General features: G+C 43.0%; 54 protein-coding genes, 1 tRNA gene and 1 pseudogene (1 of these 56 only partly in view). 30 read left to right on the top strand and 26 right to left on the bottom strand.

Features of this window, described 5'->3' with window-relative positions; translation table 11 throughout:
- Positions 1 to 42: 42 nt before the first annotated feature.
- On the bottom strand, positions 43 to 390 hold the full coding sequence (locus tag MA_RS21965) for a P-II family nitrogen regulator (protein WP_048065926.1): 348 nt from the start codon (positions 388 to 390) through the stop codon (positions 43 to 45).
- A gap of 1 nt (position 391) precedes the next feature.
- Positions 392 to 1,801, bottom strand: a complete 1,410-nt coding sequence (locus MA_RS21960; RefSeq protein ID WP_011024092.1) for an ammonium transporter — start codon at positions 1,799 to 1,801, stop codon at positions 392 to 394.
- Between the two features lie 911 nt (positions 1,802 to 2,712).
- On the opposite strand from MA_RS21960, the gene MA_RS21955 reads away from it, so the two are divergent.
- Positions 2,713 to 3,714, top strand: a complete 1,002-nt coding sequence (locus tag MA_RS21955; protein WP_011024091.1) for an ATP-binding cassette domain-containing protein — start codon at positions 2,713 to 2,715, stop codon at positions 3,712 to 3,714.
- Positions 3,711 to 4,544 carry an ABC transporter permease gene (locus MA_RS21950; protein WP_011024090.1) on the top strand — a complete coding sequence of 278 codons (834 nt, stop codon included), beginning with the start codon at positions 3,711 to 3,713 and terminating at the stop codon, positions 4,542 to 4,544. Before MA_RS21955 ends, MA_RS21950 begins: the two co-directional genes overlap by 4 nt.
- Positions 4,545 to 4,742: 198 nt before the next feature.
- On the opposite strand, the gene MA_RS21945 is transcribed toward MA_RS21950, so the two are convergent.
- The gene (locus MA_RS21945) at positions 4,743 to 5,444 is read right to left on the bottom strand and encodes a class I SAM-dependent methyltransferase (RefSeq protein WP_011024089.1); all 702 of its coding nucleotides are present in this window, start codon (positions 5,442 to 5,444) and stop codon (positions 4,743 to 4,745) included.
- Positions 5,445 to 5,795: 351 nt separating this feature from the next.
- On the opposite strand from MA_RS21945, the gene MA_RS21940 reads away from it, so the two are divergent.
- Both MA_RS21940 and MA_RS21935 read left to right on the top strand, forming a co-directional pair.
- Positions 5,796 to 7,724, top strand: coding sequence for a hydantoinase/oxoprolinase family protein (locus tag MA_RS21940; protein ID WP_011024088.1), 1,929 nt, complete (start codon positions 5,796 to 5,798; stop codon positions 7,722 to 7,724).
- Between the two features lie 168 nt (positions 7,725 to 7,892).
- Entirely contained in the window at positions 7,893 to 8,594 is a 702-nt protein-coding gene (locus tag MA_RS21935; RefSeq protein ID WP_011024087.1) for a metallophosphoesterase family protein, read from the top strand.
- 11 nt (positions 8,595 to 8,605) lie between these two features.
- Here the strand turns inward: MA_RS21935 and MA_RS21930 are convergent, their stop codons facing one another.
- Positions 8,606 to 9,028: a putative zinc-binding protein gene (locus tag MA_RS21930; RefSeq protein ID WP_011024086.1), complete on the bottom strand. Its 423-nt coding sequence runs from the start codon at positions 9,026 to 9,028 to the stop codon at positions 8,606 to 8,608.
- A 217-nt stretch (positions 9,029 to 9,245) separates the two neighbouring features.
- Positions 9,246 to 9,746 carry a metallophosphoesterase gene (locus MA_RS21925; RefSeq protein WP_011024085.1) on the bottom strand — a complete coding sequence of 167 codons (501 nt, stop codon included), beginning with the start codon at positions 9,744 to 9,746 and terminating at the stop codon, positions 9,246 to 9,248.
- Between the two features lie 212 nt (positions 9,747 to 9,958).
- On the opposite strand from MA_RS21925, the gene queC reads away from it, so the two are divergent.
- From queC to nifB, 5 genes are all read left to right on the top strand, one after another.
- Positions 9,959 to 10,654 carry a 7-cyano-7-deazaguanine synthase QueC gene (gene queC / locus MA_RS21920; protein ID WP_011024084.1) on the top strand — a complete coding sequence of 232 codons (696 nt, stop codon included), beginning with the start codon at positions 9,959 to 9,961 and terminating at the stop codon, positions 10,652 to 10,654.
- A 124-nt stretch (positions 10,655 to 10,778) separates the two neighbouring features.
- On the top strand, positions 10,779 to 11,339 hold the full coding sequence (locus MA_RS21915; protein WP_011024083.1) for a DUF366 family protein: 561 nt from the start codon (positions 10,779 to 10,781) through the stop codon (positions 11,337 to 11,339).
- A complete protein-coding gene (locus MA_RS21910) occupies positions 11,340 to 12,107 on the top strand; it encodes a 7-carboxy-7-deazaguanine synthase QueE (RefSeq protein ID WP_011024082.1) in 768 nt (255 codons plus the stop codon).
- A 126-nt stretch (positions 12,108 to 12,233) separates the two neighbouring features.
- Complete coding sequence (gene queD / locus MA_RS21905; RefSeq protein ID WP_048065925.1) at positions 12,234 to 12,587, top strand: 6-carboxytetrahydropterin synthase QueD; 354 nt, start codon at positions 12,234 to 12,236, stop codon at positions 12,585 to 12,587.
- A 212-nt stretch (positions 12,588 to 12,799) separates the two neighbouring features.
- Positions 12,800 to 13,771 carry a nitrogenase cofactor biosynthesis protein NifB gene (gene nifB / locus MA_RS21900; protein ID WP_011024080.1) on the top strand — a complete coding sequence of 324 codons (972 nt, stop codon included), beginning with the start codon at positions 12,800 to 12,802 and terminating at the stop codon, positions 13,769 to 13,771.
- Positions 13,772 to 13,869: 98 nt separating this feature from the next.
- Here the strand turns inward: nifB and MA_RS21895 are convergent, their stop codons facing one another.
- Positions 13,870 to 14,046 (bottom strand): 4Fe-4S binding protein, encoded by a 177-nt coding sequence (locus tag MA_RS21895; RefSeq protein WP_011024079.1) that lies wholly within the window; start codon positions 14,044 to 14,046, stop codon positions 13,870 to 13,872.
- A 297-nt stretch (positions 14,047 to 14,343) separates the two neighbouring features.
- Here MA_RS21895 and MA_RS21890 point away from each other — a divergent pair, with 297 nt between their 5' ends.
- Complete coding sequence (locus MA_RS21890; RefSeq protein ID WP_011024078.1) at positions 14,344 to 15,342, top strand: methanogenesis marker 2 protein; 999 nt, start codon at positions 14,344 to 14,346, stop codon at positions 15,340 to 15,342.
- A 128-nt stretch (positions 15,343 to 15,470) separates the two neighbouring features.
- On the opposite strand, the gene MA_RS21885 is transcribed toward MA_RS21890, so the two are convergent.
- Positions 15,471 to 15,773 carry a hypothetical protein gene (locus MA_RS21885; protein ID WP_048065924.1) on the bottom strand — a complete coding sequence of 101 codons (303 nt, stop codon included), beginning with the start codon at positions 15,771 to 15,773 and terminating at the stop codon, positions 15,471 to 15,473.
- A 637-nt stretch (positions 15,774 to 16,410) separates the two neighbouring features.
- Positions 16,411 to 16,785: a pyridoxamine 5'-phosphate oxidase family protein gene (locus MA_RS21880; protein WP_011024076.1), complete on the bottom strand. Its 375-nt coding sequence runs from the start codon at positions 16,783 to 16,785 to the stop codon at positions 16,411 to 16,413.
- 792 nt (positions 16,786 to 17,577) lie between these two features.
- On the opposite strand from MA_RS21880, the gene MA_RS21870 reads away from it, so the two are divergent.
- The 15 genes and pseudogenes from MA_RS21870 to MA_RS21810 all read left to right on the top strand — a co-directional run bounded on the left by MA_RS21870 (position 17,578) and on the right by MA_RS21810 (position 29,434).
- Entirely contained in the window at positions 17,578 to 17,892 is a 315-nt protein-coding gene (locus tag MA_RS21870; protein WP_048065922.1) for a DUF5611 family protein, read from the top strand.
- A 27-nt stretch (positions 17,893 to 17,919) separates the two neighbouring features.
- The gene (locus MA_RS21865) at positions 17,920 to 18,474 is read left to right on the top strand and encodes a chorismate--pyruvate lyase family protein (protein ID WP_342636671.1); all 555 of its coding nucleotides are present in this window, start codon (positions 17,920 to 17,922) and stop codon (positions 18,472 to 18,474) included.
- A 188-nt stretch (positions 18,475 to 18,662) separates the two neighbouring features.
- Positions 18,663 to 18,734 (top strand) — tRNA-Thr (locus MA_RS21860).
- Positions 18,735 to 19,152: 418 nt separating this feature from the next.
- Positions 19,153 to 19,878, top strand: coding sequence for a class I SAM-dependent methyltransferase (locus MA_RS21850; protein ID WP_157860382.1), 726 nt, complete (start codon positions 19,153 to 19,155; stop codon positions 19,876 to 19,878).
- A gap of 1,148 nt (positions 19,879 to 21,026) precedes the next feature.
- Positions 21,027 to 21,389 carry a reverse transcriptase N-terminal domain-containing protein gene (locus MA_RS29050; protein WP_052279213.1) on the top strand — a complete coding sequence of 121 codons (363 nt, stop codon included), beginning with the start codon at positions 21,027 to 21,029 and terminating at the stop codon, positions 21,387 to 21,389.
- A gap of 54 nt (positions 21,390 to 21,443) precedes the next feature.
- Positions 21,444 to 21,914: a reverse transcriptase domain-containing protein gene (locus MA_RS29045; RefSeq protein ID WP_394295981.1), complete on the top strand. Its 471-nt coding sequence runs from the start codon at positions 21,444 to 21,446 to the stop codon at positions 21,912 to 21,914.
- Positions 21,853 to 22,416 (top strand): annotated as a pseudogene (istA, locus tag MA_RS21840) (IS21-like element ISMac9 family transposase); the annotation flags it as partial. The gene MA_RS29045 and the pseudogene istA, both read left to right, overlap by 62 nt.
- Positions 22,417 to 22,968: 552 nt before the next feature.
- Positions 22,969 to 23,820: a reverse transcriptase N-terminal domain-containing protein gene (locus MA_RS21835; protein WP_011024071.1), complete on the top strand. Its 852-nt coding sequence runs from the start codon at positions 22,969 to 22,971 to the stop codon at positions 23,818 to 23,820.
- Between the two features lie 430 nt (positions 23,821 to 24,250).
- The gene (locus tag MA_RS21830; RefSeq protein WP_083755968.1) at positions 24,251 to 25,165 is read left to right on the top strand and encodes a reverse transcriptase N-terminal domain-containing protein; all 915 of its coding nucleotides are present in this window, start codon (positions 24,251 to 24,253) and stop codon (positions 25,163 to 25,165) included.
- Positions 25,166 to 25,447: 282 nt separating this feature from the next.
- The gene (locus MA_RS27670; protein WP_157197147.1) at positions 25,448 to 25,633 is read left to right on the top strand and encodes a hypothetical protein; all 186 of its coding nucleotides are present in this window, start codon (positions 25,448 to 25,450) and stop codon (positions 25,631 to 25,633) included.
- A 35-nt stretch (positions 25,634 to 25,668) separates the two neighbouring features.
- Entirely contained in the window at positions 25,669 to 26,916 is a 1,248-nt protein-coding gene (gene ltrA / locus MA_RS21825) for a group II intron reverse transcriptase/maturase (protein WP_011022749.1), read from the top strand.
- Between the two features lie 52 nt (positions 26,917 to 26,968).
- Positions 26,969 to 27,223, top strand: a complete 255-nt coding sequence (locus MA_RS26290) for a hypothetical protein (RefSeq protein ID WP_085984860.1) — start codon at positions 26,969 to 26,971, stop codon at positions 27,221 to 27,223.
- Positions 27,187 to 27,657 carry a group II intron maturase-specific domain-containing protein gene (locus MA_RS29865; RefSeq protein WP_085984859.1) on the top strand — a complete coding sequence of 157 codons (471 nt, stop codon included), beginning with the start codon at positions 27,187 to 27,189 and terminating at the stop codon, positions 27,655 to 27,657. The genes MA_RS26290 and MA_RS29865 overlap by 37 nt, the downstream gene beginning before the upstream one ends.
- A 327-nt stretch (positions 27,658 to 27,984) precedes the next feature.
- Positions 27,985 to 28,809, top strand: a complete 825-nt coding sequence (locus MA_RS21815; protein ID WP_011024069.1) for a polysaccharide deacetylase family protein — start codon at positions 27,985 to 27,987, stop codon at positions 28,807 to 28,809.
- Positions 28,772 to 29,434 (top strand): class I SAM-dependent methyltransferase, encoded by a 663-nt coding sequence (locus MA_RS21810; RefSeq protein ID WP_011024068.1) that lies wholly within the window; start codon positions 28,772 to 28,774, stop codon positions 29,432 to 29,434. The genes MA_RS21815 and MA_RS21810 overlap by 38 nt, the downstream gene beginning before the upstream one ends.
- A 143-nt stretch (positions 29,435 to 29,577) precedes the next feature.
- Here the strand turns inward: MA_RS21810 and MA_RS27665 are convergent, their stop codons facing one another.
- From MA_RS27665 to MA_RS21780, 7 genes are all read right to left on the bottom strand, one after another.
- Positions 29,578 to 29,754 (bottom strand): hypothetical protein, encoded by a 177-nt coding sequence (locus MA_RS27665; RefSeq protein ID WP_157860381.1) that lies wholly within the window; start codon positions 29,752 to 29,754, stop codon positions 29,578 to 29,580.
- Between the two features lie 254 nt (positions 29,755 to 30,008).
- Positions 30,009 to 31,310: a formylmethanofuran dehydrogenase subunit B gene (locus MA_RS21805; RefSeq protein ID WP_011024066.1), complete on the bottom strand. Its 1,302-nt coding sequence runs from the start codon at positions 31,308 to 31,310 to the stop codon at positions 30,009 to 30,011.
- A gap of 2 nt (positions 31,311 to 31,312) precedes the next feature.
- Entirely contained in the window at positions 31,313 to 31,702 is a 390-nt protein-coding gene (locus tag MA_RS21800; protein ID WP_011024065.1) for a molybdopterin dinucleotide binding domain-containing protein, read from the bottom strand.
- Positions 31,703 to 31,712: 10 nt separating this feature from the next.
- A complete protein-coding gene (locus tag MA_RS21795) occupies positions 31,713 to 32,579 on the bottom strand; it encodes a formylmethanofuran dehydrogenase subunit C (protein WP_048066575.1) in 867 nt (288 codons plus the stop codon).
- Between the two features lie 4 nt (positions 32,580 to 32,583).
- On the bottom strand, positions 32,584 to 34,338 hold the full coding sequence (locus MA_RS21790) for a formylmethanofuran dehydrogenase subunit A (RefSeq protein ID WP_011024063.1): 1,755 nt from the start codon (positions 34,336 to 34,338) through the stop codon (positions 32,584 to 32,586).
- Positions 34,339 to 35,379, bottom strand: a complete 1,041-nt coding sequence (locus MA_RS21785; RefSeq protein ID WP_011024062.1) for a 4Fe-4S binding protein — start codon at positions 35,377 to 35,379, stop codon at positions 34,339 to 34,341.
- 876 nt (positions 35,380 to 36,255) lie between these two features.
- The gene (locus tag MA_RS21780; RefSeq protein WP_048065919.1) at positions 36,256 to 36,621 is read right to left on the bottom strand and encodes a hypothetical protein; all 366 of its coding nucleotides are present in this window, start codon (positions 36,619 to 36,621) and stop codon (positions 36,256 to 36,258) included.
- 440 nt (positions 36,622 to 37,061) lie between these two features.
- Here MA_RS21780 and MA_RS21775 point away from each other — a divergent pair, with 440 nt between their 5' ends.
- From MA_RS21775 to MA_RS21765, 3 genes are all read left to right on the top strand, one after another.
- Positions 37,062 to 37,955 carry a DHH family phosphoesterase gene (locus tag MA_RS21775; RefSeq protein WP_011024060.1) on the top strand — a complete coding sequence of 298 codons (894 nt, stop codon included), beginning with the start codon at positions 37,062 to 37,064 and terminating at the stop codon, positions 37,953 to 37,955.
- A 411-nt stretch (positions 37,956 to 38,366) separates the two neighbouring features.
- Positions 38,367 to 38,789, top strand: coding sequence for a DUF1699 family protein (locus MA_RS21770; protein ID WP_048066574.1), 423 nt, complete (start codon positions 38,367 to 38,369; stop codon positions 38,787 to 38,789).
- 251 nt (positions 38,790 to 39,040) lie between these two features.
- On the top strand, positions 39,041 to 39,919 hold the full coding sequence (locus tag MA_RS21765; RefSeq protein ID WP_048066573.1) for an EFR1 family ferrodoxin: 879 nt from the start codon (positions 39,041 to 39,043) through the stop codon (positions 39,917 to 39,919).
- Between the two features lie 977 nt (positions 39,920 to 40,896).
- On the opposite strand, the gene MA_RS21760 is transcribed toward MA_RS21765, so the two are convergent.
- The 3 genes from MA_RS21760 to MA_RS21750 form a co-directional block, all read right to left on the bottom strand.
- Entirely contained in the window at positions 40,897 to 41,304 is a 408-nt protein-coding gene (locus tag MA_RS21760) for a DUF1699 family protein (RefSeq protein ID WP_011024057.1), read from the bottom strand.
- Between the two features lie 1,043 nt (positions 41,305 to 42,347).
- Positions 42,348 to 42,539 carry a hypothetical protein gene (locus MA_RS21755; protein ID WP_011024056.1) on the bottom strand — a complete coding sequence of 64 codons (192 nt, stop codon included), beginning with the start codon at positions 42,537 to 42,539 and terminating at the stop codon, positions 42,348 to 42,350.
- Positions 42,540 to 43,222: 683 nt separating this feature from the next.
- Positions 43,223 to 44,077: a helix-turn-helix transcriptional regulator gene (locus MA_RS21750; RefSeq protein WP_048065918.1), complete on the bottom strand. Its 855-nt coding sequence runs from the start codon at positions 44,075 to 44,077 to the stop codon at positions 43,223 to 43,225.
- A gap of 298 nt (positions 44,078 to 44,375) precedes the next feature.
- Here MA_RS21750 and MA_RS29580 point away from each other — a divergent pair, with 298 nt between their 5' ends.
- Positions 44,376 to 44,498 carry a hypothetical protein gene (locus tag MA_RS29580; RefSeq protein WP_282679185.1) on the top strand — a complete coding sequence of 41 codons (123 nt, stop codon included), beginning with the start codon at positions 44,376 to 44,378 and terminating at the stop codon, positions 44,496 to 44,498.
- A 553-nt stretch (positions 44,499 to 45,051) separates the two neighbouring features.
- On the opposite strand, the gene MA_RS21745 is transcribed toward MA_RS29580, so the two are convergent.
- The 3 genes from MA_RS21745 to MA_RS21735 all read right to left on the bottom strand — a co-directional run bounded on the left by MA_RS21745 (position 45,052) and on the right by MA_RS21735 (position 48,575).
- On the bottom strand, positions 45,052 to 46,419 hold the full coding sequence (locus MA_RS21745) for an MFS transporter (RefSeq protein WP_157860380.1): 1,368 nt from the start codon (positions 46,417 to 46,419) through the stop codon (positions 45,052 to 45,054).
- Positions 46,420 to 46,676: 257 nt separating this feature from the next.
- On the bottom strand, positions 46,677 to 47,711 hold the full coding sequence (locus MA_RS21740) for a uroporphyrinogen decarboxylase family protein (RefSeq protein ID WP_011024053.1): 1,035 nt from the start codon (positions 47,709 to 47,711) through the stop codon (positions 46,677 to 46,679).
- Positions 47,712 to 47,780: 69 nt separating this feature from the next.
- Positions 47,781 to 48,575 carry a corrinoid protein gene (locus MA_RS21735; protein WP_011024052.1) on the bottom strand — a complete coding sequence of 265 codons (795 nt, stop codon included), beginning with the start codon at positions 48,573 to 48,575 and terminating at the stop codon, positions 47,781 to 47,783.
- Positions 48,576 to 49,528: 953 nt separating this feature from the next.
- On the opposite strand from MA_RS21735, the gene MA_RS21720 reads away from it, so the two are divergent.
- Positions 49,529 to 51,220, top strand: coding sequence for a hypothetical protein (locus tag MA_RS21720; protein ID WP_011024051.1), 1,692 nt, complete (start codon positions 49,529 to 49,531; stop codon positions 51,218 to 51,220).
- 24 nt (positions 51,221 to 51,244) lie between these two features.
- On the opposite strand, the gene MA_RS21715 is transcribed toward MA_RS21720, so the two are convergent.
- The 5 genes from MA_RS21715 to MA_RS21695 form a co-directional block, all read right to left on the bottom strand.
- A complete protein-coding gene (locus MA_RS21715) occupies positions 51,245 to 51,709 on the bottom strand; it encodes a DUF1699 family protein (RefSeq protein ID WP_011024050.1) in 465 nt (154 codons plus the stop codon).
- A 142-nt stretch (positions 51,710 to 51,851) separates the two neighbouring features.
- Complete coding sequence (gene hypF, locus MA_RS21710) at positions 51,852 to 54,176, bottom strand: carbamoyltransferase HypF (protein ID WP_011024049.1); 2,325 nt, start codon at positions 54,174 to 54,176, stop codon at positions 51,852 to 51,854.
- A 485-nt stretch (positions 54,177 to 54,661) separates the two neighbouring features.
- Positions 54,662 to 55,291 (bottom strand): V-type ATP synthase subunit D, encoded by a 630-nt coding sequence (locus tag MA_RS21705; RefSeq protein WP_011024048.1) that lies wholly within the window; start codon positions 55,289 to 55,291, stop codon positions 54,662 to 54,664.
- A 5-nt stretch (positions 55,292 to 55,296) separates the two neighbouring features.
- Positions 55,297 to 56,679 carry an ATP synthase subunit B gene (locus MA_RS21700; protein ID WP_011024047.1) on the bottom strand — a complete coding sequence of 461 codons (1,383 nt, stop codon included), beginning with the start codon at positions 56,677 to 56,679 and terminating at the stop codon, positions 55,297 to 55,299.
- A gap of 2 nt (positions 56,680 to 56,681) precedes the next feature.
- Positions 56,682 to 57,671: the 3' portion of an ATP synthase subunit A gene (locus tag MA_RS21695; RefSeq protein WP_011024046.1), read on the bottom strand. The gene runs 747 nt beyond the window's last position; the window shows 990 of its 1,737 coding nt (coding positions 748–1,737); the start codon falls outside the window, past its right edge; its stop codon occupies positions 56,682 to 56,684.

Here is a 57,671-nt window from a genome sequence, read left to right as displayed (position 1 = left end):
GGTGAATAATTTAAGTGAAAAAGAAAGAAAAGAGGGGCCTGGTTAAAGGGCATCTCCATTCCTTTCTCCGGTTCTGATCCTTACTACGGTTTCAATTGGGATAACGAAGATCTTTCCGTCTCCTATTTCCCCAGTATAGGCCGTGCTCTGGATCACCTGTATAATTTTTTCGACCTCCTCTTCCGGTACAACCACTTCTACTTTGGTTTTTGGAAGGAGATCCACACAGTATTTCTTACCTCTCCATTGCTGCACAATCCCTTTTTGCTGACCACGACCTTTAACGTCGGTAACTGTCAGGCTTGGAAAGCCGGATTCTTCCAGGGCATCCTTTACCTGATGCAGTTTCAGGGGTTTTATTATTGCTTCTACTTTGCACATTTTAGTCATGTTATTCCTCCCTCATCAGGTATTCAGGGTACGCTCTGATTCCGTGTTCGCAGATATCCAGACCCATGATTTCTTCTTCTTCAGAGACCCTGAGCCCTACTACAGCATCAAGGATTTTGAAGATTATAAATGAGATCCCAAATGCCCAGACAATGGAACATAGTACTGATATCAACTGGATCAGCAACAGGCTAATTCCTCCTCCGTAGAAGAGCCCTGGCACTTCAGCAGCATATGCGGCATCTGCAAGGATCCCGTTCCCAATTCCGATCGAGAAAAGCCCTACAGAGATCAGGCCCCAGCTTCCGCAGTACCCGTGTACGGCAATTGCGCCTACAGGGTCGTCTACTTTCAGCGTGTTTTCATTGAACATGACTCCTGCATAGATTATTATTCCTGCAATGGCTCCGATGATAATGGCTGCCCAGTTGTTAACCGAACCACACGGAGCAGTGATTGCAACAAGCCCCCCAAGAAGCCCGTTTGCGGTAAGGGAAGGGTCAGGCTTTCCGGTTTTCATCCAGGTAATTAACATCGTCACAACAGCTCCGGCAGCTGCTGCCAGGAAGGTGTTGACTACGACCAAGTTCATGTAAGGGTCATTCCCGTCAAGGGTACTCCCACCGTTGAACCCTATCCATCCGAGGGCAAGGATCAGGGTTCCCAGGAAGGCGATGGTCAGGTTGTGACCCGGTATTGGCACGGCTTTTCCGTCTTTAAATTTCCCTATCCTTGCGCCCACAAGGAGCACGCCTGCAAGAGCGGAATATCCTCCGATTGAGTGCACGACTCCAGAACCTGCAAAGTCATGACTCGGGACTCCTATTGCCTGCACAATCGGGCTGTCGGCTCCGGTAAGGAGAGCAAGGTCAGCTCCGCTCCAGACCCAGTGTCCGTACACGGGGTAGATTACCGCTACCATCATGATACAATATATAAGGTATGCTTTGAAGTTAGTCCTCTCGGCCATTGCTCCAGAAACGATTGTTGCTCCAGTGGCAGCGAAGACCATCTGGAAGAACCAGCCATTCCAGAGTGCATTGTCGGCACCTGAAAGGAAGAATTGGTCAGTTCCTATAAGTCCAGCTGCATCGGCTCCATACATTACACCCCAGCCCACAGCCCAGTAGATCAGGATGCCGAGGACAATCGTCATGAAGTTTTTCATCAGGATATTGGCAGTGTTTTTGCTCCTTGTAAGCCCCGTTTCCACAAGGGAGAAGCCTGCATGCATGAAGAATACCAGTCCACTTGCCAGAAGCAGCCATACGAAAGTCAGTGCAGTCTGCACCCCTTCGATAGCTACTGCGTTTTCCTCTGCCGTTGCGGCAAACGCCGGCGAGGACAGCGCTATAAATATCATACAGATAATTATCAAGAATTTTCCTAGTTTTTGTACATTTTTTAACATACTATTCTTTTGCCTCCTTTTTCTATCGGCAACCGGTAAGTGCTTGTCTACTTCATTCTATTTATAAATATCGGTGAAGTTTTTAAATTTAATTGTCCTGTCCTTCAAATAAGTGCTTCTTTGCCTTCATTCTTAAAAATGTAATAATCTTCAGTTTCAGGTCTGCAATATTGCTAATCAAGCCTAACATCATTATCCTGCTATAGACTCCGATCCCCATTTGCTGTAAATGCCTGAAGTGGCTGCAAAAAATATGTATTTAACAAAAGATCAATATACAGGATACAATGTTCAGTCTTGACATATCTACAAAAGAGTCAGAGGAATTTCTATCTCGACTTTTTCTGGACTTTCGTCAATTTCCTGTCACTAAAATGGAGAGCTTGTAAATATGGATGGAAACTTACAACCTGATTTTCAATTTTAATGGATGAAAATTTACAAGTTCGTCTTAATTTTTTTGTAATTCCCTCTGCCTTCCTTTCCAAAAGTTTTTTGTTTTGCACAGTTAAAATTACTTCGAGTAAAGCTCCTTTATATTAAGATATCTCCTCCTTATTTATGATCCTTATTGAATAAAAATTGTTCTGGAAATAAAATATTTTCAAAAAACAAACTCGGAAATGTTGTTGGATCTTCAATCCCCCTAAAAATGGAAGATTAAGTAGAATTTTAAATATCTATCGGCAAGTAAAAAACAGAAAACAAAGAGCTTATAGGAACTTAGTTCAGAATCTTTATTTCCTAATTATATAAGCCATCTGAGTTACAACTACTTGTGTAAAACTATCTCGATATTTATCCAAACTTAATTGTTTCAATAATATCCTGAAACTCTTATCACTTCTAATTGGGGTTTAGTCAGAGTGATAGAGTAAGTTTAACACGGAGTGGGAAGGGGTTGATTATAGGTGACCGCAAATGTCATAGAGGTCAATGGTCTTGAGCACTCGTATGGCTCTGTTAAAGCTGTTGACAACATCAGTTTTGCTGTAAAAGAGGGAGAAATATTCTCTTTTCTTGGTCCAAATGGAGCGGGTAAGAGTACTGTAATTAATATTCTTACTACGCTTCGGAAGATCCAGAAAGGGGAAGCTAAAGTAAACGGATATGACGTGGAAAGGGAATCGAAACATGTAAGACAGTCAATAGGTATTGTTTTTCAGATGCTTTGCATCGACCATGAAATGACTGTATGTGAGAATCTTGAATACCACGGTAAGATCTATTCGATGTCAAAAAAAGAAAGAAAAGAGCGTATCGATGAGCTTTTAAAACTAATAGAACTGGAACACAAAAGGGATACCCTGGTAAAAGATCTGAGCGGGGGTATGAAGAGAAGACTGGAGCTTGCAAGGGGCTTGATGACAAAACCCGCAGTCCTTTTCCTGGACGAGCCAACAATAGGGTTTGATATCCAGACAAGGATGCGGATGTGGGAATATTTGAGAGAGATTAAGAGAGAAGGCACTACGATATTCCTGACAACCCACTATATGGAAGAAGCCGATCAGCTCAGTGACAGGATTAGCATAATCGATCACGGGAAAATTATTGTAACCGGGACTTCAGAAGAATTAAAGAATAAACTCGGTAAAGACCTGATTTATCTGGAAACTGACGATAATAACACCGTTGCAGAGATTTTAAGGACAATCGGATCGGTAAAAACCGTTACGGAAGATACCAAGTCTCTGAGAGTTATGATCGGGGAAGATGTAACTCACGTACTCCCTCAAATTATAGATAAGATACGGAAGGCAGGAATAGACATCACAACCATAAACATCAAGAAGCCTTCAATGGATGATGTTTTCGTCCATTACACCGGCCACGGCTTGAGGGAAGGAGAACCGCAGGAGAAAGTTGAAGGTTTAGAACCGATGGGAGAACCGATGGGGGTCTCGGCATGAGTTTCCAGTTTCGTGCCATATACTGGCGAGATATGCTGAAGTTCTTTAGATTTAAATCAATGCTTATCAGTTCATTGGTCCAGCCTGTGATGTGGCTGGCATTCTTCGGGCTTGCAATGTCAGAGAGTTTTGACCAGCTGACCTCTCTTGTTCCCCCCATGGAGGGAGTTCAGAACGTTGACTACCTTACCTTTATGGGCGCCGGGATAATTGCCATGGATGTGCTGTTCAGCAGCCTTTTCGGAGGCACTTCCCTCATGTTTGATAAAAAATTTAGCTTGCTGAGAGAAACTCTCGCAAGTCCGGTTCCCAGATTTCATATAATCCTGGGGGTCGGACTTTCCGGCGTGACAAAAGCATTTATTCAAACCAGCATGATAATAGGATTCGGGAAACTGATAGGAATGGATTTCTTTAAAGGATATACGCTTACTGAAACGTTAATCTCAATCATAGGCATCTTTTTACTTGTAGGGATTTTCACTTTGGGTTTTCTTTTCCTCTCAGGTTCTATTGCCATCACCATTGAGAACCCTGAAGGAATGCAGTCTATTCTTACCCTACTCAGTATGCCCTTGTTCTTTGTGAGCAACGCGTTATATCCCATTGAATCCTTCCCGGCTATTCTCAAATTCCTCTCAATGTTTAACCCGTTAACACTTCTGGCAGACGGAATTCGATACTTTGCTCTGGGAGATAACTTCACTGTAATCGGCATCCACTATGTGTATACACTATTCGATATCAGCATGTCTTTCCTGGGTCTGATGATCTTTGCCCTCGCAATGTTGGCCACATCCCTCTGGAGGTTCAATAAGGTGGACGTGTAAACAAACTACCTTGAATTTCTTTTTTCTTTCTTTTTTTTCTGTTTTTGTTCCGGATTTCTTTCTGTTTTATTCGATTTTTTATTCTAAATCGCGACATTATATACATTTCAAGCCGCTCTATAATAATAGCTCCTGTAGTGTTGGTCTATTTGTATTTGGTATGCAAATGGCTGTAAGTCCGGGTAACAAATGAATGTCTTATTTAATGCAGTAAAACCCGGCCTGCATGTAAGAGTACCAGAACAACTCAACGGTCCTAAACCCTGTTTTTCTCAACAAGTCCAGGTGTTCTTCGACAGTTATGGGGAAATATTCAGTATCGAAACGTTTGAGATGAGCCTCTATTTCTTCCTCCCTCCTGCCGTGAGTTAACTGAAAGCTCCCCCAGTATTTTTTTCCTATGTTAATGCCCTCTTCTGTTAGCGGCCTGATGTTCTCGAAGGTTATGTAAATTCCACCTTCCTTCAGCAGGTCATAACACACTTTTGTGGCTTTTGTCCTGGCTTTGCGGTTGAGGGAGTGGTGGCACTGTATAGCAGTTATCACATCTGGTTTTTCCTCTAATTTTTGGGAGAATTCCTGGGTAGGGGAAGCTCTCAGAAATTCCAGTCTTCCGGCAGGGCAGGAAGATAGTTTTTCTCTTGCCTGGTTCAGCATGCCTTCCGAAGGGTCAAGTAATAGAAATTTTGTATCGGGAAATTCCTCAATTGCCTTATTAATCAGGGTTCCGGTCCCACATCCGGTATCCATCCATACTCTCGGGCTGGAAGGAAAGGATTTGACGAAATTAATAATCTCCTGGTGAAAAGAAGAGTAGTATGGGAGCAAATCGGATATTCGGGCATCGTAATCCTTCGGGAGATGAGGAGTGGCGTTCTTGGCAGGTTTTGCAGGAGTCATATCGGTAAGTCCCTCTTGGTCTTAGTATATTATTGAAATTTATTGAAATGTCTTTTTCTTTTCAGAAATGGGGTGATTAATTTTTTTTCCTTAAAGTAAATCCAATTTTTCCGCTAAATTAATTTTGTCTGGAATCCAATTTCAAACCCGAATTTCCTGAATTTTGCGGGATAAAAATAAAAAATCGCTTTCGATTTCTGGATTTAATGTTCACAGCGATAAGCAATTCCTTTTATCTGATGTTCAGTATACCTAAACCATATTAGTTTTAACACAACCAGGTTATTGTACTGAAGTCTCAGATTGCAAGCCTAAAAACAAAAATAAACAGAAAAAGGAGTCATTTTTTTTATGCATTACAGCCTTGGGATTGATGCCGGGGGCACTTACACCGATGCAGTGCTCGTAAAGGATTCGGACGGAGAGATTGTAGACTTAAATAAAGCCCTGACAACCTATCCCGACCCCCTTTCCGGCATCAAGAACGTAATTGACGGTCTTAATCCAGAGTATCTCGAAAACGTAAAACTGGTGTCGGTCTCGACGACTCTCTCCACAAATACTATCCTTGAAGGAACAGGTTTTCCCGTAGCTCTGATCCTTATAGGGGACCATCCCCTTGAAAAGGAATTGCCCACAGGACACGTGCTCTTTGCCAGTGGAGGGCATAACCACAACGGAGAAGAAGTATCTCCTCTCGACCTGGAAGTAATTGAAGAATTTGCCCTGCGCGTAATGGACAAAGTATCAGCTTTTGCCGTCTCTTCCTATTTCAGCACCCGAAATCCTGAACACGAGCTTAAAGCGAGGGACTCCATACTTAAGCTTACAGGGCTGCCTGCAGTTTGCGGGCACGAACTCTCACAGGAACTGGGAGCCTACGAAAGGGCAGTTACAGCTTTCCTGAATGCCCAGCTGATCCCCATAACCCGGCAGTTTGTCCAGTCCATTATTGCAGATATCAGAAAAAGAGGAATCAATGCTCAGCTCCTCATGCTCAAATGTGACGGATCGGTTGTCGGGATAAAAGATGCTCTGCAAAAACCGATAGAAACTATCTTTTCAGGCCCTGCGGCAAGCCTCGTGGGCGCATCTTACCTTTCAGGGCTGAAGACTTGTGCGGTTGTGGATGTAGGTGGGACAAGTACCGATATCTCCTCGATCTGTATGGGAGTCCCTGACCTGAGCGACGAAGGGGCAGTTGTGGGCGGCTGGAAGACGCGGGTCCGTGCAATCAGGATGGAGACAACAGCTACAGGGGGAGATAGCCACGTCTGGACCGTGGACAGGGAGCTTTTTCTCGGACCAAGGAGAGTTGTCCCCCTGGCAGTAGCTGCAGCCCAGTACCCTGATTTCCTGAATTCCCTCAAAAGGGTGCCCATGCCTTCAAGAGAAGACCTCTGCGAAAATATCCAGCCCACAAAGTTTTTTGTCAGGTCAGGCTACCCGGCAGGCGAGCTGAGCAAAGCCGAAGCCGAAGTGCTGGGAGCTATCGGAGAAGAACCTGTCTCCATACCTGAAATCAAAGTCCTGATCCGAAAAGACCTTCACCCTCAGACCCTGGATTCCCTTATTAAAAAGCGCCTTGTCCAGGCAATCGGCTTTACACCTACCGATGCTTTGCATGTACTCGGAGATTATACTGCCTGGAATGAAGAAGCCTCCAGAATAGGGGCTGAAAGGCTTGCAAGGCTCATGCGCATGTCACCAGGGGAATTCTGTACTGCCGTAAAAAAGAGGGTTGCAAGGAACATGTCTCTTCACCTCCTTTCATATATCCTGCAGGGAGTACCATGCACAGCCGTTGAAAAAATACTGGATGGAAATTATCCTGCAAAGTTCAAGCTCGGAATCCCTGTTGTCTTTCTCGGAGGGCCTGTTCGGGCTTACCGGGAAGAACTCAAGGAATTCATATATGCTGAAATTCTGGTCCCCGAACATGCCGAGGTAGGAAACGCAGTAGGAGCCCTTGCAGGGAAAGGTATCAAAAGGGTGGAAATTCTGATAAGGCCTGCAAGCCTGATGTCTCCTGATAAGGATTTCCTGGTCTTTGCCCCAGGCAGCAGGCTGAGATTTGATGTTTATGTAGAAGCCCTGAACGCAGCAACGGAACTCGGGAAAAAGCTCGTTGAGGACTATATGAAAGACTGTGGTCTCAGCGGAAATCAGGTCAAAATTTCTATTGAGAAAAAAACCATTTCCCCTGACGGCTGGAAATATCCCCCGATGGAAACAAACCTGCTAGTAATGGGAGTAGGAATGCGGGAGCTTTCCCCCTGAACCGGATTCTTCAGGTTTCAGGTTTTTTTCTTTCTTATTTTGAAGGTAGACAGATCCGTGGCAGCCCAGAGTCAATAGGAATGAATTAATAGACACAGATTAATAAACAGGGATCAGTAGCCCCGAACTTTTTCTAATATCAGTGCGTTTACTGAAAAGGAGAAAAACATGAAAATCCTGCTGATAGCCGATATCCACGCAAACCTTGAAGCCCTCCAGACAGTTCTTGAAGTCCCGCATGACAGGGTAATCTGTCTGGGAGATATAGTGGACTACGGACCTGACCCGGACAAATGCATAGAGCTCCTGCGAAAAAAGAACATCCCGACTCTTAGGGGCAACCACGACAACGCTGTTGCTTTCAAAGTAGACTGCCAGTGCGGATACAGATACAAACATCTCTCGATTGCAACACGAGAATACACTTGGGGAGTTCTCGATCAGTCCCAGATGGAATACCTGCAGAAACTTCCTCTCGTCGTCAGGGAAGAGATCGACGGAAAGAAGCTATTTTTAACCCATGCGAGCCCCCGCTCCATATTCGAGTACATAAAGCCCGAGACCCCGGACGAAGCTATCATGGCAATGCTTACAGACCCGATGGAACCTGTTGATGCCGAATTCCTCGTAGTCGGGCACTCTCACATCCCCATGATCAGGGAACTCGGGGCCCTGAAAATCATAAACCCGGGTTCGGTGGGACAGCCAAGAGACGGGGACACAAGGGCAGGTTGTGCGGTCTTTGACACGGAAACCGGAGAAACCGAACTCCTTCGCCTCGAATATGATCTCGAAGCAGTTTGTGCAAAAATAGAAGAAAGAATGCCTCATGCAGATGAACTGGCAGGGATTCTCAAGCGGGGATACTGAAAGTTAAAAATTCAGGCATTCTTTATCGTACGTATGATTTTTTCCACATATTCGGGTTTCACGTCCGAAGGTCTGGTTTTTTCAATCCCGAGCTCCGTAACCATAAGGTAAACATCGGCCTGCATCCCGGCTTCATCGAGTTTTTTCGTAGCACAGCGGTCCGTGCAGCCATCAAGGGCAAGAATTCGGAAGCCTTCGGAAGCTGCATCCTCTGCCGCTCCAACCCCTTTGTGAGCAGCAGCAGCCCGGTACTTATCCGGTCTCCTGAAAGCAAGAGCTGACGCTGCCTGCATTGTAAGTTTTCCTGTATTTGATAAACCCGAGCAGGCAAAAATGAGGGTACTTTTCCTTTTTCCCGAAGAATTTTCCGTTTCAGTAAGCCTGCTTTGCAGAAGTTCTTTTTGCTCCTTTTCTTTCGATTCTATTGTTTCCATTGTTATTACAACCTTTAACGGGGAAATTGTTTCAAAAACTATTGAAATAAAAAATAAGTCATCTCCTTTATATGGTTAGTGTTTTCTATTGAAACAAAAAAGGTAGAGAAACAAAAAAGGTAGAGAAACAAAAAAGGTAGAGAAACAAAAAAGGTAGAGAAACAAAAAAGGTAGAGAAACAAAAAAGGTAAAAATTATAAAAGGAGCAAAAATGTGATCAGTCAATTTCAAGTTCGGTAATCTCGACGTTCAGGTTTGCAATTTCAAGGATTGCAACCGTAGCTTTTCCTGACAGTACTCCCGAACATTCTCCCGGATTTATCACCGGGGTTCCGTCGATCATTCTGACTCCCGGGTCGTGAGTGTGGCCCCTGACTACCACATCAAAATCCCCTGACTCTGCAAGGGCTTTGACAAGGGCTTCGTTTGTCCCGTGCAGGAGGGCGATATGCATCCCTTGAATTGCCAGGTCTCCGAAGTCTCCGCAGGAAACGGCTCCTATTTCCTCAAACCACTTTGTCAGGGTTACCTTGTCTCCGTCGTTGTTCCCGAATACAAAATAGAGTTTTGGGTTCAGTTCTTTAAAGGCCCTTACCGTGAACGGAGAAATAATATCCCCTGCGTGCAGCACCGCCTTTACCTGTTTTTTGTTGAAGAATTCCACAGCTTTCCGGATAGCTGTCAGGTTGTCATGCGAGTCTGAAATAATTCCTATCAAGTAATCCCACCTCTTTTAGTATTAGACGTCCTGAATATTTAATACATGCCCCGGTTTTTCCCCGAAAAGGAAATTTTCCATCCTGAGAGTAGCTATTTTTAAATATAAGTTATTGGTATTATCGGAATATTCTCTGAAGAATACTGAAAGAATCCTGTAAGAGCAGCAAGTACAGGGAAATTATCCGTAAAATTAGAGTTAGTGAGGAAGGAATGAAAGCTATAACCCTCCTGAGCAGTGGGCTTGATTCAGTTGCAGCACTTGCGATTGCAGCCGAAAGCCTGGAAATTGAGATGGCAATTACCTTTGATTACGGGCAGCGAGCCGGGCAGCGGGAGATCGAGTATTCCCGAAAAGTCTGCGAACATTACGGAATCGAACACATAGTAATCAAACTGGACTGGCTTGCAGGAATAACAAACACGTCCCTCGTAAACAGGGGTGAAGACGTGCCTGCTCTGTCCTTTGAAGACATTGATGAGGCAGCTCCAGCTGCGATTACCGAAGCTTCTGCAAAGGCTGTCTGGGTTCCGAACAGGAATGGTGTCATGTTGAATATTGCAGGAAGCTTTGCCGAAAGCAGAGATTGTGATTATCTTGTGGTGGGTTTCAATGGAGAAGAAGCCGGGACCTTCCCTGACAATTCTATGGCTTATGTAGAGGCAATGGACAATGCTTTTTCTTATTCTACCCAGAATGGGGTACGGGTACTGGCTCCTCTGATCGAACTCGGAAAAACGGAGATCGTTAAAAAGGCTCTCGAAGTAAAGGCTCCCCTGGAATACAGCTGGAGCTGCTACCACGGGGAAGAGACTCCCTGCGGGGGGTGCGAAAGCTGTGTGCGAAGAGCCAGAGCATTCAAAAATACAGGTACAAAAGACCCGCTTCTGGAAAGGCTTGGGGTCTGAACCTGAAAAAGCATTCAGAGCAGAAGGCTGCAGAAGCCGCAGCTGAATCGAATGCTCTAGAGAAAGGAATGCTCTAGAGAATGAGTTACAGAAAGCGTTAAGAGAGAGTTGCAGAGAGAGTTCCATGAAGTGTATCATTTTACCCGATAAATTTGACTACGACGGGAGCCAGATTTCTTCCCTCTGGGCATACAACAGCTTCGGAGTGCAGGAAGACTCGATAATTGTTTTCAGAGGGGCATGTGACGTAAAAATCGAGCACATGATTGACCTCGAAGACCGAAGAGCAAACGAGTCCATCTGGTCCGAAGACATGGTGAGTTTCATTATAGAGCATTTCGATTCTACCGACCTGAAACTGGTCTATGCACGCCAGCGCCTTTTTACCGCAATTGTAGGGGAATACCTTTCCGGCCTGGGAGTTTATACCTCAAGGGAAGGAGATGACCTTTTCCTCAAAGGGAAGAAGCTGACCGTATCAATTGCAAGTACTTCGGCGGTTTCCCAGAAGATCCACTTCGGGATCAATGTTTCTCACGAAGTATACGGAAACCTGAGAGAAGCCGGAATAGGCGACGATGAAAGCATTGTGCGTTTCATGCAGGAAATCGGGGAAGCTTACGTAAGGGAATTTGAGGATATAGAAAAGGACCTCCGGAAGTCCCGCCCTCTCGGGGTGGTGTAAATGTCCTCTTCAAGCTATGAAGCCGCGTCCATAAAAGAGATCTTCTGCTCTGTGCAGGGAGAAGGTCCCTACGTTGGCGTGAGGCAGGCTTTTGTCCGGTTTTCAGGCTGCAACCTTAATTGCAACTACTGTGATACGAATTTTGAAAATCTCGGGACCTGCGATTATGAAATAATTGAGGGAAACGGCATTTTCGAAAAAATCCCAAACCCTATAAACGTAGAAAAACTGGAATCTCTGCTGCAGCCGTTCAAAAAACTCCATTCGGTATCCCTTACAGGAGGAGAGCCTCTTCTGCATGCGGATTTCATAGAAAAACTGAAACTTCCCGTGCCTCTTTACCTGGAGTCCAACATGACCCTGCCGGAGCAGGCAAGGAAGCTGCGTGAAAACATCACCTATGTCGCAGGGGACTTTAAACTCCCGGAAGCTCTCAGGGAAATTCGCCCTGAAACCCGGGATATGCATGTGGAAAATACGATTAAGTGCTTTAGCCTACTGAAAAAAAACAAGTTGAGAGACTGCTTTTGCAAGATCGTTGTAGGAAGGGATACAAGGCCCGAAACCGTAGTTCTGGCTGCCGAGGCAATAGCCTCCGACGTATCCTGTATTATACTGCAGCCCGAAACGCCGGTTGGTAGTGCGGTAAGAACTCCACGGTTTACACAGGCGTCCGTGCAGACCATTTTAAAACTGCAAAAAACCCTGCTTGAACTTGCCGACACGCGTATCATCCCCCAGACCCACAGGATGTGGGGCTGCTTATAATCATACCTGGATGCGGCAGAAAGTTATGATATAAAAGTGCAGAATTACAGTTTAAACAAAATAAGAAGCGATACACTGCAAGTGGTCAAATGGTAGGAGCAGTTAGTCCTAAAAGGGATGAATAAAATGACAAAAATGAGATTGGGAGTAATTGATTATATTGACAGCGCCCATTACCTTCCAGGGCACGGGAAATGCGGAAGAGTACACGGGCATACATATAAAATCGAGGTAGTGGTAGAAGGAGAAGTCCGGGAAAACGGTATGGTAATTGATTTTTATGATCTGAAAAAAGGTATTAAGGAAACCCTTCAGGAATATGATCATACCCTGCTAAATGATCTTATAGAATTTCCCAGCTCCGAATACCTCTGCCAGCATATCCATGCCCGCCTTCTGAACAGGTTTGGCTTTCCCCTTCTTGTAAGGGTCTGGGAAGGAGAAGGCAAGTGGTGCGAGATGAACAATTTTTCAGATTGAAAAGGCGGAATAAATCATACCAGAATCTACAATAGTTCTGAAATAGTTTTAAAGAATTTGCAAAGAAAGTTTCAAATATTCCTCTAAATAGTTCCGTAATGATTCCACAATGTATATGAAGGGGTGTATCAATAGGTGCTTTAGACATTATAAAATCCCCCTTTACTTAGATTTTACTTCACTTTTAAATATTCCGAGCGGAGGCGAATAATTTGCCAGAAGAAAACCAACCTATCAAAGAGAAAAATAACGGTCCCATACTTGGGGAAGAGCTCCTGAGAAAGATTTCCGAGCACCCCTGTTACGACAAGAACGCCCAGCATAAATACGGGAGAATTCACCTGGCTGTTGCCCCGGCGTGCAATATCCAGTGCAACTTCTGTGTCCGGGAATTTGACTGCGTAAATGAGAGCAGACCCGGGGTTACGAGTAAAGTCCTGACTCCAGAAGAAGCCCTTGAAAAGACAAAGCAGATCCTGGCAGAGTATCCGTTCATCAAAGTCGTTGCAATTGCAGGGCCAGGAGACCCTTTAGCTAATGATGAGACATTTGAGACGTTTGAACTTATAAGAAACGAGTTCCCTGAAATAACCCTCTGCATGAGCACAAATGGACTTATGCTTCCCGAAAAACTGCCTGAAATTCTGCGTACGGGAGTTTCCACACTTACGGTTACGGTAAATGCAATAGACCCCGAAATTCAGGCGAAGATCGTGGATCATATATTCTACCACGGTAAGGTCTACAAAGGGGTTGAAGCTGCCAAGATCCAGATCAAAAACCAGCTTGATGGAATAAAGGCAGCGATTGATGCAGGAATTGTTGTCAAGGTCAACACCGTGCTCATCCCGGGCATCAATGACAAACACATAATCGAAATCGCCAAAAAACTCAATGAACTCGGGGTTTACATTATGAACGTCATGCCCCTGATCAACCAGGGAGCCTTTGCAGATCTTGAACCCCCCACCCCCGAAGAGCGGAAAGCCGTTCAGGAAGCCTGTGAGCCTTATGTTATGCAGATGCGCCACTGCAGGCAGTGCAGAGCCGATGCTTACGGACTCCTTGCTCAGGACATGTCGCAGATGAGTGAAGAACGCAGAAAGGTTATCAAAATCCAGACAAAAGAAGATATGGAAAAAGCAAGGGCAGTTCTTGAGAAGAACGGGAAAAAAGAAGCCTGAAAAACTCGAAGATATTCGGTTTCGGGTTAAAACTTTTAAAGCCGGAGCCGAAAAGGTGGAGTTTGAGAACTCCGCCTCTCTGACTTATTTTAAAAGCGTTACTCGAGGGTGATTGCCCCATTCGGGCAGGCATCTTCACATGCACCGCAGTCGAGGCATTCATCTTCGTCTACAACTGCAATGTCATCGTCACTGAGGGAGATTGCAGCTGCAGGGCATTCATCTATACAGCTTCCACAGCCTGTGCAGGCGTCTGCATCGATTTTAGCTACCATGTTTTTCACTCCTTATTTCAGCAATTTGAGACTTTTATAGAGCCGAAATTATATTAGGTAGACTTATTAGGATATAATTATTTAATAAAAAGCTGTCGCTCCCTTTTACCGGATCAAAGAACAAAAAAAATAAAGGATAACCCGAATTACGTACTGACCATAGTGCTTTGCATTTCTCTGGTATTAAGGAAGAATATTGCGACCTTACCATTAGTTTATCATCAGTTTATCGTTATCTTATTATGAATTTTGTTAACCAGTATTGATACAATTAAAAAACAAACAGGAAGCCTTTGATTGAATCTGGAAGAGCTAGCAGAAAGGATAAGGAGTTTTGAAGGGGTTACCCGCAAAAAACAGATTGAGGACATAGTTTCCATCTTCGAAGCCGTTCGCCCGGAATATGGGGACGCGATCGTTGATTTTGGGGACGATGCTGCAGTGATCGATATTGGAGGAGATGATGTTATCCTCTTTGCAGCCGATGGCATCTGGGGGCGGCTGCTGGATGCAAGCCCCTGGTGGGCAGGGTACGGGGCTGTGGTCGTTAACATAAATGACATTGCAGCCATGGGTGGAAAGCCTCTTGCAATGGTGGATATTGCCTCTGCAAATTCTTCTCAGGCCTGCAGGGAACTGATGGAAGGGCTGGCTGAGGGGGTTAGGAAGTTCGGAGTCCCTGTGGTAGGAGGGCACGTCCATCCCGACACCCAGTACAATTCCCTTTCCGTTGCTATCATAGGGATTGTCCGAAGGGACTGCGTAATCAGGAGTGATACAGCAAAGCCCGGTGACCTGGTAATTGCAGCTTATGATATGGACGGAAAAATCGGCCCAAATTCCCCTTACAGCTGGGATACGACTTCTTTTAAGGAGCCTTCGGTGCTAAGGGATAATTATCTTGTAACCCAGGAAATAGCAAAGAAAAAGCTTGCAAGCGCCGGGAAGGATATAAGCAACCCCGGGCTGATAGGCACGCTCGGAATGCTTTGCGAGACGAGCAGGGTGGGAGCTTCCGTGGATCTGGAAAAGGTTCCAAGGCCGGCAGATGTGGACTTTGAACAATGGCTGAAAGTGCACCCCGGAACAGGTTATGTCTTTACTGCGGACCCGAAAAATGCAGAAGAGTGCGTGGGCGTATTTGAAGAAACGGGGTTCACAGCTGCAGTTATAGGAATAATCGAAGAAGGCTCAAAACTCGATATCTACGATAAAACAGGCAGAGTAACCGTTTTTGACTTTTCTAAAGACAGTATTACAGGTATAGTTTCCGAAACAGGTATAGGTTCCGAATAATCGGACCTTTCTGCATGTTTTATACTGATTTCAAAGAAAAAGTATTTTTTTGCTGGAAAGTTTTTATTTCACTTCTCCAGCACCTGTTCCTACGACTTTTATTTCTCTCTGGCCGGGAGCTCTTGGAGTTACTGATTTTCAATCCAGGCTTTCATTTCCTTATAAAGGAATTCTTCTGCGGCCTGAACCTTTTCAAGAGGTCCGCGAAGGACAAGAATCTCCCTTTCTTCACTGTTTGCAATACTTACAGGCATCTTCCGAGTTATGGGTTCAAGCTCAAATTCTTCCACTATATCGTAGATTATGGACACAACCGTTCCGGGGGGGATAATCAGGTCGTATAGCTCTTCGTCTCCCATTCCGGAATCTGTCTCTGCATTGTCTTTCTTCTTTTTGGCGATTAAATCATCAAGATTGAGTGTTTTGTGCATCCGGGGTCACCTTCCTTTATTGATTGCAGTTCTTGGATCTTATTCTCCATTAGTAAGCAGATAGTAAGCTAATTCAAATAGAGTTAAAGCGACTTAATTCTTGTCTCCTTCTTAAAGAGATTAACGGCTTAAAGTATGGTTTATTAAAGTGATTGACCGATTTAAGTAGCTGATCGATCAAGCCAACAGATCATTAAAGCAATTGATCGGGTATACAGAATGATTTCAAACTAAGGTCATATCTCTTGGTCTGGATTAAGACTTTCCAGTCATATCTCTTTTTTTGCATGAATCATGATAAGTATAATCCTATTTATGGTTGCTTCTTATGGTTGCTTCTTATGGTTGCTTCTTATCATTTGTGTCGCAGAAACAATGATCAGGTGCTGAGGTTAAACCCTTAAATGCAAGTATGTAGCGGGGAAAAAGTTGCGATATCAGAGGTTGCTATTGCAAATCTGTAAAACTATATAATAGCACTTTTCCAGAATTAGAAACAATAAGACTATTTAAAATTATTAACTCGAAGGAGAAAGCTTCTTTTCTGGAAGTGTGAAAATGAAAAAGGTTTGAGGCCTCTGAAAGTTTGAGGTCTCTGTTTTCATTATTCTTATGCGATCCTTTCCCCTGCGGTAGGTCAAGGACTTACACTGTAGATTTCTTCCACGTGGAGGAGGGCAGCTCCTTTGGGTTTAAGGTTTGTCATCTTCGAGGCGACCCAATCGATAACCTCATTCATGAGAGGCCCTTCACTGATAAGTTCCACGCTTCCCTTTATCTGATAGGCTTTCATCGGAGGCATGTACGCACTGAGGGCAGCTTTCGGGTTTTCTTTCAGGTTTGCCTCGGTCTTTTTCCAGAAAACGTTTGCCATAATAATGGTTTCATCATCTCTTGCTTGTACAAAACCCATCAGGCATACGTTTGGCACTCCGTTCTTGTCTGCTGTCACTAGGGAGGCAACCTGCTGGTTTGCAAGTGCTTCTTTTACATCTGCAGGAAGTTTTACCATGTTCCGTTTCTCCTTTTATTTCAGTTCAATCTTTTAGAAATCAGTAAGATATCCGACAGTTTCAGGATTAAGGTACACATTTTAAGCCGGATATTAAGCCTGCTATTCTCTAAATCCAGCTTCCTGTTTTTGTTCCAAATACTCCTGTTTTTGAACCGAAGGTCCTGTTTTCAGGCCTAAAATCCTTATAATTCCTGTAATCCTTATAACAGCTGCATCTGGCTGATTGCAGCCGCATTTAATAGTATTTAATAACGTATGAACGTATTTAAATAAAGTATTATAGGGTGGGGCAAATACATATTTATAATTAATTTAATACTGATTAACTCTAATATTCAAATTAATAGTGAGTGTTTATCTGCTCTGGAACCAATTGCGGTTATACCAATTGCGGTTATACCAATTGAGGTTATCCGAAAAATAACAGTATTCAGTAACATTTCAGTATTCAGTAACATTTCAGTATTCAGTAACATTTCAGTATTCAGTAACATTTCAGTATTCAGTAACATTTCAGTATTCAGTAACATTTCAGTATTCAGTAACATTTCAGTATTCAGAAACATTGCAATAATCAGAAACATTGCAGTAGTACCGAAAAATCAACTTTAGTAGCTCAAAATTTTGTGAATATGCCTGAAGTAAAAATACATGGCTCTGAGCCCTGAAGAAAAAGCCACCTTTCAGGATTAGATATTCCGCTTGCTCCGGATTATTCCTGTATGTTCCAGGCAAAGAAGCTCTGAGCAAACTTTATCTGAGATGAAAATATCTTATTGGAGGATAGTAATGCAGCAATACAAGTTAAAGCGCGGGTTTAAACCTGAACCTGACAGAATCTATCAGGTAATGCAGGAATGCTTCCCTGTTGAAATCTCCCGGAATGGGGACCGCTTCGAGACCTCATATGGGGCAATGTCAAAAATAACGGTCTGGGTAGAGAACAAAAAGCTTTGTGTGGACACGGTTTCCGATGTTACTGTAAAGGATGATGAAACGATCCTGCAGACCAACAAAGCCTACCGGGATTTTCTCCTCATGGCTACCGGGTATACGGCAAAAGAGCGCCTGAAAATGGCGAAAAAGGAAGTTGGAGAGGCATAACTTTCTGACTGCTCATTTTTATTTCACATTATCAATAATATCCTGCAGCATTTATCTGGAGGTATAGTTCTGGAAGGAGATTTCCTTGAAAAACTGAAAAGTCTCGAAATTCCCACCTGCCTCCGGGTCTGTTGTGGGACTGACGGTTCCGTAACTTTTCTTCTTGAAATAATGACCCGAAAACCGGTCAGTGTGAAAACCGAGTCTCAATATGTGGTCAAAGCCGATAAGGAAATGGCTGAACTTCTCGGGGTAGAAGAGGGCAGCGAGGTAAACGACAGGACAGTCCGGCTTTATGCCGGAGATACGGTTCTGGTTCACGCAAGGTCCCTCTCCCCCCTGGAACGTATGCCCCAAACGATGCGAGACCAGCTCATGCGGGCAGACATCCCAATCGGCCGTATCCTGCGCAGCCACAACCTCGAAACCCGGCGAGACATGGTAGAACTCGAAATCCTTGAAGGCGAACCCACTTTCGATGGAATCCCCATCCTCTCCCGTACCTACAAAATAGTCCACCACAACCATGTCCTCATGTGGATCAACGAGCGCTTCCCCATAGATGAACGCTGGAAACTCTGAAATCAGGGCTCTACTAAAAAATATTTTTTAAATAGATGGGCAATCTTCCCTGTAATTCCCTCTATTTTTTGTGCATATCCCTCCATATTTTCAAACAGTAATGGGCCTTTTTTCCATTTACTACCTTATTCAGTCGAAACCTTTATATCTGTAGTATGATATTTTGGAGTTGCTCTTACAGCAGCAGTGCCTTGGTGGCTTAGGGGTATAGCGCGTCCTTGGTAAGGACGAGGTCGCGGGTTCAAATCCCGCCCGAGGCTTTTTTCTTTTTTTGTTTAAAGCCCACTTTTTCACATAAAGAGGTGAAATTGTGGATGTGGGAATTTATAACTATAATCTTCTACAGCATATGGAATCACTAAACGCTGCGCCGATTTCTGATGCAAACAAGAAGTTGATCTTGGAGTTTATGGATCACTGTTTTACTGAAAGACTGTGTCAACGTCGAATTTTGAAATATATCAGTCCTAAAATCCTACTTATTTTTCTTTTTTTGGCTGAAATTTAACTCTCAAGCTACTAATTTCATGATATTTTGGGCTGAAGTTTGATTCAAATACTCAAGATCTGGTTTCAAACCCTGTAACGAAATTGCTAGAAGGTTTCAGGGTTTAAGCTGATGAAAGTAATATAATCTTCAAGAGGGATTTATAATCGATAGAAGAAATGTCGTTAGATATGGAGAAAGAGATTAAGGAAGGATGGACTAATCCAGAAGCTGCTGAAAATTATGCTCTGATGGCTGATATAATTATACCTGAAAGGAGAGAAATGCTGTCAATTATTTCAAGGCTTGCAACAGAGTTGGCAGCCATCAGCCCTAAGATGATTGATCTGGGCTGCGGCTTAGGCGATGTGACCGCTGAAATTGTGAAGTTAAAGCCTAATGCAAATGTTCTTCTGCTTGATTTTTCTGATGAAATGATAAGGCGGAGTAGTGAAAGGTTCAGGGATAATAGAAATATAACTGTAGTTAAACAAGATTTAAATCAAGGGATTTTAGGCATAACCGAAGATAGGGGATTTGATGCTGTTGTATCCTGTTTTTCTATACATCACGTGGAGTTTGAAAACAGAATCAGGTTGTACTCCGATATCCATAAAGTTCTGAAAGACCAGGGTTTATTTATAAACGGGGATCTTTTTAGGGAAAATTCTCTTATTATTGATCAATGGGAGTTTAATAACAGCATATCTTCTCTGGTTATACGCCTTAAAGAAAAACTTGGACAGGAATGGACCTTTGACGAGCTGAAGCTTAATCGGCTGGAAAATGCCCAAAAAATGGGCGATAAGCCCGGAAAGTTATGGGAGACATTCCATAATATGAAGGCAGCAGGGTTTAGATATGTTGATTGCTTATGGAAGTCCCGCAACCTTGCTATAATGGCTGCAACCAAATGAAAGACTGTGAAATTTATACGAAAAATTCGGACCAACGAAGTCGGATTTTATAAGAAACTCAGCTATAATAGAGCCATTCAATTGGGCAAATTTGAATTCTCGTTAGAGGCGTCCAATTATTATGAGTCTTTTGTACAAGTCTCCAAGCTATTCAATAAACTGAAATCACTTGAGGTTCTGCCAAAATTGATAAAAATGTTTTAAAATAAAAAAATCGGTTAAAATTACATATTTTGACAAAAAATTACCTTTAAAGCCTCCGAAATAATACTTCAAAATTTCTTTGAATACGAATTAAGCTCAAAAATTGATATAATATTACATTCAATTTAAAAATTAAAATTTATTGCAACTTATTTCCATAAATTACATAAAAACATAAATAATTGTTATGTTTAGAAAGTTCAAATGAAGTTTATTTCCTGATTAATGAATTATTTATCACTCCAATTTTAATTATAGATAAGAATAACGAATTAAATAGATTTTAAGTCGTTATTAGATAAATTTTTCACAAAATAAGCTATGCTGTTAAATATTAGCTGAAATAAAGGGATTATGTGAAAAATGGCAAAACCTCACTAATTTGAAAACTCATTAAGGTAGCGTACCGAAAGTTCTGCAAGTGCGACAAGAAGTTATGTCATAAATTGCCTTGTGCTACCTTTTCCATTTGGGGTAACCCTATTATGAGGTGTATCAGTAGTAATGCAGATGTGCTAAGCTCGTAAGACAATGTGGAGATGCCTGAAAGTCTAATTTGGGTCATTTGCTAGGGTAAAAATGCCATGAAGAAATATATGTTGAACCATTGTACGGGTCGTGAAAATTGACAAGCGAAAGTAGACTGATACGCTTGAACCAAACGGTATGAAAGCAGGCGTGATGGTGTTATAGACATCGCAGAAAATGGACAGACGCTTTCCGGCTTATAGATGGCTTCTAAAGCATTTGCATTATTTATAACATAAAACTTGGCAAGCCCTATATGCCCCTAAAAAAGGTAGAGACCCTGTGAAGGGAATCAATGGCATAGAGGGTATAGGATTAGGCAAAAAGCGAATGTCAATCTGTAATGGATTGAATAGGGGTTCTAACTTTGCCCTAACCTGAAAAGGTGCAAACTTGCCTATATGGTATTCTATTGTATGAATGAAGGCAAGCTTATGAATGTAAGTCATTCAACGATATCTGCAAAAGATAAGAGTCTTACAGACACTCATCTTCGCCAAAAATGGAATAATATTAATTGTTTTTTAGTGGAACAGAGCGTTAATAAGCTGCAAGTCAGGATTACAAAAGCAGTCAAACAGAATAAGTGGCATCTTGTCAAGAGACTCGAATACTTACTAACCCACTCCTATTATGCCAAACTTTTGGCAGTTAGGAAAGTAACCCAAAATAAAGGAAAAAGAACAGCTGGAATTGACGGTAAGAAATGGTTAACTCCAACGTCCAAAATACTGGCTGCTCTTAGTCTAACTGGTAATCGATACAAAGCTCAACCTTAAAAAGAGTCTTCATTAATAAAGCAGGTAAAAAAACGTCCTCTAGGTATCCCTACAATGTATGATCGAGCTATGCAGTGTTTATACTCATTAGCTCTTGAACCCATTGCAGAAGCAACTTCTGATTCTCGTTCCTTTGGTTTCAGAAAGTTCAGAGACACAAAAGATTCGTGTGAGCAAATCTTTCGATGTCTCTGCTTGAAAAGCTCAGCCCAGTGGATATTGGAAGGTGACATCAAAGGATGTTTTGATCACATTAATCATCAGTGGTTACTCGACAACATCCCTATGGACAAGTCAATACTTACTCAATTTCTTAAAGCAGATTTTGTATATAAACGTCACCTGAATCCAACCAAAGCAGGTACTCCTCGAGGATGTCAACGGCGGTTAAGAATTCCCCATTTTCGGCGGATTAAAATTCCCCAATTCTCAATCCTTGAGAAAAGTTCGAGGATTGTGAATCATGCTGAAAAAGGAGGATTTATTCTTGATTCGAGATTTAAGTTCACAAAACTTGAGCATTAGTGAAATCGCCAGACAAACCGGTTTTGACAGGAAAACTGTGAGGAAATATCTCCAGCTGAAAACCTTACCTGAACCCCAGAAACGTCCCGGAAGAAAGAGCAAGCTTGATCCATATAAACCTTATATACTCAAAAAGCTTGAAGAAGGCTCCTACACTGCTGCTCGGCTCTATCGGGAAATCAAAGAAATGGGTTTTGATGGAGGAATGACCATCGTCAAGGACTTTGTAAGAGAAGTCCGACCTCAGCAGGGAGTCCCTGCTGTATTCCGCTATGAAACAAAACCAGGTGTACAGGCTCAGGTTGACTGGGCAGAGATGGGAACAGTTGAGGTTGATGGAAAGATAAAGAAACTCTTTTGCTTCAACATGATTCTTGGATATTCCAGGATGAAATATGTTGAATTTACACTGGGCATAGACACTTCCACTCTTATCCAGTGTCATCTGAACGCCTTTGAGTACTTTGGAGGATTTACACAGGAGATTCTCTATGATAACATGGTGCGACGAGAAGTTATGCTATGGATTGCGGAACAACCCGCCATTCTATCCATTCAGAATGTCCCTATTCTGATGTGCATTTCTGGCAACGGATCTGTGCAAAGCTCAGAGGACAATGAGGTGTAAAACTGAACCTGACAGTTCCAAACCGCTAGGGAAAAGGATATATGGAGAACCGAAAGGTGAAGATCTGTTTGAGGGATCGTAACGTAGAACATGCGAAAGCAGGTTAATACGCATGAGCCAAAATGGCATCGAAGCCTGGTCATGACATCCCATGTTGTGTCATGACGAATGGACATATGGCTTCCGGTCTATAGGATCCTCCTAAGTATCCAATAACTATCTATGACATAGAACTCGGTAAACCATTTGCGGTCCTTAATAAGGTAGGAATTCCGTAAGGAAAACCGACGCCACAGGTGGCAGAGGAATTGGCAAAAAGCAAACGGTTTCCTGTAATGGGGAATATAGAGGAGAAAAAAAAAATGCCTCAATGCGAAAGCATGCCCACTTGCCATTAGTCACGAAAGCAACAGGGATTGTTTAATTATGAATGTAAGAGAACCAGAGATAACTTCGGTTACGGAACTTACAGACAAAGAACTCACTCTACGATGGAAAAGCATTGATTGGAAAAGAGTGAAAGAAGCCGTTAATAACCTACAGTCCCGAATTGCAAGTGCAGCTAAGAGTGGAAATTGGAAAACTGTGAACAAACTCTCCCGTCTTCTGACCCGGTCCTTTTATGCCAAACTTCTTTCGGTACGTAAAGTAACCACTAACAAGGGAAGTCGAACTCCCGGAATAGATGGTGTCATTTGGTCATCATCGGCAGATAAGATGCGTGCCGCTCTACAACTAACGAACAAAGGCTATCGTGCAAAACCATTAACATGGAAGTACATTCGAAAGAAGAGCGGTAAACTACGACCCCTTAGCATACCAACTATGTTTGACAGATCAATGCAAACCCTGCATTCTCTGGTTCTAGGGCCAATCGAATCTGATACAGGTGACAAGGCTTCATTTGGGTTTAAACCTTATCGTTCCACCAAAGATGCTTATTCTTACCTTCACATCTGTTTAAGCAAGAAAGTTGCTCCTGAATGGGTTGTCGAAGGTGATATTAAAGCTTGCTTTGATGAAATCAACCACAGCTGGATACTTGATAACATTCCTATGGATAAACGAATCCTTAAAGAGTTCCTAAAAGCCGGATATATTGAGAATTATCATCTGTTTCCTACCGAAAAAGGCACACCGCAAGGAGGGCCTGTGCGACGAGAAGTTATGCCATGGATTGCGGTACAATCCGCCTTTCTATCCATTCAGAATGTCTCTACTCTGATGTGCATCTCTGGCAACGGATTTGTGCAAAGCTCAGAGGACAACGAGGTGTAAAACTGAACCTGACAGTTCCAAACCGCTAGGGAAATGGACATATGGAGAACCGAAAGGTGAAGATTCACAGGGGTCGTGACTTGCAACATGCGAAAGCAGGTTGAATTACGCATGAGCCAAAACGGCAATGAAGCTCGGTTATGACAATCTGGTTCCGTGTCATAACGAATGGACATATGAGCTTCCGGCCTATAGGATCCTCCTAAGTGTCCAACAACTATCTATGGTATAGAACTCGGTAAACCATTTGTGGCCCTATAAGGTAGGAATTCCGTGAGGAAAACCAATACCACAGGTGGCAGAGGAAATGGCAAAAAGCTAAAGATTCCCTGTAACGGGGAATATAGAGGAGGGAAAAAAAAAACTCTTTCCTTAATGCGAAAGCATGCCCACTTGCCATTGGTCACGAAAGCAACAGGGATTGTTAATTATGAATGTAAGAAAACCAGAGATAACTTCGGTTACGGACCTTACAGACAAAGAACTCACCCAACAATGGAAAAGCATTGATTGGAAAAGAGTTAAAGAAGTTGTTAATAACCTTCAGTCTCGAATTGCAAGTGCAGCTAAGAACGGAAAATGGATAACCGTGAACAAACTCTCCCGTCTTCTGACCCGGTCCTTATATGCCAAACTACTTTCAGTTCGTAAAGTAACCACTAACAAGGGAAGCCGAACTCCCGGAATTGATGGAATTATCTGGTCATCGTCGGCAGATAAGATGCGTTCCGCTTTACAACTAACGAACAAGGGCTACCGTGCAAAACCATTAACACGAAAGTACATTCGAAAGAAGAACGGTAAACTACGACCTCTTAGCATACCAACTATGTATGACAGAGCAATGCAAACCCTGCACTCTCTGGTGCTAGGTCCAATCGAATCTGCTATAGGTGACAAGACTTCGTTTGGGTTTAAACCTTACCGCTCAACTAAAGATGCTTACGCCTACCTTCACATCTGTTTAAGCAAGAAAATTGCTCCTGAATGGATTGTCGAAGGTGATATTAAAGCCTGCTTTGATGAAATCAACCACACTTGGATACTTGACAACATCCCTATGGATAAACGAATCCTTAAGGAGTTTCTAAAAGCCGGATATGTCGAGAATTATCATCTGTTTCCTACGGAAAAAGGCACACCACAAGGAAGCCCCATATCTCCAATAATTGGAAATATGGCCTTAAACGGCTTAGAAAACGCCTTAGCAATGAGATTTTACTCCAGATCAGATGGAACAATTGACAAATCTCATCAAAACAGGCACAAAGTCAATTGTGCCCGTTTTGCTGATGACTGTGCGCCACGAAAGCGAATCCGTGTGACAGAATGTCGCATAGTGTAACTATGCTGCATAGAAGATGAGGGTGGGCCCCTCGGAATCGCTATACAGGTAGAGATTCCAAACCACCATAAGCTGCTGTGGTCAAAAGCCATGGTAGTGAGCGTTATGGAAAAGGCGAGACTTGACCTCGTCAGGTATGTGCTATGGAGACGAACGCAATGAACCACTGATAAAGTGTCGAAAGCGTAGGGATGTCATCAAAACCAGGGGGTAGTCGTTAACCTGGGATAAGTCTGGAAGAAACCTGTTTACTGACCAGATGGTGGCCGGCATGAAGGTGGCGTGAACTTAGCACAGGCTTCTGTGTGGAACGTGGGAACCTGTACTTCGATGGTAAGAGAAAATTCCAAGCGGAGGACCCGTAAGGAGGAAAGTATCGAAGCGATGTACAGGGGCGGAACAATCCGTAGTAGTGATGAAGCTCCTGTAATGGGAGTGAAGCGAAGGGATTGTGTTATCCAGTTTTGAAAATTGGTCAACCTGACAAATCAAGGGAGGAACCCATGGACGAAACAAAGCCTTATGAAATCTCTAAAGATATAGTACAAGAAGCTTTTCAGAGAGTAAAAGCAAACAAAGGTGCTGCTGGTGTTGATGATGAAAACATTGCAGCTTTTGAATCAGATCTAACAAACAATCTCTATAAGATTTGGAATAGAATGTCCTCTGGCTGCTATTTCCCCCCATCAGTGAAAGCAATCGAAATCCCTAAAAAGAGCGGCGGAACTCGCATTCTGGGAATTCCCACAGTACTCGACAGGGTAGCACAGATGGTTACAAAAATCTATTTGGAACCGCAATTAGAACCACTCTTTCACCCCGACTCTTACGGCTATAGACCCGGCAAGTCAGCTGCAGACGCTCTTGCTGCAACACGTAAGCGTTGTTGGAGATATAACTGGTTACTGGAATTCGATATCAAAGGATTGTTTGACAATATTAATCACGATCTGCTAATGAAGCAAGTCAGTATGCATACTGACAAACCATGGATCATTCTCTACATTCAGAGATGGCTCAAAGCACCCTTTCAGATGGCAGATGGAACAGTCAATGAACGGACAAAAGGAACTCCCCAGGGAGGCGTTGTTAGTCCGCTTCTTGCGAATCTGTTTCTTCATTATGCTTTTGACCAGTGGATGGATAGTCATCATCGGTATAATCCATTTGAAAGATACGCCGATGATAGTGTCATACACTGCCGAAGCAAGAAAGATGCAGATCGACTGAGGATTAAGTTAGAAAAGCGTTTGTCTGAATTTGGACTTGAACTACATCCAACTAAAACACGGATCGTCTACTGTAAAGATGACGATCGGCAAGAGGATTATCCTGAAACAAAATTTGATTTTCTCGGATACACCTTTAGACCCCGTAGGTCCAAAAACAAGTATGGAAAACACTTTATCAACTTCACTCCTGCAGTCAGTAATACTGCTAAAAAGTCTATGCAGCAAGAAATCCATAATTGGCGTATGCACCTCAAACCCGATTTAACGTTAGAAGACCTATCCCATATGTATAATCCTATAGTTAGAGGCTGGGTCAACTACTATGGTCTCTTTTACAAATCTGAACTGTACTGTGTACTCAAGCATATGAATCGTGCCTTGACTCGCTGGGCCTTGCGCAAATACAAGAAACTTTCAGGGCACAAGCGACGAGCAAGATACTGGCTTGGGAAAATTGCCAGAAGGGATCCAAAACTTTTTGTTCACTGGCAAATGGGGATTTTTCCTGAGGCTGGATAATGGGAGCCGGATGAGCTGAGAGGTTCAAGTCCGGTGCTGAGAGGGCCTGGGGGTGAAACTCCCCCGGGCTACTCACCTTATTGTTACTGCTGATTCAGAAGAAACGGCTCAAGAAATAAAAGATCTGTTAAAGACCTTTCTAAAGGAAAGAGGTCTTGAACTATCTGATGATAAAACTTTGATAACTAATATTACTGAAGGCTTTGACTTTCTCGGCTGGAACTTCCGCAAATATCGAGACAAATTGTTGATTAAACTTCTAGAGAATCCATACAAAAATTTGTTGAAAAAATCAGCCAAACTATAAAAGCAGGAAAAGGCTGGTCTCAGGAATTCTTGATTGCCAAATTAAATCCCATAATAAGAGGTTGGACTAACTATCATCGATCAGTTGTCTCCTCTGAGACTTTTCATATACTTGACCATATAATATGGAAAATGTTATGGAATTGGGTAAAAAGAAGGCATCCTAACAAATCACAAAAGTGGATTGTAAACAAATACTGGAAGCCAAACAACACTCGGCGTTGGAATTTCAAAACTGAGAGCAATGAACTACTGCTTCTATCTACTACCAGAATCCAGAGACATATTCCTTTAAAAATAAAAATGAATCCATTCTTTGACAATGACTATTTTCATGAACGTCAGAACAAATTAAAGTTCAGAAAAGAGTGCCACAAAAAACAACTGCTGCCCGATACTGAAAGGGTTATAGAATGCTTGAGCGGTATGACGTGAAAATGTCACGTACCGTTCTTAGGAGAGGGAAAGCGGATAACCGCTTTTTTATCCGACATGAGCAGAAGCCTGGCTGAGATCAAATCTTTATCCGAATGAGGACGAATTTTAAGACACGCTCTAAGGACTATGAAATATAGCATATCTTCCGACTATTGAAAAAAAATAAATATGATTAAGTACATATTGAAAAAACACTACAAGTTCCTCTATCCTGCAGAATGGCGGAATATGTTATAGGAAGGATGGTAAATATGTTTTGGCAGTTAGTGGATTAACAGCGTTGATTTTTGGTTTACCGCCTAAGTTCTAATTGGGGTCAAAAGCATGACAATCAAGAACATACATAACATATTAACAATAGATGTTGAAGATTGGTATATGGATACGGATATATCTTGCTGGACAAAATACGAAGATAGAATAGTAACCAGCACTGACAGAATACTATCAATTCTTGGAGATGTAAAGGCAACATTTTTTGTGTTGGGTTATGTTGCTGAACGTCACCCAGAGTTGATTAAGCGGATTCATGACTTAAATCATGAATTAGGAACGCATGGTTATAGTCATAAACCAATAAACAGACTGACCCCTCTTCAGTTCAAGAAAGAACTTATTAAGTCCATAAAAATTATAAAATCAATTACAGGTGAAGAAGTAGTTTGCCATAGAGCAAGTAACTTTACAATAATGAAGAATACCTCATGGGCAATAGATATTATGAAAAACTGTGGAATAAAATATGATTCTAGCGTTTTTCCTGTAAAAACTCCCCTATATGGAATGCCAGATGCACCTTTATACCCATATCAAATTTCTACAGAACATATTTGTGGCGGATCTAGTGAGGGGATTTATGAACTGCCATTGAGTGTGTTACATCTTCCACTTAAGAATATTCCAATAGCAGGAGGATTTTATATGAGATTCTTTCCATATGAACTAATTAAATATTCGATAAAATCAATAAATAAGAACGGAAGGTCTGCTATAATATATTTGCATCCGTGGGAAATAGACGTTGAACAGCCTAAAATCCCTGAGTTGAAATGGTTTCATTATTACAATATCCACAAGACAGAAACCAGATTTAAACAATTATTGAAAGACTTTGAGTTTACTTCAATTAAGAGGTGGTTATATAACTAGAGATATAGGAGAATACTTTGAAACAATAGCAGAGGACTTTGATGCATATTATGATAAACCAAAAAATATGACTGACGCCTTAATCAACTCTTGGTTAAGAAGACCAGGATTGCTGAAAAGGCTGAAAATAACACTTGCTATTTCAGATCCAAAAGAAGGAATGAGAATTCTGGAGATTGGATGTGGATCTGGAAAATATATTGTAGAATGTGCAAAAAGAGGGGCAGATGTATGGGGAATAGATGTCGCTCCAGAAATGATTAAATTAGCAAAGCAATTCTGCAATAAGAGTAAAATAAAGGCACATCTTTCCGTAGGCGATGCTACAAAGGAATTACAGAGTGGGTTTGACGTGTGTGTCGCTCTGGGCGTATTTGAATATTTTAAAGATCCTAGACCTATCTTAAATAATATGATTGCTGCAACAAACCATAATGGGAAAGTTATATTTAGTCTTCCCAAAAAATATGCATTTCAAACTCCATTAAGAGAAGCTATGCTTTATTATCGTAACGTAGATTGTTATTATTACACGAAAGAAAAAATAAGAATGTTGGTGAATAACGGAAATCATAGGATCTATGATTATGGACCAGGATATGTAGTAGAATATTACAAGAATTGATCTTAAATATCAAAATTATATCTGAATTGTGAATTTTTGGACAACAAATTGAGTTTATAAATCAGTAGTTTCGAATCCCCTTAGTATCGAAGCTCTTATTTTTACAAATGACAATATAATCAAAGATATTTAAGATCATGAAATTATTTGTTATGGGACCAAAAAACGATTCCATGGCTTCCTACCCACGATACGTTATTAGCATCAATAGCAAGCTCAGATCCGCTACTAATTTTTGTACATTTATCGGCTGAAGCCGCAGTTGATGTTAGAATCAAAAACATAAGAGCCGACGAGATAGAAAGTAACCTGTCTTTCATCTTTTCTCCACCATAGTAATAAGTCCAAATTTCCTCATTTATGAGGACAGCACAACCCAATATTAATATTGAGCAGATCCCAAAACTTGAAATTGGCCCTTTTAATCTCTAATTTGGGATCTTGATGAGGGAATAAAATTGGTTTTGGGATGAGCTCACTATATGCTAATTTTTCATTTACCAAAGGTCCGGGAAATTTCGAGTTATTGTTTTTTTCAACTTCTTTATTGCAGAAAGAAATAACCTGTAAATAACTACTTCCTTGCTTTAATCTTCTTAAAGAGTTGTTTTAAGGTGTCTTCGTTGCTCTGAGTGAATTCGAAGGGTGAGCTCGTGAAGGGTTCAACGTGCACTGGCACATCATCAAGCCTGTAGAAGGTTCCGTCACACTCCATGGCATCGATAACACCCGGAAGCACTACATCTGAAACAACTGTAGTCGGACACAGAGTAATATCCACGCAGACCATAGGTATTTTTCCAAGGTAAGCTGCACAGTCAGCAGGGATATGGCTTACAAGGTCAGCACCCACCACAAGGGCTGCATCCACATCCTTTTCTCGGAGTACGTCCACGGTCGTATATTCTCCCGGATTGTAACGCGGGTGCCCGCGCATAAAGTCAAGCCCGAAGGGGTAACCATACATGTACGAAGCAATCTGGTTAAAGCCTGCAACATTACAGTGGCCGCGAATAGCTCCAAGAGTAAACTTGGCATAATTGTTCAGTTCCTTTACGAGGTTCATGGCAATTTCGGAATTCCTGTACTTCCCCATTGAAGATGCAAGCCCGAGACCTACTGTAATAGCCCCGAAGTTGCAGTCCTTCATCATATCAAGCATCTCTTCTATAACAGGAATAGGCACTCCAGTAATCTCTTCTACTGAGGGATGAGGGGTTTTTCCGTGAAGCAGAGTGAGAAGTGCACTTATCAGTTCATAATCAGAGTTCGGTTTAAGCTGCACGTGCAGGTCGGAAGCAACAGCCGTTGGAGTTCTTCTCGGGTCTACAGTGATAACTGTCCTGTCAAAACGTCCGCGTTTGGTCCAGTAACCCCTGGGAAAAACAGCATATCTGGACATTTGTCTCGGCATGGAGTCAAGGGGGTTTGTTCCCCAGTAAACTATCAGGTCTCCCCTGTTTTTTTTCTGACCTTCGGTTGCACCGACTTTTCCTGCTTCCTGAATTCCCATAGCTGTTGGCCCGTGACAGACAGTTGAATTGGAGTCGACAAGCGCACCAAGGTATTCTCCTATCTTGAGCCCTACTTCATGGGCTTCGCAGGAGGTTTCACTGCCCATGAAAAGCAGGGGACGCTTTGCCGAAACAAGGATATCGGCAGCTCTCTCAAGAGCTTCATCCCAGGCAGCAGGTGTCAGTTTCCCCCCAACTTTTACAAGAGACTGTTTGAGCCTGTGGGGACTAAAAATTTCCTGAAATTTGGCGTTTCCCATTTTACATGCGTTTCTGGCCTCAATCTTTCCGTCACCTAATTCAACCTGGATATCGTCACAGGCTGCCCCGCAGACCGGACAGATTATATCCTTGTAAATCATGTTTATTGCCCTCCGACATAAACTTTCAACACTACATCTTCGGCGCTGAGAACCTCTTCTTCAGTGGGCTCGATTGTTACAGGGGCGCCCTTATAGAGAGGAGAGCCCGTAGAAAGGGTGTCGGGATCGATGATAACGTTCGACCAGATAGCCCTCGGCATGAACACCTGTCCCGGCTGGACCGAATCCGTACATTTCGCATAAACAACAATCGAATGTTTCCCGTCCCTGCTTGTTACTTTTACTTTTTCAGGGGAACATAGGGACACGAAATCCACAGGAGAAATCCAGCAGGATGCACACTCCATGGTGTACTCATCCGTGAACTTGTCCCCGCCTTTGGCAAGCTTGCCTTCGTCAATCGTACTTCCGGTAATGAGTAATACTTCCATGCCTCTCACCTCAGAGCTCCGGGTTTGCGTCTGCAGACACATAGAGAGCTCCTTTTGCCCTCTTGCTGATCGCATAGTCCCCTGTGAACTTCTTGAACTCGCCTATTATCTCAGTCTCACCCGAAGTGACTTTGTTTTCCATGGACACAAATTCGAAACCCGGGGAGAAGCGCTGAATTTTACCCCCTACAACTATGGTTCCGCCTGCCATTTCTACTCCCACTGTGCGGAGAGCCCCGCCTTTTACGACAATGAGCCCGCCGTTCTGGCGAATCCCGCAGAAGCCTTCAACATTGCCTTCCACAAGAATTTCGCCGCCGTCCATGCCGCCTCCGAGCTGGTGCCGGGCCGACCCTTCGATAATTATGCACCCGCCTTTCATGCCGTGCCACTTGCCTCTGTAAGCACAGCCCACATGGTCCCCGGCATTGCCCTTGATGTGCAGGAGCCCGCCAAGCATTTCCATGCCAGCCCAGGAATCGGCATCTCCGTAAACGACGATCTCGCCTCCTTTCATTCCGGTCCCGACATGCATACCTGCAGAACCCTCAATTTCAATTTTGCCTGCACTCATGCCTTCTCCGATCCTTTTGATCCTCATTGCATCGCCTTTTATGCGGATCAGGGTCTCGGCGGCAGAACTGCCTGCATTGCCTGTTACTTCAAAGAAATCGGAAAGAGGATAGGTCGTAGGTCCCTGCCAGACGGAAAGCATTCCTATTTCTTCTGCACTTTTGCCTGCAAAGGAGTCAGGAGTAATCACGTCTGCTTCCAGTTTAATGTCAATTGCTTTATTAGGAATAAGCGTTACTTCTTCCATTTCTCCGGCACTTTTTCCGGTTTCGGTCATTTTATTAATAAGTACTCCCTCTGTCATGCCTTCACCTCTCACCGTTTACCTGTATGGGAGTCGGGTTTGCCAGGTATTTCTCTGGAGTCGGGTAGTTGGCAAAGCCCAGAGTGTAGTACCTGAACCATTCCTTCACGTCAGCCAGCATCTCCTTTTCCCGCTCATTTTCTACGTGCACTTCGGAATAGTAAGTCCGCTTCTCAGGCAGGGAAACAATCTCTCCTTTAACCGCCACAATTTCTCCTCCCTTTACAGTGTATTCTGCCTTTCTGAAAGTCCTGAGGAGGGCTTCGTAGTTGTTCGGGTCAAGCTGCTGAGGGTTTAAGTTGTAGACTGTAACATCTCCGTCTGCGCCCTCTCCGAGAGAGCCTTTTCTGTGAGCCATGCCAATTGTCTTGGCAGGATTGGCCCTGGTCAGGATCGCAAGGTCGTAGAGGGAAAGCTCACGGTTTACGCCTCCGAGTGCACTCCTGTCATTTGCCCACTTGTGGCATTCACCGAAGGTCTGCTTCCTGAAAGCCTCGGACATTATCCAGGTCATTACCTCAGGATATTTCGTAAACGGTCCACCGTTGGGGCTGTCCGTGGTCATGATCGTCTTCCAGGGATCATTGATAAGTAAAAGACATTCAAGACCCATTGCCCACTGCACGCTGTGTACGGGATTGGACTTGAGATAGGTAAAGGGAATGACACCTGACCCGCACTCCATCTCAACGTCGGTATTCGACCACTTGTTTCCTGTAAGTACGTAAAGATCGTGAATGGCAGGCCCGTCTCCGGTCATAGACGTGGCTTCTCCGAAAGGAGTGCACCCACTGTCGATTACTACGTGATCCTTGTTGTTGATATATCCCGCAATATCCTTAACTTTGGATTCGAAATCTGCCCATGTGGTGCCCCCAAAACTGTTGAACATCAGGTGGGCAAGATATATGGAACGGTCCCTTGAGGGATCCATTTTTGTTTCTGCCCATTCCACGTCCATATTTTGCCTGGTCTTTACGCCATCGGGAATTTTGAGAGAATCTTTCGTAATTGTATAGCAGCCGGGGTGCCCCAGGTTGTTTGCATGCAGATGGATAGGTACTGGCATACCGAGGCGTTCGTTGACCTCGGCAAGTCCCTTTATCACTTCCCGCGGAGTAATTTCGAAGTGGATGTTGGCTTCGTCAAGAGAACCTACATTTTTACCCCATCCCCAGTTTTCTACTCCTGCAGGGTTGACGCATTTGATTCCATAAGTTTTATGAGTTTTCATCATCCAGGCCACATAAGCAGCAGCTCTTTCAAGATCTCCGTCTCTGAGATAGTGCATCAAAAAGAAGTTGTTTCCCAGTACCAGATATCCTCCCATATCAAGGAGTGGAGTTGCACACATCTCTTCATGAGCGTGGCGAGCTTCAAGAGGAGGAATTGCAGGTTCAAATACTGTTGTGTAACCCATTGCTGCATAATCATACCCCTGTTTGTAAACGGAAGGAACAGTGTAACCTGAACCTGAATGAGTTAGTGAAGTCTTCTTAAGGTTTGCTTTATAGTGATCTTCAGGGCGCATCATCCTTCCGGTATTGACCTTTGGGCCTGCAACGTGAGAATGAGAATCAACGCCTCCAGGCATTACCGTCATACCGGAAGCATCAATAATCTTTGATTCTTTAATTTCGGCTGCAGAAAGCTCTTTTACAACTTTTCCGTCTCTGATGAAAATATCCATAATTTCCCCATTAATTTCATTGAGAGGGTCAAAGACGTATCCGTTCTTGATTGTAATTGTTCCTGCCATTTATTTCACCTCTCTTTTCACAAGCCAGATAGCATTAACGGGACAGATCATGGCGCAGGCTCCATCTGCTCCGCACACGTCCTGGTTTACGACCGAAATTATGCCGTTCTTAACCTCAAGGAGAGCTTTTTCGTCCATATCGTTCAGGTACCCAGAAGCAAGTTCACGGCTATAAAGGGCATTTACAGGGCAGACAATCACACAGTTTCCACAGCCCAGGCACGCATACTCATCCGTTTCAAGGCGAGTGCGGAGCAGAGCCTCAGGAACAGGGGCTTCAAGCAGCTTTTTCTCAAGAACACTCTTTTTCTCCACATCCGGCAGAATTGCAGTTTTTCTGACATCAATAGCATTTACAGGACAGGAAACCGCACAGGCTCCACAGTAAATACATGCATCAGGGCGGTGACTGATCTTTTCGACTTTTTCTCCGGGTTTGGCTTTTTTATTGAAAATGGCATTTGTAGGACAAGTTTCCACACAGGTGTGACAGGTCTGGCAGGTATCCTCGCTCCCGGTCCAGCGTCCTTCAAAGGGCTTTTCCACAACAATGGCGTTAACAGGACAGACAGCAGCACACCAGCCGCAGTGGACGCAGCACTCTGTATCGATATCGGTTTTTCCGACAAGCTTCAGCTTTCCGTCGGGTGAAATCTCCCTGGTTACCTCAATACAGCCCTGAGGGCAGATATCTTCGCAAAGCCCGCAGTGAACGCATCTTTCGTTTACTGTTGTTGGTTTCATAGCTTCAAAAATATAGGATCTGTCATTGAGGGTTTTTCCTTCCTGTCTCAACTCAAGAGCCCCGGTGGGACAGACTCTCGCACAAATACCACAGGCAATACATTCTTCACGTTCCTTCATTTCCAGAAAATTCGCATCCAATAACCCTCTTACCACAGCTCCCACAGCCCCCACTGCCAGGATACCTTTAGGGCATGCCTGTACACAGGTCCCGCAACCAATGCATCTTTCAGGCTTATAAATCAGCTGTCTGTCTTTTTTTTCTGCAAAGACAGGCAATCGCATATCATCTTGCATTTTGCTTACCCCCTTTACGTTATACTGTGCATCCGCCGCACAGCAGTTCCCCTTCGGTCATTTTGCACTTAGAGCCTATCCGAAAAGTCAAAATGCGTGTTGAAAAGTTACAATAGGTCTATAATATCAGAGTATCCGCTTCGGTTTTGCATATTGCATATTGTAAAAGTTACAGCAGGCAACAACTTTCGGATAGGTTCTTAATTCCGGCAAGGTTTAGTGTCATATTTTCGGCACGCAAATCTTGATTGGAGTTCTCCAATGCAGCGATTAGTTTTCGCATCTGGATTTTTAGTTCGTTCCATCCGTAAGGTTAAAAACAGTCATACCTCCCCAACCTTACTTAAAAACAGCTTTCTCAACCCTGTTTCAAAGCAGGCGTCAATACTCCCATTAAATCTTTATTTATCTGATCCTTTGTCCAAAAGAATTGACATAAAATGCTCTCAGGCAAGCCCCCTAAAAGCCCATAGTATAAGTTAATTCTTTATCCGCTATTGATAAAATTATCCAGTAAAATAATTTTAAAAATCACTTCCTGACAAACACCCAGTCTAAAAACAGATATATATGTGAGCTGATCACAAAACTCAAAATTGCACCTTTGGATTATCAAATCCAGATGATCAATCGAGTTTCCAAGCATGAAAATAGTTCTAAAACTGTTAGTGATGTGAAAATAAAATTGGTTTTGGGATGAGCTCAGAAAATAAAAGCAAATATCCAGAAAATAAGAGAAATTAGAACAGAACTGAAATATCAGTTCTGTTTTTTTTCCATATGTCTAGGGCATCTCGGGCATTTGACTCCTGATTTCTTCAAAAGGATCAATTAAAAGCAGAGGAGAGAACAATGTTTAGAGACACGGCTTTTCATTTAGTCTCTTTCTATTTCCTCTTCAAGGTTCATGAACTCATCATAACACCTGATGCAGATGTATCTATCTTCAGTGCATTTTTCTTCAGAATCCACCCTCGGACCCCCTGGTTTTGTGGTTCCTACTTTCAATATATAGAAGTGCTCTCCTAATTCGACTGGCTGCCCGCATCTCGAACATAAGAAGGGTGGATTCTCAATCGAATCAGCTGCACATTCGATGCATATCAGATCGGACTTGTCCCCGTGAACGTCCTTGAATTTTATTGGTTTCATATCCTGGCTGGTGTCAACGACCAGCACATCTTCCAGCAATTCCCGACTACAGATATTGCAAAATTCCTTTGTTTTGTCGTTTCCCTTCATTATGTTACCTCTATTCCAGAGAATTTTTCATAAAATCCGGTATCAAGCCTGCAAGAGGTTTTTGGTATTTCCCCGTTTTTTACTTCGTTTCGTTCCCCCCTTTTAGGCTCCTATTATATTTATATAAAAAAAGATATTTAAAAATATTGTTATTTTAATCTGTTGTCACTTGATTCAGTATTTTCCATCCAGATTTTTCCAAACCAGATTTTTCCTTTTCACCCTCAGAAATTTTGCACAAAAATTTTTTAAGAAGGTTTGAGTATTGAAGAAAGAAGGTTTAAACATTAAGTCCTGTGATTTGCTAGAAAAACCACTTATTTGAGGTTCTGGAGCATAGCAAGTCCCTGATAAAGATGAGGTTGCGGGTTTTTCTTGAAGGTAGTTTTGGACGACTGTTTTATTCACAGGATATCCTATAGAGTAAGGGAGGACAGGAAATGACAGATAATAAACGCACGATTTTAATTTATTATCACGATGATAATGACGGATACTGTGCAGCCGCTGTTGCTGGAAATTGCTATGACCGAAATGAATTTGCCATAAAGTTTGTTGCTATAAATTACGGCAAGGAATCCTGGAATAAAGAGGAAATAGGGGCAGCTGAGAAAGTGTGGCTTCTTGATTTTACAAGCGATAAAATGGATGAATTCGTAAAGGTTTGCGGGCCTAAACTGACATGGATAGATCATCACAAAACTGCCATCGAGAAATTTCCTGAGCTCTGGAATTCGAGCAATATTCCGGGAATCAGGTCTATTGAAAAAGCAGCCTGTGTACTTACTTGGGAGTACGCGCATCCCGAAACTCTCTCACCTCCTGCAGCTGTTGCCTATATCGGGGACAAAGATATGTGGAGGTTTGAATACGATGAGACCCGAGCTTTTAGCGCTGGCTTCAGTCTGATGGTAAAAACTCCTGAGGATCCGGCATGGGAAGTGCTTCTTGGTTCTGGGCCCGAATGCAAGGATACTGTAAATAAAATGATATCTCTCGGTGAATTGCTCCTGGAATCTCAAAATTACAAGCTTCAGAAAGCATTCGAACGCGGGGTAGATTGCACTTTCCATAACTGGAGAGCCAGGCTTGTGAACACTACCGGAAGTATCTCCGAGCTTGGAGAATTCGTCTACAGGAAGCCTGAATATGATATTGCTATCATGTGGCAGGCTGTGGAAGATATGGTGGTATTCAGTCTGAGGTCAGATTCGGGAAATCCTGATTCCCCCGATTGTGCCGAAATTGCTCAGCAATACGGAGGTGGGGGGCACAGGAACGCTGCAGGGTTCCAAAAAAAGAATATGGATTTTCCACGTCTGCTTTTTTGTTAGGTCTAAAATTTTCTTTTGGATCTAAAAACTGTGAAATAAGCTCATTATATCCGAGTTTAACTCATTTATCATTTCTTTTTTTCAGGAACTGACCCTGCATCAAATTTTTCTTTTACTTGAGGAGGGTCTCATTTAATTCTGAAACTAAAAGATATTAAAGGCAAAAATAATTTTATTAATTTTTTAAAAAAAATTATAGTATGAAAAACGGCAAAATTTGAAGTAAAATTTAAAGAACCGGTTTGTATATACCTTCTCCACTCTTTTTTTAGCTTTTTTGGGTCTTTCCTATAAGCTTGATACACTGATATTGTCTGAATACTATCTAAATAATATTAGTCCAATGGGATAACTTTTTATAATAAGTAAACCTTGTTTTATATCAACATACAATCAAAAAAGAACTATACAGTGGGGGAGAAAAACACGAGGCTAAGAGTAGTCAGTTCCAGAGAAGAAATATTTACACTTAATCCGAATGAGCGTCTTGTTCACCTGGCATTCAGACCTTCGAATAAGGACATCTTTGGATTGGTTGAAACATGTCCGAAGATTGAGGTCATTCAGCTACCTAAATCTTATATAGCTACTGTTTCAAGATCTATAGAGATGTTCCTGCAGATGCAGCACATCCAGCTTCTCGAAGGAGACGTCTGGGGACACAGGAAAGATATAAACGAATATTACGCAATTCCGTCTTCAGCGATTGAAAAGATTAAGGAATTGAAAAGCGAAGGCAAGTCCGCTGAGGAGATTGAGAGAAAGGTTTCACGAGAAAGCAAGCTGAATCCTGGAATGGTCGCTTATCTCCTGACAAAGGAAACTCCTGCTTGAATTCGAGCAGGATAAAGCATATTGGTAGGTGTTTTACTGGAGATTAGATCGGATTAAACGGGTAGATCTATCGTGATCTAATCTCCAACTTAAGTCTTGTTAGACTTTCATTCTTTTATGGCTTTTTTGATATTACTTGCAGAATACTTCTTCAAACCTTCCTTCATGAAGATTTATATTTCTGAAACCAGTTCTATAAATTACAGGTAAATTGCCTTCCTTTCTCACGTTCAAGGAACTCCATCATGGAAATGTCGCGAAAAATCCGTAAAGTCAAAATAGCCTACTTTTCCGGAACCGGAAGCACAGCTCGGGTTGCCGATACTCTCCAGAAGGAACTGGAGAGGCGTGGGGTATCTGTTATCAGGTCCGAGATAAGGGCCGGAAATCTCCCCTTCGGAGATAAAGAGGACCTTCTGGTACTATTATTCGCTGTACATGCTTTCAATGCTCCTGGGGTTGTATATCAGTGGATTGACAGCCTTTCTGATAACAATGAAATCGTTCCAGTGGCTGTAATATCCGTTTCTGGAGGTGGGGATATAACCCCCAACACAGCTTGCCGAGTAAGCTCTATACGCAAACTGGAGAAAAAGAACTACCGGGTTGTTTATGAAAAGATGATAGTTATGCCTTCAAACTGGGTGGTGAAAACCGATGATATGCTGGCTATCCGGCTGCTTGGTATCCTGCCTTCAAAGGTTGAGCGTATAGCTGATGACCTGCTAGCAGGTGTTGTGTGCAGAACCGGGCCTAAGTTCATAGACCGCATATTCTCCATGTTTGGGGAGCTGGAAAAAAAAGGGACCAAATTCTTTGGGGAAAGAATTCAGGTAAATGAGAACTGCAGTGGCTGCGGCTGGTGTGAAAAAAAATGCCCTGCAAACAACATCAGCATATTGGAAGGAAAACCGGTCTTTGGAATGGATTGTTTTCTATGCTTAAAGTGTATTTACGGCTGTCCCGGGAAAGCCCTTAGTGCAGGGGCATTCAAATTCATCATCCTGAAGGAGGGGTATGATCTCAAGGAAATCGAAAAGAGAATGGAAGGAATCCGACCGTTTCCGGTAGAGGATCTGGCGAAGGGATTTCTCTGGAAAGGGGTAAAAAAATACTTACTTGAAGATTGAATTTCACGGCACAGACATATTTCAGGAAGTTTTTTGAATTCTTTATGGAATTTCTCTTTTTAGTTTATTGAATCTTGAAATTGCCCGGTCTACAATGTAGTTCCCAGTTCTTCGCAAATGGTTAACAAAAATATCTATATCTATCCTAAGTTATTCTAATATGCTTATAGAAATTCCGGGGGTTACCGTGGTACTCCAGATTCGTGATTTACATCTCACGTGTGTAGTGTTTCAGGTTCCCGATTTGCATGTTAGGATCCCGTGAATTTCTAAACCTCCTGCATAAATCAGGATTGGAGATCTATAATACGAAAAAAACAACTTCAGTTTGCTCCCAATTAAGATAAGTTGTCCTTCCTTGGAGGCGACGGTTTCTTTCATAATCCTGCTTTCTCCTAAAGAACAGTCCTCTGTCAGGGATTAAGGACAGCCCGGGTTGGCGATGGGATTAAAAATAGGCTGGATAAAGGCAAAGTCAAAATGGAATATCTCTTCTCTAAATTCACTATTCTGCCTTCTAATTTAAATATCCAGTTTTCCTGTTATTTTTTGTTTGACCTGCTATTTTTTCTGGTCTATTATACGATTCCTGAAATCTCACAAATATAAGATAAGCTATCAAGGATTGATAGAACAATTTAGAATAATTTATCGTATCAGCTTTGAAAAACTTGTACACTTTCATATTGGAAAGTAACTTTAACCAGAGATTTCTTTCTATTGCGTTTTACGGGTGTTATTGTGGGGCAAATTATTTAAAAAGGCGTCATTATATAAAGTTACAAGACACTGAAAATAAAACAGTAATTAAATATAAGAAGTAATAAAAATAAAATAGTAACTAAACTTGAAAAGTAATAAAACTATAAAACCCTTTATTTAAAGGGTAACACAAATAAATCAATAATTAAAATTACAAAGCAATAAAAATTAAAAGAAAATAAAATGGGGAGAGCCTGAAAATTTATTTCAGAGGCTCATGCAGTAACATCCTTTCTGAGGATGTATGCAACCATTTCAGGGTTAAGTTTGCTTTCCCTTGAGACTTTTTCTTCGATAGCCTCAGTGGACTTGCCTTCGATTTTCAGTTCCTTAATCTCCTCAATTATAGAGGAAGGAATGCGGTAGTATTCGTTTATATCTTTCCTGTGTCCCCAGACATCTCCTTCTATGAGCTGGATGCGCTGCATTTCAAGGAACATTTCTATGGACTTTGAGACCGTGCGCCTGTATGATTTCGGAAGCTGTATTACCTCAATCTTCGGGCAGTTCTCGACCAGGGAAAAAATATCCTTGTTTGAAGGCCTGAATGCCAGGTGAACTATTCTTTCGTTGGGATTCAATGTAAAGATTTCTTCTCTAGAACTCACAACCCTTATTTTCAAAGTTTGTCCTCCCGATCTATTGATTTTTTTTCATTTGATACTAAAAAATTCTTCATTAAATATTTTTCTATAACTACATGATTTATTTAGAAATAACTAGTATTTACATTCTTTCTTTTATTCTCACATATTTTTCTTTTCTGTAATCAAAATCGGCATATGTAGCGCTTTTTTATTTCACATTTTAATAAATATTCAGTATGACCTTCTGAAAAGCATGAGGAACAAAATCAACAAAAAATCAGAATATTATCAAAACAATATTTGTTTTGTCGCAAGTCAGGGCATTCTTGATATTTTGTTATGTGCTTCAACCCTTTAAAATTGTACTTATTCACCTTTTCATATTTTAGCGTAAATCTCCCTGAATCCTGTATGTTCAAATTTCTCGATCAGGTCTATTCAGTTTATAAAATGTGTTAACTTTCAGCTGAAATTTTAGTGAACTTATAGTCCCTGCATTTTTAAGAACCAATTTTTTCTATATTAATTGGATATTCTTTTTTCAGGAAAAAAAGGAGGTATCTATTGAGAGCAGGAAATCTCCAAACAGATCTAGGTTTTCCTGGCATCTGGCCCTGGATTTGATGTCATCTGTTATAAATAAAACAATTTGTAGTAAAGTTGCCTATTTTGTCCAGTAGTTCAGATGAGTATGGTGTCAGAAAGAACAGCAGCATCAGAAACGGCTCTGGGTCCGGAAAAAGCTATGTTGTCAGGAAGTGTCCTAAAAAGAATATCCTTGCAGAGGTGAACGGAGTAAAAAGATAACATACCTTGAAGATAACATACCTTGAAGATAATAGATCTTGAAGATAGCCGACTCGAAAGATAATAGATCTTGAAGATAGCCGACTCGAAAGATAATAGATCTTGAAGATAACCGACTCGGAAGATAATAGATCTTGATGAAATCAGGACCAACTAACCAATAAATCAATAAACTAGCCTTAATTTCAAAATACACTTAAAATAGTGTGGTACTACTTCGGGAAGAGCTTGAAACACTTTCCCGAAGGAAACCAAAATCTTTTCCAATTAAATTAAGGATTCAGCATGGGTACAACAAATTTGGCGACTCCATACAGAAGTAACAGAAGCAAAAGCTGAATGAAGATCACGTCAAGATAGTAACTTTTGGACTTCAGCCCTTTTGGCCTGTCCTCCTCATTAACGGGATCTTGTTTTCTTTTTTTGTTATTATCGCCTATCTGAGTTTTCATCCCTTCCGTCACTTGAGACCACCTTTAATCCATTTTATAATCATCTTTGGGTATAAACAGCCCTTAGTCTGATATTCATTCCTTTACAATTAACTTGGAACTATTACTGGCACGATAAAAACATAGACTATATACAGGATCGCAATGAACAAAATGTGCATAAAAACCAGATCTACGACCCAGGTTTTTACCCTGAACTTTCCCAATTATTTTTCCTCCGATTTTATTGTCCTGTAAGTGTCTAAGAACTTCCTCTCGCAAGCAAAGGCTGATAAGAATTAAAGGTATTTCAGCCAATCGGCGGCATTATCAATAGCATAGAGGCAGTAAAGGCTGCTAAAGCATGACTTGAGCGAAATTACATTCTGGTTAATAAGCTCTTTTATTAATAAATTGAAATAATTTCCTCTTAACCGTGTTATTTTTGTTTTAGGCAGGAATTTATCCCGCTATGTTATCTATGAGGAATTTATTATAAATCATCTGTCAAAAAAATCCTGCATAGATGGATGTAGCTAGATTAATTATTCTTTGTGAAGCAACTATATAACAGCTTCGATTATGTCCAAGGAACAATGGCGTACATAACGAATATTCATTATAAAACAGCTGCTGGAAAAAGCATCGAAATTTAGAAGTCTTAAATCGAGATCGAGAGAAATCTAGTGGTAAAAACAAAAAAATTCTGAAACAATTCAGAATTTACTGGCTTTTGTGATATTATAGCCCGTGAACTCCATTTTTCCGGAATCTGGGTCTATATATACCATATTTGAGATGCTGGAGTAATAAGTGAAGAGTTCTCTTCCCCATTTAAGTGCGCTTTCCTCGTAACTTAGAAGTGTGGTCCCGTCAAATCGTCCGTTCTTGTCAAAGAGCCAGAGTGCCATAAAGTTGTTCGTTACAACAAGAGTAAGAGGGCCTATATGCCCGCTACGCATGGAAACACTCATGTTTTCATGAGAGAGGAAACACTTACATTGGTCCGGGAAATCGTCAAAAAACTTATCGAAAACCTGCTCCGTAAGTACGAAAGAAACCTTTGCGTTCCTTTTGAGGAGCTTTGAAAAGATGCTGACTGTCTGGGGCTGAAAGGTGGAGCTTGCCATCATAACATATTTTGAGGCAAGGACATTTTCGACAAAGGTCGGATGGAATTCAAAGAGACAGTCTCTGTCTGCTTCCAGAAGCTCACAATGCTTCAGGTTCCCGATCCTTTTTCTCATATGATACGGGATTTCACTAAGGTCGCGGGTTTCCCAGTACTCATGGTTTTCTACATAAATGTTGATAATATTCAGAAATTCCTCGATTTTTTCAACAATAAGGACTCCCATATCCGATAACTTATAGTTGTCTTCAACTGGGTCATAGGTTACGAGGTCCCATTTAAGAAGTTTCTTTATCTGGGGCATAAGGGCACTTGAATTGACATCAAGAGCCTCTTTTATTTCATCGATGCTCTTTGGCCCTTCTTTCAGGAGAAGAACCAGTACATTTTTTCTTTTTTCGGATAAGAAGATTGTTTTTATCAGGCAAGATGGGTCCAATCTCAATCACCAGGGACTTATAACCCTTCAGGGTAAAACGACAGCGTGACAGGATCAACGCCATTGAATATTAGCAGAAGAGAATAGGGAAACATTAGTTGAAATTTATAAACAACCTAGTATAGGAGTATTTGATATTAAAAAGTTATTATTCTTATTACATCAAAAAGTTCTTAAACAGCCGACCCGGGGTTCCACGTTCTCCGGATATTTCCTCCATATTTCCTGAGATAATCTGTAAAAAAGATTGCGCAGGCACACATTAAAATTGCAAATATGTGCCTGCACAGAGGTGGTGTTGCAGACTTACTGCCTGCTCTGGGGATACATGATGACAGCACATCTTAGAGAATCTATTTTTACTGCCATCGGTGTGAAACACTTCACAAGAGCTTTGAAAACTCCTGCGGAAGATGTGTAAATGAAGCTCTTCGCCTTTTGCAGGTTTTTACTGCAAACTCACAGGAAAGCATTTTCGTGTCTGGAACCACTCTGCTTTTCTAAAATTCTTATATGCACACTTCGGAAATAACTGTTCCCGCAAAATACACGAAGAACCATTTACCTTGATTTTTGAATGGATGTGGGTGTTTCCTGGAAGACTGAGGTCCGGAAGACTAAGGTTTTTCAGATACTCTGCAAACTCTTTTTCGGTCTTCAGGAAATTGTGCTCGTTTTTAATCTTTGAGGTTTTTTACACTTCGTAAATCAAATCTCAAGCACGGGCAGATTTTTGAGTCCATTATTCGAAGTTTGAGAGAGTAAGGCCCAGAGAATACATCTATTCCCATTTCCCGGCTTTCAGACTTGAAAAAACGGAAAATTATTGTTTTTTGGACAGTTTTTTCTCCGATACCTGTCTTCTCTCAATTCCTTCTATCTTTACTTCTTATTTTTTCCAAATTTTTGTTCTATCTTTTCCTTATCTTTACTTCTTATCTCCTGATTTTTGCTCCAAACCTTTCCTTATTTTCTTATCTCTGTGACCCGACAGGTACTTCCCCGGCTTCTGTAATTTTTACGGGGGTAGCAGTGTTTTCTGCGCCTTTTTCTTTTGAGACCAGCAGGCAAAGGAAGGCAAAGACCATGCAGGCGAACATGAGAAGCCAGACGGATTTATACTGGGCTACGGAAGCAACAGCCCCGTCCGAGACTTCCATCATCTTCCCGGTTAAGGTCATGAAGATTGCCCCTCCAAGGAAGGGGAAGATATTGTATGCCCCTGTTGCAGTCCCCACAATCGATGCAGGGAACCATTCTTTTATCTGGGCATAGGATACGATGAAGAAACCTCCAAAGAACCCGAAGAGGAAGTGGATGAGGGTGTATGCAGTGGTGCTGGTAATGTTTCCTGCCTGGGACCAGATGACTCCCCAGAGCACTATGTATACTGCAGTGCCTGCGATGAGGACTTTCTTTCTGGACTTGAGCACTTTATCCGAGAGGTAGCCTGCAATAGGGCAGCCGAAGATCATGCCTATTGCTATGAAGGAGAGGATACCTGCATAGGTCCCCTGGTCCCAGCCTAGAACATCCCTGAAAAAGGGGCCTCCCCACAGGCCCTGATAGACCATGAGGCTTCCGTACATGAAGAAGAACCAGATGGATAGGGGCCAGAACTTCATCCCGGAGCTGAAAGTCTGCCTGAGGGCTTCTCCCATTGGAATCTTTTCAACGGCTTTTGGAGGAATGTATCTTTCACCTTTTTCGTAGGCTTCGATTTCCGGAATAGTCGGACAGCCCATCTCTTCGGGTTTGTCCTTTACAAGCACAAAGATTGCTACTGCAAGCAGTACGGAAAAAAGGCCCAGCATCAGGAAGACTTTCTGCCAGTCTCCAAAAGCAGCTGCCATTATGGCAAGGGGACCTGCAGCGCTGAGGGCGCCGATGTTCCCTATTGCGAGCAGGACTCCGGACATTGAGGCAAACTCGTTCTTCTTGAACCAGATAGCAAGCACCTTCATTACAGGGATGTAGACCATTGCCACTCCGATCCCTATTAACACTCTTCCGATAAGGACCATGGTAAAGTTGGAGGCAACTCCGGTAAGGACGGCTCCGACTGCAGCAAGCAGGGTGAAAACTCCGGCTGTCTTTTTTACACCCCAGCTGTCACTTAAAATCCCGCTTGGAAGTTGCATTGCCGTGTAGGCATAGAAGTAGGCGGACCCGAGCAGCCCTATAGAGGCAGCGCCCACTCCGAATGTATTCATGATGTCAGCCGCAACTACTGCGGTAGATACGCGGTGGAAATACACAAAGAAATACGCGAAGGCGAGAATAACAAAAACCACCCAGCGGTATTTCATTACTTTACTCATTTTTTCCTGATTAATTCCCATAGCTGTCGCTCCAATAACAATAATTCAGAACACGGATTACAGATGTAAATGGGGAGTACGGGAATCAGAAATCCTTAAACGGATGTTCTGAATCCCGATCCCTCCTTTTCTGTCCCTGGGAAGATCTTGAATGGAAAGATGATGATAATCCCATTCTTACTGAGGATTTTTCTTCCCTGGATAGCTTTTTTCTTCAAACAGCAATTCCTACTTTTTTCAATGAACTTTCAAAGCTTTTATGACCAAAGCTTATCTGATCAAAGCTTATCTGCAGACCAGTCAGCTGCAGCTTTTACCCAGGTTTTGAGCTTGTCCGAACTGCTCAGGGGTGGGGTTCCACATCCGAGCATACTTGCTTTTGCTCCGCCGTCAAGCCCTTTTCTTGTTTCTTCTATAATTTGAGCTTCCGTGCCTTCGACCATCAGGAGGGGGGTCACATTCCCGACAACAGGCACGTCTCCGGCGATCTTGGTTGCTTCTTCCATATTAACAGCCTGTTCTACACTGAGGCAGTCTGCGCCTGTGGATGCCATTCCTTCAATGATCGGGACGGTATCTCCGCAGATGTGAAGTTCCCAGGGGCATCCTAGGTGGTGCACGAAGTCCCCTATCTCTTTTTCAGCAGGAACAGCTACCTGGTAGTAAAACTCAGGCATTACCAGGTTGGGGGATGCGGATGCATCCGAGTAGTACAGGATATCGGCTCCGGCTTCGACACAGGCCTCGGCATAGATCTTGTTAATTTCCAGGGCTATCGAAATCCAGTCCTTCATTTTTTGCATTTGTTTTTCCTTCTGGAGGCACTTGATGCTGAGCATGGACAGGTTCTCAGCACCCATGAGGTCTCCTGCAAGTGTTATGGGAGCTACGAGAAAAGCCGTAACTGCTGCGTCGGGGTATTTTTCCTTTGCTAGTTTTATGGCGTCAAGTGTGGTTTGTACATATTTGTCTTCAAGGAAGTTGTCATATTTTACCTCCTCGGGCTTGTTGAAAAAGCTCCTTACCGAAGGCTGAATATCAATTCTTCCCATCTTCACTTCAAGGCCAAGAGCCATTGATTCTATGAACATTCCAAAAGGCATTACAATATTGTCAAGCCCGGCGTCGGTATGCATAAGGCTCACAGTATTGACCATCATCTCTGCATTGCTGTGGTAATCGGGCCAGGAACTCCCGCTCTTCTCTATATATTCCTTGACCATAACAGAGCCTGTGATCACCGGGACCCTGTCAACAGGCTTTCTGTTGAGCATTGCAAAGACCCTTTCTTTTGAGGTCATCTCAGATACCATGTTTTTTTCTCCTTTTTTACTCCGTTTATGCTTTTTAGTCAGGTCAGTTCGCAAAAACACCTGTAAAGTTCAACTCCATCTCACGCTTTCAGACGGGAAGTCAAAAACTGCTCCTTTCAGCCAGCTTGCTGCACTGGCTGCATCGTGGGGAGAAACATCTGCCCCTATCTGGGATGCATACTCGGCTGTGATAGGAGCTCCACCAACCATTACCAGTAATTTATCCCTGATGCCTTCATTTTCAAGCATTTTGACGACCTTCGGCATCTCGGCCATGGTTGTAGTCATGAGGGTGCTCATGGAAACCGCGGTTGCTTTATTCTCTCTTGCAGCTTCGATGAATCTGGAGGCTGGGACGTCATTTCCAAGGTCCACGCAATTGAAGCCATTTGCGCTGAGCAGGGTTTTTACAAGGCTCTTCCCAATGTCATGGACGTCGCCTTCAACCGTGCCAATGACAACTGTTGCAGCTTTTGAACCGCTGTTTTCATCCTGTTTCATGTAGGGGGCGAGAAGGTCCATCCCGCCGTACATTGCAGCCGAAGCTATCAGGAGCTGGGGAACAAAAGCTTCTCCTTCTTCGTATTTTTTTCCGATAAGGCTCATGCCTGCTGCGAGCCCTTCTATAAGGGTTTTGAAGGGGTCCGTTCCGATCTGGATTGCCACCTGTGTCCAGCCCTGGGTCATTTCCTCCTCTCCGTCCATTACCAGGAGTGCGAGTTTTTTGAGGGTAATTGCTTCCACATCAACCCCGGTGGCCAGAAGCTTTTGGGTCAGATCTTTAATTGCATCCTCATCTTCATCTTCTGCTGCTTCATCCAGTTCTTCGATTAATTCCTGGACTTCTTCCGGTAGGTCATCCATTTTGATACCTCTGGTTCGATTTGCTCATAATAATCCACAACTGCTCATCAATACTCCACGTATCGATACACCATATTGCATCTGAAGAGGTACAGGGTAAAGGTCCGGATCTTTTCCTTCTTCTAACAGAAAGCAATTAAACATAGGTTTCAAAAATAGATATACTAACCGTCATCGGAAAAACTCATCACTTTAATGGAAAGACGTTCCTTATTAAAAATCGTAGTGTATATTAAAAATTATATTCAATTGCTATAATAAACAATCTTTTAAAAAACAGAGAGCTCTGAAAAATAAACATGTTAATTCCTGAAACATCTCTCTTTGAAACTTTCAGGTTTTGATGATTTTGTAGCCTCGTTTATAATATCAACGACGTTGATTTCCGGCATGTCGTTGATTTTCCTGACTGAAATTGAATTCCGGATCTGGCTACGAATCTGAATTTCAGACTTTTTAGGCTTATATCTCTCAAATGACATCCTTTATAGTTACAACATATATATAATTATCCAGTAGATAACGAAGAATTAAGGCTCTTCCTGTTGTTTTGTGCTTTTTCTCTATACTCAAAAACCCGGTAACAACTTCTTTTTTTAAGGGCAGATATGCAGGTTTGTGTATCTTCAGCATATCTCTTAGTTGCAGGCTGTTTTGCAGGTTAATTTTTGTCTGGCTACCAGGCCGGTCCTGTCTTCGTGCGGTGCGAAAAGAGAACATTGATAGGTTCTCTGCTCGATTCCGGAATAAATCCGGCAATTAAGTAGAGCTCTCCAACTCGGGAACCTTTATGCTCCTGAGCTTCCGGGAGTGCAGGTGTTTTTCCAAACTAATATTTTTTTACGTCTGCTTTCTGTCCCAATTTGCTCCATAGATTTTTGGAACATAACATAACTTTTATTAAATGTTATCCTTATTATATTCCAGAAACTAAGACTGTTTGAGGCCCATGCATGGAAGATCCTGTTGTTGCAAGAATAAAAAATCAGTTTGATAAAAAAGGAAATCCAGCAAAGATTCCCCTCATGAGCGGGAAGCAGTTTTTCGAAGCCCGAGCTGAAGAAGACGGAATCTACGTTGATAATCTGAAAAATCAGCCGTTTCTCCTCTGGAATATATTTTCAGAAGCCGTTAATTTTTTGCAGGAAAACGGAGGGAAGGCGAAGAAGGGAAATGCAACAAACTCCAGGCTGGGGGACCCTAACCTTGATCTGAATACTCTGGAGGGTTATATTGCCAGTAAAGTCTACGGCTGCAAGCCCGGAGACAGCGTATTTAAAAGGATAACGCCGATAGCGTCGATTCTTGCCTGGGCTGAAATTTGTAAAAACACAAGAGGACAGCTTTGCCTGCTCTCTGAACAAAAAGAACGAGCTTCAGAGTCTGAAAAAGAAATTCCTGTCACTCTGGAAGTGGAAGAAAGCGAAGAAAAAGTCGAAATAGATTTTTTAAATTCCCAGCTTGCAAACAGGGATGCGGAATTAAAAAGGCTGGAAATAAAACTTGCAGAAAGCCTGCAGAGAATTAAAGAGTTTGAGGACCGGGTTGCAGGTAATGACAGGGAAATCAGCGGCCTTCGGGAAGAACTTGAGGCAGGGACCGGAAAAATAGTTTCCCTTCAAAAGTCCTTCTCAGACTCGGAAGAAAATATTAAAGACCTTGAAGAAAAGCTCGCCGGAAAAGAAGTCAAACTCAATGAGCTTGAAAAGCTGATCTCCGAAAAGGAAGGTAAACTTGGGGAATTTGAGAGGGAGATCGTTGAAAAGAGTGAAAAAATAAGAACGTTCGAGGGTACCCTCACTACAAAGGATGGAGCTGTAAAGGATCTGGAAAACCAGCTTGTTCAGAGAAATAGAGCTGTTAAGGATCTGAAGAATCAGCTTGTTCAGAGAGACGTAACTGTAAAGGATCTGGAAAACCAGCTTGTTCTGAAAGATGAAGCTATAAAAAAGCTTGAAGACCTGATTGCCCAAAATAGCAGCATTATTGAAGGGCTTAAAACCTGCTTGAAAGAGAAAGAAGAGGTTATAAGCGTTTTTGAGGCCGAGGTTCAGGAAAAGGACTCAAAGCTTCAGGGATCCCTCGAAAAACTCGCAGGTAAGGATGAGGAAATCGGAAAACTTAAGTCTGGGCTGATTGGATATGAAAATGAGGGGAATAGCCTCAATAAGGCTCTCAAAACAAAAATTGAGGAAATAAGGGCACTTAATGAAAAGTTCCAAGCAAAAGAAAGAGCTATGAGAAAACTTGAAGAAAGCATCCTGGTAAAGGATCGGGACCTTAAGACCCTTGCCGAAGAGGTTATTGCAAAGAGTGGGGAAGTAAAGAGATTGGAAGAGAAGCTCACTGCAAAAGAGAGAAAGATAAACACAGTAGAGGTCAGGCTTGCCTCAAGTGAAGAAAAAGCCAGAAAGCTTGAAAAACAACTCTCTGGATATGCAGGAGAAGAAAAACTGGTGGAGCAGCTCCGGGAAAAAGACGAGCTAATAAAACAGATCAGATGCACACTTGTAAGCAAGGAAGAAGAAGTTTCCAGGCTTAATGAAGAAAACCGGAAGTACAGGAAGCAGCAGAAACTTGAAGCTGAAGGGTTAAGACAGATAGAAGAACAGAAAGCCTCAAAGAAATGGTGGAAACGCCTGTAGTCCCTGGTTACTTAAACCCATTTGTTAAAACCGGTTTATATTGTTCATTCCGGGCCTTTCGGGGCATGAGGTAAGAAAAGAACTGTGAAGCAGGTGAAGGACCATATCAGGGCTGATTTTTCTGAGATTCGTTATCTCCTCAATTATTTCTTTTTCGGTTCTGCCCTGAACCTCCAGCTCCTTTATTTTTTCGAGTACATAGGAAGGTATTACAAAATAATTATTCAGGTCATGCCAGTGCCCGCTGACATCACCCTTTACCAGGTGAATTCCTGAAGAGGTCAAAAACATCTTAATAAATTTTGAAAGTCCTTCATAGGATGAGGCCGGGAGCTGGAGTATTTCAATTCCAGGGCAGGTCTTGACCAGGCTGAAGAGGTCTCTGTCCGAAGGCCTGAAAGCAAGATGTACTGCCTTTTCTTCGTGTTCCAAACTAAGGATTTCATCCCTGTTGGTTACTACTCTGATACGTATACTACCTAACCCCATTTACGCTCCCACTCCTATGTAAGCATAAATCATTTATTTAATTTTGTATTTCAGTTTTTCGGATCAAATTTCAGTATGTCGGATGAGCAAGCGGGAGGCAGAACCATCAGAAGTGGTGGCAGTAAATCTTTTATCTATTGAATTAACGGCTTCCTACATCATAGAGTGTTCCTTCTGAATCAGTTCCGAGCCCGGCTGCTATAGCCTGTCCGAAGGAAATACAGCCGTCTCCGCACGGGACACGGCGGTGCGTGAGAAACTCAAAGCCTGCTTCCTTTAACGTCCCTGCAATACAGGAGGTGATATGGTCGTTGTAGGCAACTCCACCACTCAATCCGACCTTCTCAAAACCCTTTTTCGTGGCAAGGGAGATAGCAATTTCCGCTATTCCTTTTGCAAGGTTTTCTTCCACGGCAAACGCAAGATCCTCAGGGGAATATTTCCCGCAGGAATGTTCGTAAACTCCCAGCAGGAGCTCGGTAGTATCAAGTACCGGGGCTCCGGCTTCTCCCTCCTTTTTGAAAACCAGAGAAAGGTCAGGCTTTTGAAGGCTTCTCTTTGCTGCAGACTCGAGCTTCATTGCAGGCTCTCCTTCATAGGTCTTTACCTGGCAAATTCCCAGAAGAGCTGCCGCCGCATCCAGCACTCTTCCTGCGCTGCTGCTCATGGTAACATTTATTTTTCGCTGGAGCTGCTGCGCAACTGCAGAAAACTCCTGCCTTCCCCTGGGGAAGTAAAGAGGCAGTTTTTCAAGTTCTGCTTCTCCAAGCTTCCCGGAAAGCATCCCAAGAACCATTCGGCCAGGAATTTTTACTGCAAGGTCTCCTCCCGGCATGGGCTGGGGCAGCAGGTGTCCCAGGCGTTTGTATCCGAAATATGAAGCCCCCAGGAATTCCCCTCCCCAGGCTGTGCCGTCCTTCCCGTACCCGACTCCATCAAGGGCAATTCCCAGAATCTTGGAGTCTTCAGGCAGGGAATTGTCCGCCATCAAGGCAAGGATATGGGCGTAGTGGTGCTGTACCTGAAGGGTTTTTTCTCTGCCCCGGCTTATTGCAAAACGGGTTGTATTAAAAGCAGGGTGCAGGTCGCAGCCCCAGTTGAGGGGTTCTATTCCCGTAAGCTGGACAAGGTGCTGGAAAACTTCAGCGTGGTACCTGAAGGTTTCAACATGGCTTGTATTTCCGATATACTGGGAGATGTAAGCCAGTTTTCCTTTCGCCAGGGTTACTGTCGAGTTCATTTCAGCCCCTACCCCTGCCACTGCTTCAACTTCGAAGGGCAATTCTACAGGTTCAGGCACAAACCCTCTGGAGCGCCGGATAAACGCACTTTTTCCGTTAACAACCCGGATAACCGTGTCATCATTCCTGTTTGCAATAACTCTGTTATGCAGCAGATGAAAGTCTGAAATTCCCTTGAGTTTTTCAAGCGCCTCTTCATTTTCAACAACCATGGGCCTTCCCGGCAGGTTTGCCGAGGTCATAACATATACCGAATCCGGCATTAGGTCGAAAAGCAGTTCCTGGGTGCCTGTATATGGAAGCATTACCCCTATGTTGTGCAGGTTCGGAGAAACCGATTCTGCCAGTTCGAAGGTTTTTGATTTGGGAAGTACGGTTATGGGGCGGTGGGCAGAGCTGAGGCATTTTAGGTCTTCGTGCCCCGGTTCTGCAAAAGACTCTACGACTACCGTGTCTTTTGCCATGACCGCAAAAGGCTGCTCCGGACGCCCGAGCCTTTTTCGAAGCTCCTGTACGGGATCTTCCTTTCGGGCATTACAGGCAATATGAAACCCCCCGAAGCCCTTGACCGAAAGAATCGAACCCTGCGCAAGAAGGTGAGAAGCCTTTACAATTGCTTCGTAATTCTTTGCGAGTACTTTTCCCTGAGCATCCGAAAGCCAGAGTTCGGGTCCGCATTCAGGGCAGCAAAAAGGCTGAGCATGGTGCCTCCTGTTGAGAGGGTCGGTATATTCAACTTCACATTCCCCGCAGAGAGGAAAATCTGCCATTGTAGTATTTTCACGGTCATAGGGAAGGGTGCGGACTGTTGTGTAACGTGGGCCGCAGTTCGTACAGACGGCAAAAGGATAATGATAGTATCTGGAAGAGGGGTCAAAGATTTCCATCCTGCATTCCTCACAGATCGCCGTGTCTGGAGGAATTATGGAATTTTCAAATGTTCCCTGTTCACTCTGAATGATAATAAACTCAAGGAAGCCGGAAAAAGAGACGGTATTTATTTTGACTTCTTTTATTCTTGCAAGCGGAGGTTTTTTTTCAGGCATGTCGTTAAGGAAACTTTCAAGGTTTACCCTTTTTCCCTCGATAAGGATCTCAACGTGGTTCCCAAGATTTTTCACGTACCCTGAAAGCCTGTGGGATTTTGCAAGCTGATAAATGAAGGGGCGAAAGCCGACACCCTGCACCGTGCCGGTCACATGAAGAAGTCTTGCTTCGTTTTGCATAGGGAAATTATGATTAATATTCGTCGTTGAAATAGCTTTCTAATAAAGGCAAATCAGAAAGAAAATAAATATAATCAAAAATAGGAAAGAATCAATAAAAATCGGAAAAGAGTGATAAAATTAGGAAAAAAGCAATAAAGAGCAATAAAATAGGAAAAAATCAATAAAAAGCAATAAAAATCGGAAAAAAGCAATAAAAATCGGAAAAAAGCAATAAGAAGCAATATACTGCCAATTGTAAAAACAATATATTGTGCCGAACTCAGGACAAAACTTAAAAAAACAATTGTCCTGAATTTCAGGTCACGGTAAAGTTTGGAAAAATCGTTTTTAAGATAATAATGAACCCGAAAACCATCGTTATAAGGGAGATTCGCCAGGCTGCCTGCAACAGGCGGGCCTGGTTTTCGGGTTCACATAACTTAAGTATAGTTCTTTCAACCAGATTCGGTTGATCCTTACATGCTGCCATGTTTAAATCAAGCTTAATTTTTCATTCTTGCCTTGACTCTCTTTAGCCTGAAGGTGTTTTCCCTTTCCATTTCTTCAAGCATGAAACGGATGTACTTCATGGTCGCAATGAGTTCGGGAATGACCTTGAATTCAAGAGCGTTAACACGCCTTTTGGTCTTCTCGATTTCATCAAGGAGCCTTTTCATTGTTGTTTCCAGCTCTGCAGCAGCAATGATCTTTTCTACAAGTTCCTCGTAAGCATCGGCAGTCTCGTCAATGTATGAGTTTGTCCCGATAATACCGTAACCCCTCTCGTAGAGGGGTTTGCGGACTCCAGTAGAACTGATCTTTGGCACTACTACACCCATGATATTATGCCCTGAAAGTTGAATCTCAGGATATTCCTTCGCTGTAAAGGCAGTTGATTTGACTGCAACCATTCCGTTCACAGCAGAGGCTAAATTGATTTTTTCCGTGCTTTTTTCGTAGGCAGCATCCAGCTCGGTTCTGACGTTCCTTGCTTCGTTAAGGATCTTGAAGAACTCAAGGATCAGACCATCTCTTTTCATCTTCAGGAGCTTGTGCCCACTTTCAGATAGCTTGATCTTTTTCTTGAGGTTAATTAACTCCGAACGAGTTGGTTTTACGTCCTGCTGAGCCATGGCAATCACTTAGCCTTTCTGTGCGCCGGGTGATATTTCTGGATATATTTGTTGTCTATCCTACCCAACTGGTTCTCAGGAAGGTGAGTGAGAATCTGCCATCCGATCTCCAGAGTATCCTCGATTGTCCTGTTTTCGTTTCTGCCCTGACGGACAAACTTGTCCTCGAAGAGGTCAGCAAACTCGAGGAACTTGGTGTCTCTTTCGGACAGAGCTTCCTTCCCGACGATTGCCACGAGACCTCTCAGGTCACGCCCTTCTGCATAACCTGCATACATCTGGTCAGAAACCGCCTTGTGGTCTTCCCTTGTCTTGCCGGGACCGATACCGGAGTTCATCAGCCTTGACAGGGAAGGCAGCACATTAATTGGCGGGTAAATACCCTTCCTGTGCAGTTCTCTGGCAACCACGATCTGGCCTTCGGTAATATAGCCGGACAGGTCAGGAATCGGGTGGGTAATGTCGTCACCGGGCATCGAAAGAATCGGAATCTGAGTAACGGATCCCTTGGCACCCTTGACAATGCCTGCACGCTCGTAGAGGGTTGCAAGGTCAGTGTACATGTAACCTGGGTAACCACGGCGACCAGGCACTTCGTTACGGGCGGCACCCATCTGACGGAGAGCTTCTGCATAGTTGGTGATGTCAGTCAGAATGACAAGAACGTGCATGCCGTGCTCATATGCCAGGTACTCGGCTGCTGTAAGAGCCATACGTGGGGTGACTATACGTTCGACAGCAGGGTCGTCTGCCAGGTTCAGGAACACAACTGCTCTTTCCAGAGCGCCTGTCTTTTCAAAGTCGCTCATGAAATACTGGGCTTCTTCATTGGTGATACCCATTGCAGCGAAGACCACAGCGAAAGCAGATTCGGACCCGGGCACAGAAGCCTGTCTTGCGATCTGCAGGGCAATTTCATTGTGCGGGAGACCTGAAGCTGAGAAAATAGGCAGCTTCTGCCCACGAACCAGGGTGTTTGTCCCGTCAATTGTAGAAATACCTGTCTGGATAAAGTCTTTTGGAGGCAGCCTGGCGTAAGGGTTCATTGCGGCCCCATTGATGTCCAGGAGCTGGTCGGGCACAATCCTTGGCCCGCCGTCCCTTGGGTCCCCCGAACCGGAGAGGATCCTGCCGAGAAGGTCAATGGATGCGGGAAGCTTCAGGGTTTCCCCGGTGAAAATCACACCACAGTCCTTGTCAAGCCCACCAGTACCTTCGAAAACCTGAACAACCACAATGTCAGAAGAAGAGTCCAGCACCTGACCTCTGCGGACAGTCCCATCAGTCATTTTAATGTTAACGATTTCATTATAACCTACAGGCTCTGTTTTCTCGACAAAGATAAGAGGCCCGGCAATCTGAGTGATTGTCTTATACTCTTTTACCATTGTTACCTACCTCCCAGGGCTGCAAACTCCTTGTCCATTTTTGCAAGGACAGCGCTCAAAGAACCATCGAAGTCCTCTTCGAACTTGACTTTGGGAAGCTCGTCCTTTGATTCCATCTTGATGATTTCCGAAGCCGGTACACCTGATTTAAGGGCGTCCATTGCAGCGTCTCCGTATTTCATGATGGCCTGCATGATCTTGTACTGTTTTGCGAACGGGCTGTAGGTGTCTATCGGGTGGAATGCGTTCTGTTGCAGGTAGATTTCCCTTATCATACGGGTAATTTCAAGCAGGAGCTGCTGTTCTTCAGGCAGAGCATCAGAACCGACAAGCTGCACGATTTCCTGCAGTTCGGATTCTGTCTGCAGCATATCCATTGCCTTTTCCCTCATAGCAACATAGTCAGGGGCCACATTCTCGGTAAACCAGTCATTAAGATCTTCTTTGTACAGGCTGTAGCTGTTCAGCCAGTTGATTGCCGGGAAGTGACGCCTCTGGGACAACTTTGCGTCCAGAGCCCAGAACACCTTTACGATACGCAGAGTGTTCTGAGTAACAGGCTCGGAGAAGTCACCGCCTGGTGGGGATACTGCACCGATAGCAGTAATTGAGCCTTTCTCGCCACAGAGAGTCTCGGCAACCCCGGCACGCTCGTAGAATTCTGCCAGTCTTGCAGACAGGTATGCAGGGTAACCTTCTTCACCAGGCATTTCTTCCAGACGGGAGGAGATTTCTCTCATGGCTTCTGCCCACCTGGAGGTGGAGTCTGCCATCAGGGAGACGTTATACCCCATGTCACGGAAGTATTCAGCAAGTGTCATTCCGGTGTACACAGATGCTTCTCTTGCAGCCACAGGCATGTTTGAAGTGTTTGCCACAAGGATGGTACGCTCCATGAGTGGCCTTCCGGTCTGCGGGTCTTCAAGTTCCGGGAAATCCCACAGAACGTCTGCCATCTCGTTTCCGCGTTCTCCACACCCTACATATACCAC

Source organism: Methanosarcina acetivorans C2A (genome assembly GCF_000007345.1).
Classification (GTDB): domain Archaea; phylum Halobacteriota; class Methanosarcinia; order Methanosarcinales; family Methanosarcinaceae; genus Methanosarcina; species Methanosarcina acetivorans.
Note: the sequence above shows the minus strand (reverse complement) of the source record. Positions and strands in the feature narration are given on the sequence as shown.

Excerpts from the sequence above, each read along its gene's own strand:
- MA_RS21895 (WP_011024079.1), bottom strand. The coding sequence starts at position 14,046 with ATGGTAGCTAAAATCGATGCAGACGCCTGCACAGGCTGTGGAAGCTGT.
- queD (WP_048065925.1), top strand. The coding sequence starts at position 12,234 with ATGACAAAAATGAGATTGGGAGTAATTGATTATATTGACAGCGCCCAT.
- MA_RS21940 (WP_011024088.1), top strand. The coding sequence starts at position 5,796 with ATGCATTACAGCCTTGGGATTGATGCCGGGGGCACTTACACCGATGCA.
- MA_RS21830 (WP_083755968.1), top strand. The coding sequence starts at position 24,251 with ATGAATGTAAGAAAACCAGAGATAACTTCGGTTACGGACCTTACAGAC.
- MA_RS21880 (WP_011024076.1), bottom strand. The coding sequence starts at position 16,785 with ATGGTAAAACTTCCTGCAGATGTAAAAGAAGCACTTGCAAACCAGCAG.
- MA_RS21740 (WP_011024053.1), bottom strand. The coding sequence starts at position 47,711 with ATGGTATCTGAGATGACCTCAAAAGAAAGGGTCTTTGCAATGCTCAAC.
- MA_RS21720 (WP_011024051.1), top strand. The coding sequence starts at position 49,529 with ATGGAAGATCCTGTTGTTGCAAGAATAAAAAATCAGTTTGATAAAAAA.
- MA_RS21850 (WP_157860382.1), top strand. The coding sequence starts at position 19,153 with ATGGAGAAAGAGATTAAGGAAGGATGGACTAATCCAGAAGCTGCTGAA.
- MA_RS21800 (WP_011024065.1), bottom strand. The coding sequence starts at position 31,702 with ATGGAAGTATTACTCATTACCGGAAGTACGATTGACGAAGGCAAGCTT.
- MA_RS21930 (WP_011024086.1), bottom strand. The coding sequence starts at position 9,028 with ATGGAAACAATAGAATCGAAAGAAAAGGAGCAAAAAGAACTTCTGCAA.
- MA_RS21815 (WP_011024069.1), top strand. The coding sequence starts at position 27,985 with ATGACAATCAAGAACATACATAACATATTAACAATAGATGTTGAAGAT.
- MA_RS21790 (WP_011024063.1), bottom strand. The coding sequence starts at position 34,338 with ATGGCAGGAACAATTACAATCAAGAACGGATACGTCTTTGACCCTCTC.
- MA_RS21735 (WP_011024052.1), bottom strand. The coding sequence starts at position 48,575 with ATGGATGACCTACCGGAAGAAGTCCAGGAATTAATCGAAGAACTGGAT.
- MA_RS29045 (WP_394295981.1), top strand. The coding sequence starts at position 21,444 with ATGTATGATCGAGCTATGCAGTGTTTATACTCATTAGCTCTTGAACCC.
- MA_RS21775 (WP_011024060.1), top strand. The coding sequence starts at position 37,062 with ATGACAGATAATAAACGCACGATTTTAATTTATTATCACGATGATAAT.
- MA_RS21935 (WP_011024087.1), top strand. The coding sequence starts at position 7,893 with ATGAAAATCCTGCTGATAGCCGATATCCACGCAAACCTTGAAGCCCTC.
- MA_RS21780 (WP_048065919.1), bottom strand. The coding sequence starts at position 36,621 with ATGAAGGGAAACGACAAAACAAAGGAATTTTGCAATATCTGTAGTCGG.
- MA_RS21715 (WP_011024050.1), bottom strand. The coding sequence starts at position 51,709 with ATGGGGTTAGGTAGTATACGTATCAGAGTAGTAACCAACAGGGATGAA.
- MA_RS27665 (WP_157860381.1), bottom strand. The coding sequence starts at position 29,754 with ATGAAAGACAGGTTACTTTCTATCTCGTCGGCTCTTATGTTTTTGATT.
- MA_RS21705 (WP_011024048.1), bottom strand. The coding sequence starts at position 55,291 with ATGGCTCAGCAGGACGTAAAACCAACTCGTTCGGAGTTAATTAACCTC.
- MA_RS21765 (WP_048066573.1), top strand. The coding sequence starts at position 39,041 with ATGTCGCGAAAAATCCGTAAAGTCAAAATAGCCTACTTTTCCGGAACC.
- hypF (WP_011024049.1), bottom strand. The coding sequence starts at position 54,176 with ATGCAAAACGAAGCAAGACTTCTTCATGTGACCGGCACGGTGCAGGGT.
- MA_RS21950 (WP_011024090.1), top strand. The coding sequence starts at position 3,711 with ATGAGTTTCCAGTTTCGTGCCATATACTGGCGAGATATGCTGAAGTTC.
- MA_RS21745 (WP_157860380.1), bottom strand. The coding sequence starts at position 46,419 with ATGGGAATTAATCAGGAAAAAATGAGTAAAGTAATGAAATACCGCTGG.
- MA_RS21915 (WP_011024083.1), top strand. The coding sequence starts at position 10,779 with ATGAAGTGTATCATTTTACCCGATAAATTTGACTACGACGGGAGCCAG.
- MA_RS21805 (WP_011024066.1), bottom strand. The coding sequence starts at position 31,310 with ATGATTTACAAGGATATAATCTGTCCGGTCTGCGGGGCAGCCTGTGAC.
- MA_RS21795 (WP_048066575.1), bottom strand. The coding sequence starts at position 32,579 with ATGACAGAGGGAGTACTTATTAATAAAATGACCGAAACCGGAAAAAGT.
- MA_RS21835 (WP_011024071.1), top strand. The coding sequence starts at position 22,969 with ATGAATGTAAGAGAACCAGAGATAACTTCGGTTACGGAACTTACAGAC.
- queC (WP_011024084.1), top strand. The coding sequence starts at position 9,959 with ATGAAAGCTATAACCCTCCTGAGCAGTGGGCTTGATTCAGTTGCAGCA.
- MA_RS21885 (WP_048065924.1), bottom strand. The coding sequence starts at position 15,773 with ATGCACAAAACACTCAATCTTGATGATTTAATCGCCAAAAAGAAGAAA.
- MA_RS29050 (WP_052279213.1), top strand. The coding sequence starts at position 21,027 with ATGAATGAAGGCAAGCTTATGAATGTAAGTCATTCAACGATATCTGCA.
- MA_RS21870 (WP_048065922.1), top strand. The coding sequence starts at position 17,578 with ATGCAGCAATACAAGTTAAAGCGCGGGTTTAAACCTGAACCTGACAGA.
- MA_RS21960 (WP_011024092.1), bottom strand. The coding sequence starts at position 1,801 with ATGTTAAAAAATGTACAAAAACTAGGAAAATTCTTGATAATTATCTGT.
- MA_RS21785 (WP_011024062.1), bottom strand. The coding sequence starts at position 35,379 with ATGCAAGATGATATGCGATTGCCTGTCTTTGCAGAAAAAAAAGACAGA.
- ltrA (WP_011022749.1), top strand. The coding sequence starts at position 25,669 with ATGGACGAAACAAAGCCTTATGAAATCTCTAAAGATATAGTACAAGAA.
- MA_RS21945 (WP_011024089.1), bottom strand. The coding sequence starts at position 5,444 with ATGACTCCTGCAAAACCTGCCAAGAACGCCACTCCTCATCTCCCGAAG.
- MA_RS21700 (WP_011024047.1), bottom strand. The coding sequence starts at position 56,679 with ATGGTAAAAGAGTATAAGACAATCACTCAGATTGCCGGGCCTCTTATC.
- MA_RS21965 (WP_048065926.1), bottom strand. The coding sequence starts at position 390 with ATGACTAAAATGTGCAAAGTAGAAGCAATAATAAAACCCCTGAAACTG.
- MA_RS21910 (WP_011024082.1), top strand. The coding sequence starts at position 11,340 with ATGTCCTCTTCAAGCTATGAAGCCGCGTCCATAAAAGAGATCTTCTGC.